Genomic DNA, 56,004 nt, shown 5'->3' with positions numbered 1-56,004 from the left:
TGCCGCTGGATCACGGTGATGGCGTCGGGCCGCGAGGTGCATGTCGACGACCTGCCGCCGGAGCTGCTGACCCAACCGCAGGATGCCGCGCCCGTCACCAACTGGGAGCAGGCGCTGCGCCTGTGGGCCGACCAGGCCCTGGCCCGTGGCCAGTCCAACCTGCTCGACAGCGCGGTACCGGCCTTCGAGCGCATCATGATCGAGACAGCCCTCAAGCACACCGCCGGCCGCCGTCGGGATGCCGCACTGCTGCTGGGCTGGGGTCGCAACACCCTGACCCGCAAGATCAAGGAGCTGGGCATGAAGGTCGACGGCGGGGACGACGACGACAGCGACGACTGATCCCGCCGCGTCACGAAAAAAGGGCATCCCACAGGATGCCCTTTTCATTTCCCCGGATTGCATCCGGGCTACGGAACCGTCTCCCCTCTGACGTTTGCTTGAGAAGGAGCAGACCGTGCATAGCGCCGGCCTCTGCCGCTCAAGCGCGCTGCGCGTTCTTCAGCGAGACCTGCGTGTTCAGCGTCCAGAAATCGTAGAGCACGCCGATCAGGAACAGACCGCCGGTGAACAGGTAGATGATCCCGGTGATCCACTTGCCCTGGTACATGCGATGCACGCCGAACACACCAAGGAAGGTCAGCAGGATCCAGGCCACGTTGTAGTCGGTGTCGCCGGCGGTGAAGCGCAGGTCGGCCTCGCGGTCCATCGAGGGGATCAGGAACAGGTCGATGATCCAGCCGATGAAGAACAGGCCGAGGGTGAAGAACCAGATGGTGCCGGTGACCGGCTTGCCGTAGTAGAAACGGTGCGAACCGAGGAAACCGAAGATCCACAGCAGGTAGCCGATCAGCTTGCTGTGCGTGTCCTGTCGTTGCATGAGGAACTCCTTGTGCGAGATACGATTCAGACGCTGCGCGCCAGGCGAAGGTTGCATGCCTGCCACGACAAGGCAACAGGACGAACTGCTTGATAGCTGTACGGCGCCCATATACTGTATAAAAAAACAGTATCGATATCGCCCGCCATGCAACTGATCGAAAAACTCACCATCCTCGCCGACGCCGCCAAGTACGACGCCTCCTGCGCCAGCAGCGGCGCACCCAAGCGCAGTTCCAGGGGCAAGGACGGCATCGGCTCGACCAACGGCATGGGCATCTGCCACAGCTACACGCCGGATGGCCGCTGCGTGGCGCTGCTCAAGGTCCTGCTGACCAATTTCTGCCTGTACGACTGCCAGTACTGCATCAATCGCCGCTCCAGCGACGTGCCACGTGCGCGCTTCACCCCCGAGGAAGTGGTCACCCTGACCCTCGACTTCTACAAGCGCAACTGCATCAGCGGCCTGTTCCTCAGCTCCGGCATCATCCGCTCGGCCGACTACACCATGGAGCAGCTGATCCGCGTCGCCAGGCTGCTGCGCGAACAGCACCAGTTCCGTGGCTACATCCACCTCAAGACCATTCCCGACGCTGCGCCGGAGCTGATCGCCGAGGCCGGCCTGTATGCCGACCGCCTCAGCGTCAACATCGAGCTGCCCACCGAAACCAGCCTGGTCCGCCTGGCCCCGGAGAAGAACGTCGGCAGCATTCACCAGGCCATGCACAACATCCACCAGGGCGAACGCGAAGCACGGGAAGAACGGCGGGCACCGCGCTTCGCCCCGGCCGGGCAGAGCACGCAGATGATCGTCGGCGCCGACGCCACCGATGACAGCACCATCCTGCACAACGCCCAGAGCCTGTACCAGGACTACCGCCTGCGCCGCGTCTACTACTCGGCCTTCAGCCCGATTCCGCAGAGCCCCGGGAGCGTGCCGTTCGAAGCCCCGCCACTGCTGCGCGAACACCGCCTGTACCAGGCCGACTTCCTCATGCGCGGCTATGGCTTCAGCGCCACCGAGCTGCTCGACGGCCCCGGCAACCTGGCGCTGGACATCGACCCCAAGCTGGCCTGGGCACTGGCCAACCGCGAGCAGTTTCCCGTCGACCTCAACCGCGCCGACGAAACCCTGATCGCCCGCGTCCCGGGCATCGGCGTGCTGAGTGCACGCCGCCTGGGGGCGCTGAGGCGGGAACGACGCATCCGCTTCGAAGACCTGACCCGCCTGCGCTGCGTGCTGGAGAAGGCCAAGCCGTTCATCGTCACCCAGGATTACCGGCCACCGCGTGGCGAACACGAGTCCGTGGTGCTGCGCCAGCAACTGCGCGATACCCCGGCGCAGATGGCGCTGTGGTGATGCACTGCCTGCGCTTCGACGGCACCTTCGCCACCTGGCGCCAGGTGGCGCGCCGTGCCCTGCTGCAAGGCCTGGCGCCGCATCAGCTGCAATGGCAGGACGACGAGGCGGCCCCCGGTCTGTTCGACCAGCCTGCCGAGCGGACGCAGGAACCCAGCGGACGCCTGCGCGTATCGCCCGAGCTGCTGGAACTGCTGGAGAGCGCCGCGCAGTATCGCGGCGATGAGCGCTGGAGCCTGCTCTACCTCGTGCTCTGGCGCTTCGTCCAGGGTGAGCGCAGCGCCGTGCTGGCCGGCGACCCCGACGGCAGCGAGCTGCACCGTCGCCTCAAGGCCGTGCGCCGCGAAGCCCATCACCTGCATGCCTTCGTGCGCTTCCAGCCATGCGTGGCCCCCGCTGCGCCGGACTTCGTCGCCTGGTTCGAGCCCGCTCACGACATCCTCGCCGCGGCCAGCGGCCATTTCGCCGAACGCCTGGGCAAGCACAGCTGGCTGATCGCGACGCCACGTGACGGCGTGTACTGGGATGGCCAGCGCCTGCAGCACGAGCGGCACTGTCCGGCCCAATGGCAGGATTGGGCGCAGCAACCCGATGACAGTGGTCAGGCGCTGTGGCGCGCCTATTACGGCAGCACCTTCAACCCGGCGCGGCTCAATCGCACGGCCATGCAGCAGCACTTGCCGCTGAGGTTCTGGAAGAACCTGCCGGAAGGCCCGCTGATCCCGCAGTTGATGAGCGAGGCGCGCGCCGGTGCCCAGCGCGATGGCCAGGCACGGGTGCTGGCCGGCAGGAAGGGCAAACGCATTGCCCGGATGAACGAAGGGGACGCCTTGCGTCCCCTCTCAGGCATCAGCGGAAGCGACGCCCCGGATCTTCCTCGCTGACCTCCAGCTCCAGGCCCTTGGCCATGCTGGTGAGGTGGTCGCCATCGGTCTCCGAACCGAGCTTGATCATCAGACGCAGGTCGTTCGCCGAGTCGGCGTAGAGCAAGGCATCTTCGTAGGTGATCTCGCCCTGGGTGTAGAGGTTGTACAGCGCCTGGTCGAAGGTCTGCATGCCCTGCTCGGTGGAGCGCTTCATCAGGCCCTTGAGCTCGTGCACCTCACCCTTGCGGATCAGGTCGGCAGCCAGCGGGGTGTTGATCAGCACCTCGATCACCGCACGGCGGCCCTTGCCATCCGGCGTCGGCACCAGCTGCTGGGCGACGATGGCCTTGAGGTTGAGCGACAGGTCCATCCACACCTGGTTCTGCCGGTCCGCCGGGAAGAAGTTGATGATGCGGTCCAGCGCCTGGTTGGCGTTGTTGGCGTGCAGGGTCGCCAGGCACAGGTGGCCGGTCTCGGCGAAGGCCACCGCGTGGTCCATGGTCTCGCGGGTACGCACCTCACCGATGAGGATCACGTCCGGCGCCTGACGCAGGGTGTTCTTCAGCGCCACCTCGAAGGACTCGGTGTCGATGCCGACCTCGCGCTGGGTGACGATGCAGTTCTGGTGCTGGTGGATGTACTCGATCGGGTCTTCGATGGAGATGATGTGGCCGCTGCTGTTCTTGTTGCGGTAGCCGATCATCGCCGCCAGCGAGGTGGACTTACCGGTACCGGTCGCACCGACGAACAGCACCAGGCCGCGCTTGGTCAGCGCCAGCTTCTTGAGGATTTCCGGCAGCTTGAGGTCATCGATGGTGGGGATGTTGGTCTCGATGCGACGCAGCACCATGCCCACCAGGTTGCGCTGGTAGAAGGCACTGACGCGGAAACGACCGATGCCGCGCGCGCTGATGGCGAAGTTGCACTCGTGGTTTTCGGCGAAATCGCGGCGCTGCGCCTCGTTCATCACGCCGAGCACGGTTTCGCGAGTCTGCTCCGGCGACATGGGGTTCTTGGTCACGGGCATGATCTTGCCGTTGACCTTCATCGACGGCGGCACACCGGCAGTGATGAACAGGTCGGAACCACCTTTTTCGACCATCAGGCGCAGCAGTTTTTCGAATTCCATCGTCGCTCTCGCAAATCCACACGCACTGTTCGGCACTCAGCGGCGCATGCGGGCGTGCTCCACACGCGCCGGCCGAACGGTTTAGAAGTTTTCCGGGGTCTTGGCCTTTTCCCGCGCACTGTCGCGGCTGACCAACCCCTTGCTGACCAGGGTCTTGAGGCAGGCATCGAGGGTCTGCATGCCCAGCGCACCACCGGTCTGGATCGCCGAGTACATCTGCGCGACCTTGTCCTCACGGATCAGGTTACGGATGGCCGGCGTACCGATCATGATTTCGTGAGCGGCCACACGACCACCGCCGATCTTCTTCAGCAGGGTCTGCGAGATCACCGCCTGCAGCGATTCGGAGAGCATCGAGCGAACCATCGACTTCTCCTCGGCCGGGAACACGTCGACCACCCGGTCGATGGTCTTGGCGGCGGAGGTGGTGTGCAGGGTGCCGAAGACCAGGTGACCGGTTTCCGCGGCGGTCAGCGCCAGGCGGATGGTCTCCAGGTCACGCATCTCACCGACCAGGATGATGTCCGGGTCTTCCCGCAGTGCCGAGCGCAGGGCTTCGGAGAAGCCGTGGGTGTCGCGGTGCACCTCGCGCTGGTTGACCAGGCACTTCTTCGACTCGTGAACGAATTCGATCGGGTCTTCGATGGTGAGGATGTGGTGATACTTGTTGCTGTTGAGGTAGTCGAGCATCGCCGCCAGGGTGGTCGACTTGCCCGAACCGGTCGGGCCGGTGACCAGCACCAGGCCGCGCGGCACGTCGGTGATCTTGCGGAACACGTCGCCCATGCCGAGGTCTTCCATGGTCAGGACCTTGGACGGAATGGTACGGAACACCGCACCGGCGCCACGGTTCTGGTTGAAGGCGTTGACCCGGAAACGCGCGACGCCAGGCACTTCGAAGGAGAAGTCGGTCTCGAGGAACTCTTCGAAATCCTTGCGCTGCTTGTCATTCATGATGTCGTAGATCAGCGCATGCACCTGCTTGTGATCCAGCGGCGGCAGGTTGATGCGGCGAACATCGCCGTCTACGCGGATCATCGGCGGCAGACCGGCCGAGAGGTGCAAATCCGACGCGCCTTGCTTGGCGCTGAAGGCAAGCAGCTCAGTGATATCCATGGGACTCCCCAATTACAAGCAAGCAGGTAGAATGCCGCGACCCATTGGACGGTGTTCACACGGCAGCGCGCAGCGGTCAGGCGGGGTGCAATCAGGCGAAAAGTGGCACGTACGAGCCGTACATGAGCATTTTTCGGCTGATTCCAGCGCGGCATGGCCGGACACAGCGACGTGTAGACACCCTCTCGAACGGCAGGGCTGATAGAGCGCAAGTAATGTCCACGATAGCAGAGAATATTGCAAAGGTCGGTGCGCGCATCCGTGAGGCGGCGCAAGCCTCGCAGCGCAATTTGCAGGATATCGGCCTGCTGGCGGTGAGCAAGACCAAGCCCGCGGACGCCGTTCGCGAGGCCCATGCCGCCGGCCTGCGCGATTTTGGCGAGAACTACCTGCAGGAAGCCCTGGAAAAACAGGCCGCTTTGAACGACCTGCCCTTGATCTGGCACTTCATCGGCCCCATTCAGTCGAACAAGACCCGGCCCATCGCCGAGCATTTCGACTGGGTACATTCGGTGGATCGCCTGAAAATCGCCCAACGCCTGTCCGACCAGCGCCCGGCGCACCTGCCCGCGCTGAACATCTGCCTGCAGGTCAACGTCAGCCTCGAGGCCAGCAAATCCGGCTGCAGCCCCGAGGAACTGCCGGAGCTGGCCAGGGCCATCAGCGCCCTGCCCAACCTCAGGTTGCGCGGGCTGATGGCGATTCCCGAAGCCACCGACGATGTCGCCGCGCAACACGCCGCCTTCGCTCGCCTGCGCCAGTTGCGCGACGACCTGGCGCTGAACCTCGACACCCTGTCCATGGGCATGAGCCATGACCTGGAGGCCGCCATCGCCGAAGGCGCCACCTGGGTACGCATCGGCACCGCCCTGTTCGGCGCCCGCGACTACGGCCAGCCCACTCACTGAATGAAGGAATTTCTGCAATGAGCAACCCGATCATCACCTTCGTCGGCGCCGGCAACATGGCCGCCAGCCTGATTGGCGGCCTGCGCGCCCAGGGAGTGGAGGCCAGCGCCATCCGTGCCAGCGAACCGGGCACCGAGCAGCGTGAGCGCCTGCAACAGGCACACGGCATCGCCACCTTCGGCAACAACGCCGAGGCCATCGCCGGCGCCGACCTGATCGTGCTGGCGGTCAAGCCGCAGGTCATGAAAGCGGTCTGCCTGGACCTGGCGCCACACCTCGCGCCCAACCAGGTGATCATCTCCATCGCCGCCGGCATCAGCTGCGCCAGCCTGGAAGGCTGGCTGGGCGAACGCCCGCTGGTGCGCTGCATGCCCAATACGCCGGCCCTGCTGCGCCAGGGCGTTTCCGGCCTGTTCGCCAACCCCCGAGTCAGCAGCGCGCAGAAGGCGCAGGCGGAGCAGGTCCTGAGCGCCGTGGGCCTGGCCCTGTGGCTGGACGAGGAAAGCCAGCTCGACGCCGTGACCGCCGTCTCCGGCAGCGGCCCGGCCTATTTCTTCCTGCTGATCGAGGCGATGACCGCTGCCGGCGAGCAGCTCGGCCTGCCGCGCGAGACCGCCGCGCAGCTGAGCATCCAGACCGCACTGGGCGCCGCGCGCATGGCCAGCGAGAGCGATGTCGACGCAGCCGAGCTGCGCCGCCGCGTCACCTCGCCGAACGGCACCACCGAAGCGGCGATCAAAACCTTCCAGGCCGGCGGCTTCGAAGCGCTGGTGCAACAGGCACTCAATGCCGCCGCCAACCGTTCCGCCGAACTGGCCGAACAGCTCGGTCAATAAGGAGACAGCATGTCCGGACTCATCGAAGCGCTGATCTACATCATCCAGACCCTCGGCAGCCTGTACCTGCTGATCGTGCTGCTGCGTTTCATCCTGCAGCTGGTCAGGGCCGACTTCTACAACCCGCTGAGCCAGTTCGTGGTCAAGGCCACCCAGCCGCTGCTGACGCCGCTGCGCCGGATCATCCCCGGCTTCTCCGGGCTGGACCTGGCCTCGCTGGTCCTGGCCATCCTGGTCCAGCTGGTCCTGATGGTGGTCACCCTGACCCTGATGGGCTACAACGTCGGCGGCTTCATCCTGCAGCTGCTGGTGTGGTCGGTGATCGGCGTGACCTCGCTGTTCCTCAAGGTGTTCTTCTTCGCCCTGATCGTCAGCGTGATCCTCTCCTGGGTCGCACCGGGCAGCTACAACCCCGGCGCCCAGCTGGTGAACCAGATCTGCGAGCCGCTGCTGGCGCCCTTCCGCCGCCTGCTGCCGAACCTCGGCGGCCTGGACATCTCGCCGATCTTCGCGTTCATCGCGATCAACCTCGCGGACCGCTTCATCATCGGCAGCCTGGCGGCCTACACCGGCCTGCCGCCCATGCTCAGCCCGTTCCTCTGAGGCGGTGAGCTACTTCCGCTGGGACGGCGAGGACCTGATCCTCGACTGTCACCTGCAGCCCAAGGCGAGCAAGGACGAGTTCGCCGGGCTGCATGGTGAGCGGCTGAAGATCCGCCTGACCGCGCCGCCGGTGGAGGGCAAGGCCAACGCGCAGCTGCAGGCGTTCCTGGCCAAGGCCTTCGGCGTTGCCAAGAGCCAGGTGAGCCTGGAAAGCGGCGAGCTCAACCGTCAGAAGCGCCTGCGTATCCACGCCCCGAAAAGCCTGCCGCCCCTGCCGGGGCTGCAGCGCGCCTGAACATGACCGCTCAGCCCCCATACCCGACCATAAGGCGGGACTGACAGGCAGGCAATTGACGCCAGCTTCGCGTCTCGCATAATGCAGAATATTCTTGCGAATGCCGTGCGTCCTGGCGGCCAACCCGTGCCCCGTCACGACGACGGTGAGCGCGTAGCCACTCCACCCCTTAACCGGCAAGCCGCTGCCCTTGCGACAGGAGAGCCAGGATGAGCATGGAACGTCTCAGCCAACAGGTCGACGCCTACGTTGCCTGGAAGCGCGAGCTGATGCGCGAGATCACGCGTTATCGCAGCTGGCTGGAACAGAACCGCCTCAACTCCGACGCCGTTCAGGCCAAGCTCGAACGCGCGCTGAAGATCCTGCGCACCGATCACATCACCCTGGCCTTCGTCGGTGAGTTCTCCCGCGGCAAGACCGAGCTGATCAACAGCCTGTTCTTCTCCGAGTACGGCCAGCGCATGCTGCCCTCGCACGCCGGGCGCACCACCATGTGCCCCACCGAGCTGTTCTTCGACCCCCGCTCGGAACGCCCCTACATCCGCCTGCTGCCGATCGAAACGCGCACGGCCTCCGCCAGCGTCGCGCAGTTCAAGCGCATTCCCCGGCACTGGGTGAACATCCCGCTGGATACCAGCGACCCGGCCAACATGGCCCTGGCCTTCAGCCAGGTGGCCAAGACCAAGCCCATGCCGGTGGAACAGGCGATCCAGCTCGGCTTCCACCCGGACATGCTCGAGGGCACCGGCAAGCGCGGCCAGGTGCTGGTGCCGGCCTGGCGTCACGCCATGGTCAACTTCGACCACCCGCTGCTGCGCCAGGGCCTGCGCATTCTCGACACCCCCGGCCTGAACGCCCTGGGCAGCGAGCCGGAACTGACCCTGTCGATGCTGCCCAACGCCCAGGCGATCATCTTCCTGCTGGCCGCCGACAGTGGCGTCACGGCCAGCGACATGAGCATCTGGCAGCAGCATATCCGCCAGCTCGACGAAGACACCCAGACCTGCCTGTTCGCCGTCCTGAACAAGATCGACGTGCTGTGGGACGACCTGGCCGGCGAGGCCTTCGTGCAGAACGCCATCAGCCAGATCCAGAGCGCAACCGCCAAGCAACTGGGCATCGCCCAGCAGGACGTGCTGCCGCTCTCGGCCAAGCAGGCGCTGCTGGCCAAGGTGCGCAAGGACGAGGAGCTGCTGGCCCGCAGCCAGATGACGCAGCTGGAGACCCTGCTCTGCGAGCGCATCGTGGCGCAGAAGGAGCGCCTGATCGAGGACCATGTGGTACGCCAGGTCCTGGCCCTGCTGAACAACAGCCAGCACGTGCTCAACCTGCGCCTGGAGAAGGTCAGCGAACAGCTCGCCCTGCTCGGCAACCATCAGCAGGACAATGGCCAGCTGCTGTTCGAGCTGACCGCCAAGACCAAGGAAGACCACACCCTGCATCACAAGCGCCTGCTTGGCCTGAAGACCAACCAGCGCCTGCTCAACCGCCAGGGCCAGCTGCTGCGCCACGCCGCGCGCAGCGAACGCCTGGACGAGCACCTCGGCGCAGTGCGCCGCAACCTCACCGGCAGCTGGACCACTCTGGGCATCAACCAGGCCATCCTGCACTTCTTCCGCAGCGTGGAGCACGACCTGCACAACCTGCAGCACGAGGCCGAGATGGCCAACAAGATGGTCGCTGCCATCTACCGCCGGCACAACGAAGACAACCCGCTGAACGGTGTCGATGCGCCGCAGTTCAAGATCCAGCGCTACCTGCGCGAGCTGAACAAGCTGCAGGCCAAGGGCGACCAGTTCCGCCTGCACGTCAAGACGCTGCTGACCGAGCAGCGCAGCCTCACCCGCCGCTTCTTCGCCACCCTGGCGCAGGAAGTGATCGGCCTGCACCAGCGCCTGCGCCGGGATGCCGAACATTGGGCGGCCGACGCCCTGATGCCGCTGATGCAGCACACGCTGGAACACAAGCAGATGCTGGAAAGCCACATGCTGCGGCTCAAGGCACTGGCCCAGGAAACCCAGCAGACGCGCAAGCGCAGCCAGCAACTGGCGCGCTACAAGGAGGAGCTGGAGCAGCAACTGGCCCAGGCTGCCGACATGCTGCGCATTCTGCGGCGGCCGGCGCCCGTGCAGCGCCAGGGCAAGGTGGTGAACCTGCCAACCGCGGTACGCCGCTGACCCGGCAAGCCACGACGACACGCGCTGGCCGTTCACCCCACGCCGCGCACCTGGGGCGCGGCGTGGCGCGCAGAGGGAGCGCCCGCTCGCTTGCCGCTGCCAGCCTCGCTCTTTAGACTGGCGCCCTCCTCCGACTCCTTAGCAGCGACTCCATGCCCACTGCCTTTCCCGAAGATTCCGTCGGCCTGGTCAGTCCCCAGGTGTTCAAGTTCAGCGAACCATTGGCCCTGGCCTGCGGCCGCAGCCTGACCGAGTACGAACTGGTCGTCGAAACCTATGGCGAACTCAACGCCGCACGCAGCAATGCCGTGCTGATCTGCCATGCCCTGTCCGGTCACCACCACGCCGCCGGCTACCACAGCCCGGACGACCGCAAACCCGGCTGGTGGGACAGCTGCATCGGCCCCGGCAAGCCCATCGACACCCGCAAGTTCTTCGTCGTCAGCCTCAACAACCTCGGCGGCTGCAACGGTTCCACCGGCCCCGGCAGCGCCAACCCGGCCACCGGCAAGCCCTACGGCGCCGACTTCCCGGTGATGACCGTGGAAGACTGGGTGCACAGCCAGGCACGTCTGGCCGACCAGCTCGGCATCGAGCGCTGGGCCGCCGTGATCGGTGGCAGCCTCGGTGGCATGCAGGCCATGCAGTGGACCATCAGCTACCCGGAGCGCGTGCGTCACTGCCTGGCCATCGCCTCGGCACCCAAGCTGTCGGCGCAGAACATCGCCTTCAACGAAGTGGCGCGCCAGGCCATCCTCACCGACCCGGAGTTCCATGGCGGCCATTTCCAGGAGCAGGGCGTGATTCCCAAGCGCGGCCTGATGCTGGCGCGCATGGTCGGCCACATCACCTACCTGTCCGATGACGCCATGGGCGAGAAATTCGGCCGTGGCCTGAAGAGCGAGAAGCTCAACTACGACTTCCACAGCGTCGAGTTCCAGGTCGAGAGCTACCTGCGCTACCAAGGCGAGGAGTTCTCCGGCCGCTTCGACGCCAACACCTACCTGCTGATGACCAAGGCGCTGGACTACTTCGACCCGGCCGCCGCACAGGATGGCGACCTGGCGCAGACCCTGGCCGTGGCCAAGGCGGATTTCTGCCTGATGTCCTTCACCACCGACTGGCGCTTCTCCCCCGCCCGCTCGCGGGAAATCGTCGACGCCCTGACGGCGGCGAAGAAGAACGTCTGCTACCTGGAGATCGACGCCCCGCAAGGCCATGACGCCTTCCTCATGCCGATCCCGCGCTACCTGCAGGCGTTCGGCAGTTACATGAAGCGAATCGAGGTATGAGCATGCGAGCGGATCTGGACATCATCCAGGAGTGGATCGCCCCGGGCAGTCGCGTGCTCGACCTGGGCTGCGGCGACGGCGAGCTGCTCGCCTGGCTGCGCGACAACAAGCAGGTTTCCGGCTATGGCCTGGAGATCGACCCGGACAAGATCGCCCTGTGCATCGAGCGCGGCGTCAACGTCATCGAGCAGAACCTCGACCTGGGGCTCGGCAACTTCGCCAGCAACAGCTTCGACGTGGTGGTGATGACCCAGTCGCTGCAGGCGCTGCACTACCCGGACAAGGTGCTGGCCGAGATGCTGCGTGTCGGCAAGACCTGCATCATCACCTTCCCCAACTTCGGCCACTGGCGCTGCCGCTGGTACCTGACGACAAAAGGTCGCATGCCCGTTTCGGACTTCCTGCCCTACACCTGGTACAACACACCGAACATTCACTTCTGCACCTTCGAAGACTTCGAGCGCCTGTGCCATGCTCAAGGAGCACGTGTGGAAGAACGCCTGGCAGTGGACCGCGAACACCGCCATGGCCTTGCAAGCCGCGCCTGGCCCAACCTGCTGGGCGAGATCGGCATCTATCGCATCAGCGGTGCGGAGCCTGCCGCCCGCCGCGTCGCGGTCTGAACGAGGAGAACACCATGCGCCGCATCATCCCCTTCCTGATCGCCCTGTGCCTGGCCTTGCCGGCTGCCGCAGAACGCAAGCAGAGCTTCGGCGATCTCGACGTCCACTACAGCGTCTTCAACTCCAGCTTCATCCAACCGGACATCGCCGCAGCCGCCGGCCTGACCCGCAGCAAGACCCAGGGCGTGATCAACGTCGCCGTGCTCAAGGCCGGCAAGGCCAGCACCGCCGTGGTCGCCGGCGAGGTGAAGGACCTGCTGGGCAAGAGCACCGCGCTGAGCTTCCGTCAGGTCAGCGAGGGCGACGCCATCTACTACCTGGCGCAGTTCCCGTTCAAGACGCGCGAAGTGCTGAGCTTCACCCTGAACGTGCGTCAGGGCGACGACGCACACCGCATCACCTTCAACCAGGAAATGTTCCCGGATGACTGACCCCGTGAATGGCTTCAAGGAACTGGTACTGGCCAGCCACAACGCCGGCAAGCTCAAGGAGCTGCAGGCCATGCTCGGCGACGCTGTGCGCGTGCGCTCGATCGGCGAATTCAGCCAGGTCGAGCCGGAGGAGACCGGCCTGTCGTTCGTCGAGAACGCCATCCTCAAGGCGCGCAACGCCGCACGCATCTCCGGCCTGCCGGCGCTGGCCGACGACTCCGGCCTGGCGGTGGATTACCTGGGGGGCGCGCCCGGCATCTACTCCGCGCGCTACGCCGATGGCAAGGGCGATGCGGCGAACAACGCCAAGCTGCTCGACGCCCTGAAAGACGTGCCGGATGCCCAGCGCGGCGCGCAGTTCGTCTGCGCCCTGGCCCTGGTGCGCCATGCCGACGACCCGCTGCCGATCCTCTGCGAAGGCCTGTGGCACGGCAGCATCCTGCACGAGGCGCGCGGCGAACACGGCTTCGGCTACGACCCGCTGTTCTGGGTGCCGGAAAGCGGCTGCTCCAGCGCCGAACTGCCAGCCGAACAGAAGAACCGCCTGAGCCACCGCGCCCGCGCCATGGCACTGTTCAAGCAGCGCCTGGGGCTGTAATCGCCTTGGTCAGACGCCTGATTCTCAGCAAGAAACCACGCGGTGTTGCTCGTCGGCTGAAGGCGCTAGATCATTGGGCAGCATGCTTTGAGGACAACTTTCCGCAGAGCATTCCTGCCGGCGAGCGCTACTGGAACTGGAAAATTCCCGTGCTATTCAGCCTCGTCGAGGGACGGCACACCAATCCCCAGATTCAAGCTCGCTGCGCTCAGGCATTGATCAATGCCTGCCAGCATCTGATGCGTTCCAAACCACCAGAGGCAGAGAACTGGCGGGTGACGGCCGTAATCTGCCTACCTGATTTTTTCACCAGCGAAGTGTGCTTGTATCTGGATGAGGATTACTTCCAGGCTCACACCCGCGCCTCGGTGAGCGAGTATGGCAATAGCCGCCATCTGGCACCACTGAGCCTATCCAAAGCCTGGTCACTGCAACTGGCAGATGGCTGTGGCGAGCTGGGCACCGAAATCGACTACCTCGACGAAGACCAACCTAATGGGCGCTTCATCGCCCAGCGTTGGTACTTCGGTGAAGTCATGCCACGATAGCCGCCCGTTACTGCATCCCGTTGCCCTACTGTGCCCAACGTCTCTCACTTCCTGCTGCCTCCCCTCGCGCTCTACATCCACATCCCGTGGTGCGTGCGCAAATGCCCCTATTGCGACTTCAACTCCCACGCGGCCGGGCCGACCCTGCCGGAAGAGGAGTATGTCGACGCGCTGCTCGCCGATCTCGACAGCGATCTGCAGCATGCCCATGGCCGACCGCTGACCTCGATCTTCTTCGGCGGTGGCACGCCCAGCCTGTTCTCCGACCGGGCGCTGGGGCGCTTGCTGGAGGGCGTCGAGCGACGCATCGCCTTCGCCGAAGACATCGAGATCACCCTGGAAGCCAATCCGGGCACCTTCGAGCAGGCCAAGTTCAAGGGCTACCGCAGCCTCGGCATCAATCGCCTGTCGATCGGCGTGCAGAGTTTCCAGGAGGCCAAGCTCAAGGCACTGGGCCGTATCCACAATGGCGACGAGGCGATTCGTGCCGCCGACATGGCGCGCGCCGCCGGCTTCGACAACTTCAACCTCGACCTGATGCACGGTCTGCCCGAGCAGAGCATCGAGGACGCCCTGTTCGACCTGCGCACGGCCATCGCCCAGGCCCCGACGCACCTGTCCTGGTACCAGCTGACCATGGAACCGAACACGGTGTTCTGGAGCCAGCCGCCGCAGCTGCCCGAGGACGACCTGCTGTGGGACATCCAGGAAGCCGGCCAGGCCCTGCTGGCCGCCGAGGGCTACGCCCAGTACGAGGTCTCCGCCTATGCCCGTCCCGGGCGGCAGGCACGGCACAACCTCAACTACTGGACCTTCGGTGACTTTCTCGGCATCGGCGCCGGCGCCCACGCCAAGCGGAGCACACCGGACGGGCGCATCCTGCGAACCTGGAAGACGCGCCTGCCCAAGGACTACCTCGACCCGAGCAAGGCCTACCAGGCCGGCGAACGCGTGCTGGATGCCGAGGAGCTGCCGTTCGAATTCCTGATGAACGTGCTGCGCCTGACCGAGGGCGCGCCTGTCGAGCTGTTCAGCCAGCGCACCGGCCTGCCACTCGCACAGCTCGACGGCGCACGGCGCGAGGGCGAACGCCTGGGGCTGCTGCAGGCCGACGACAGGCGCCTGGTCGCCACGGCCAGGGGCCAGCTGTTTCTCAACGACCTGCTGCAGCTGTTCCTGGCCTAGATCACCCACTGCAGGGCCGCAATCCGGTAGGCTTGTGCGCTTCGCTCGTGCAGCCACCGGCAGTGCTGCACCGACCGTTACCAAGGAGCCTGCATGGATCTGCTACTGGACCTGATCGTCACCCTGTCACGCTGGAGTCGCAGCCACCTCAGCGACATCTCCCTGGCCATCATGGCCACCCTGCTGGTGCTGTTCGGCCCGCTGATCAATGCCTGGGTCCAGCGCACCATCGGCAATCTCAATTTCGTCCTGCGTACCCTGCTGTTCGTGATCTTCTGCGCGGTCGGCTACGGCCTGGCGATCATCTTCCTCACGCCCTGGCTGACCAAGGGCCTGACGTACTTCAACAACTTCACCCTGGCACCGGTGCTGATTCTGATCTTCGTGGTCATCGGCATCCTCGCCGATCGCAACTAGCCCGGCTCACGCCAGTGCCGGTGAGCGACCACCGGCAGCGGCGCCATACACGGCATTCGACCCGACAAGGACGTCAGCATGATCCGCCCCTACCTGAACACTGACTGCGACGCGCTGCTCGACATCTGGCTGAGCGCCTCGCTACAGGCCCACGACTTCGTGCCCGAGGCATTCTGGCGCGATCAGCTCGGCGCGATGCGCGAGCACTATCTGCCGCAGGCCGAAACACTGGTGCTGGAACAGGGCGGCACGCCCCTGGCCTTTGCATCCGTGCATGAGGGGCGCCTCGCGGCGCTGTTCGTCAGCCCGGAGCAGCAGGGCTGCGGTCTGGGCCTGCAGTTGCTGGAGGCCGTCATGGCCGAACGCACGCGGCTCGAACTGGATGTCTACCAGGCCAACGGGCGGGCAACCGCCTTCTACCGTCGCGCCGGTTTCGAGGTGATCGCTCAGGGGCACGACCCGCACACCGGCCAGGCGCAGCTGACGATGGCCTGGTCGCGCCCCTGAGGCGGCTTCAGTTGCCTTCGCGGCGCAGGGCCTGCGGGGTGAAGTCGCGCGGGCTCAACTTGGCATTGAAGTCGTACATCGGCTCGTTGTTGTCGAGGCCGTCGGCGAAGTAGCGCCCACCCTTGAGGTCGTAGATGGTTTCCAGGGTCGAGCCGAACATCGGCACGTCGTAGTAGCTGATCGGGTGCGCCTCCTGCAGGCCGATCAACGCGCCGCTGCGGTCATACAGGTCGACGGCGAGAATCTGCCAGCTGTCCTCGTCCAAGTAGAAACGACGCTTGCCGTAGGGATGGCTGAAGCCCTTGCGCAGCTCGGCTTCCACCACCCAGACGCGGTGCAGCTCATAGCGCAGCAGCTCCGGGTTGACGTGCTTGGACTGCAGGATGTCGGCGTAGGGAATACCGCGCTGGTGCACGGCATAGCTGTTGTAGGGCATCAGCATCTCGCGCTTGCCCAGCAGCTGCCATTCGTAGCGATCCGGCGCACCGTTGTAGGAGTCCACCTGGTCGGCGGTGGCCATGCCGTTGGTGTCCGGCTGCAGGGTGTCGTAGGCGAGCATCGGCAGGCGCCGTACGCGGCGTTCGCCACGGTTGAAACGCCAGGCCTTGCGAATGGCCAGGACCTGGTCGAGGGTCTCCTGCACCACCAGGGCCGAGCCGGCCAGCTTGGCCGGCGCCACCACCTTGTACTTGTAGTAGAACAGGGTGTTGTCCAGGTCCTGCGGGGCAACGCCATCGCGCCCGTAGAGGAAGTAGATGTCACGCTCGAGCTTGAGCAGGTTGTAGCTGCCATTGGCGAGCACGGCGGCCTGGTTGGTGGCCATGCTGATCTGGTCGCCACGGTAGCGCATGATGTGGTTCCAGATGGCTTCCTGGCCGTTCTGCGGCAACGGGAAGGGCACGCCGGCCGCAGCGCCCTGCACACCGTTGCCACCGGAGATCAGTTCGGCGTTGAGCGCATTGAAACGCGTCGCGTCGTAGATCCGCTGGGGCGCCGCCGCGCTGCGACGGGTCGGGAACACCCGCAGGTAGAAGCTGGGGTTCTGCTGCAGCAGCGTCTTCAGGCCAACCGGCAGCAGTTGCTCGTACTGCGCCAGGTTCTGGCTGTCGACGCGGTACAGCAGTTTGTCGTCGGCATAGGGATCAGGGTGATGCATGCCCGGCCGGTAGCCCGCAGGCGGCGTGGCCAGGCCACCGGTCCAGGCGGGGATGGTGCCGCTGGCATTGCCTGCGCGCTCGCCACCCAGCGGGGTCAGGTCCTGCCCCAGGCGGGCTGCCTGGCTGGCATCGATCTTGGCCTGCGCCTGAAATGCCAGGGCAGTCAGCAGAAGAAGGGAAACCGATCTCAACACAATGCTCTCCTCGCGACACCATGACAGCGGCGTCGCCAATACCTGCACGCCCTCTGTGAGCGTGCTTATCGTTGTTGTGTTCTGAGGTGAGGCGCCATCCTGGCCGTCGGGTTGTCCCGATCTAATCGTGCATCCTGCCGGTCAATCGCAAGCAGCGTGGTCTTACTCCTGACGCTGGAACTTGAGGTCCCACACGCCATGCCCGAGACGCTCGCCGCGGCGCTCGAACTTGGTCACCGGGCGCTCCTCGGGGCGTGGCACATAGGTGCCATCGGCGGCCAGGTTGCGATAACCAGGCGCAGCGTTCATCACCTCGAGCATGTGCTCAGCATAGTTCTCCCAGTCCGTGGCCATGTGCAGCACCCCGCCGACCTTCAACTTGCTGCGGACCAGTTCGGCGAAGGCCGGCTGGACGATGCGGCGCTTGTGGTGACGGGCCTTGTGCCACGGGTCGGGGAAGAACAGCAGCACGCGATCCAGGCTGGCATCGGCCACGCAGTCGCGCAGCACTTCCAGGGCATCGCAGCTGTAGACGCGCAGGTTGCTCAGGTTCTGCGTCATCACCCCGTTGAGCAGTGCGCCCACGCCCGGCTTGTGCACTTCGACGCCGATGAAGTCATGCTCCGGCGCAGCCGCAGCCATTTCCAGGGTGGAGTGGCCCATGCCGAAACCGATCTCGAAGGTGCGCGGCGCGCTGCGGCCGAAGACCTGGTCGAAATCACGCAGGCCGTCTTCCAGCTCCAGGCCGAACAGCGGCCAGCCCTTGTCCAGGCCGCGCTGCTGGCCTTCGGTCATGCGCCCGGCACGCATCACGAAACTCTTGATGGTACGGCGCTGGCGACCGTCTTCGGTCAGTTCGGGCTGTTGGGTGTCAGTCATGCTGTGCTCTTCTAGAATGCTTTACGATTTCGCGGGCCGGAGCCATGCAAGGCCTGCACTGCCTTCGACGGAACAGGCAAGGAACGCTCGGCGTCGCGGACGACGGTGCCGAAGCACATGAGCGTTACTCGCTTCACGGCCGCACTGGAAAGTGCGTCAGCCGCAAGCGGCGTTCCGAGCCTGTTTTGACGCGGCGGGGCCGACGCGCAGTCAATCGTCCTTACTTGATCAGGCCATCCAGCGGGGATGAGGCGCTGGCATAGAGTTTCTTCGGCATGCGCCCGGCCAGGTAGGCCAGACGACCGGCTTCGACCGCATGCTGCATGGCGCGCGCCATGAGGATCGGGTCCTGCGCGTGAGCGATGGCGCTGTTGAGCAGCACGCCCTCGCAGCCCAGCTCCATGGCAATGGCGGCATCGGAGGCCGTGCCCACACCGGCATCGACCAGCACCGGCACCTTGGCCTCCTCGAGGATGATGCGCAGGTTGTACGGGTTGCAGATGCCCAGGCCAGAGCCGATCAGGCCGGCCAGCGGCATCACCGCGATGCAGCCGATCTCGGCCAGCTGGCGGGCGATGATCGGGTCGTCGCTGGTGTACACCATCACGTCGAAGCCGTCCTTGACCAGCACTTCGGCGGCCTTGATGGTTTCGATGACATTGGGGAACAGGGTCTTCTGGTCAGCCAGGACTTCCAGCTTCACCAGGTTGTGACCATCGAGCAGCTCGCGCGCCAGGCGGCAGGTGCGCACGGCCTCGACCGCATCAAAGCAGCCGGCAGTATTGGGCAGGATGGTGTACTTGTCGGGGCTGATCACGTCGAGCAGGTTCGGCTCACCCGGATTCTGGCCGATGTTGGTACGGCGCACCGCCACGGTGACGATCTCGGCGCCGGAAGCGGCGATGGCATCACGGGTTTCGTCCATATCCTTGTACTTGCCGGTGCCGACCAGCAGACGCGACTGGAAGGTACGACCGGCCAGTACGAAGGGCTTGTCGCTGCGAACTTGGCTCATGGGAAACTCCTCAGAGGGATCAACCGCCGCCGATGGCGTGCACCACTTCCACCTGGTCGCCTTCGGCGAGCGGCGTGCTGTCGTGCTGGCTGCGTGGAACGATGTCCAGGTTGAGCTCGACCGCCACGCGACGGCCGGTCAGATCGAGGCGAACCAACAGGTCGGCGACGCTCTGGTTTTCCGGCAGTTCGAAGGGTTCACCATTCAATTGAATGCGCATGACGGCTCGGTCATAACTAGAAAGAGGGCCGGCATTCTAGCCCGATAGCCAGCCGCTACCAAGGCTAAAAGGCGCCATTCGTCCTCGTATCTGACGCCAGGGTCAGGTCATTTTCCAGGCGCTCAGCCCCAGACACAGCCAGCCGACGAGGAAGGCCACACCACCGAACGGGGTGATCATGCCCAGCTTGCCGATGCCACTGAGGGTGAGCCCGTAGAGGCTGCCCGAGAACAGCACGATGCCCACGGCGAACGCCGTGCCGGCCAGATTGACCAGGCGTCCCGGCACATGCAGGGCCAGCAGGCCGACACCGAACAGCGCCAGCGCATGCACCAGCTGGTAATGCGTCCCCGTCTGGAACACCGCCAGGTAGTCGGGCGTCAGCTTGTGTTTCAGGCCATGAGCCGCGAAGGCGCCCAGGGCGACACCGGTAAAGCCGGCGAAAGCGGATAACAGCAACCAGAGGCGGGCCATGGAAACTCCTGATGAGGTCGACGTGGACGCAGTTTAACCACTGCGCCGGCGGGCGCAGTGGTTGTTATTGTCACACCCGCGGCTGATCCTGTGCGCGTTGGGGTTCCTCCAGCGTTTTTTGGTGCCTGCCATCCCTGGCGGCAACCCTTCGGGCCGTCGCGGAGCGACGTCAAAAATCGCTCCAGGCGATTTTTTGTTTTAATAGCGGCTGATTTCATAACTGCGAAGCCTCATGCTCCGAGCACTGACCCGCCGCCTGCTGAAACTCCTGCTCTGGATGATCCTGGCCAGCGTGCTGCTGGTGCTCGCCCTGCGCTGGGTGCCGCCACCCGGCACGGCCCTGATGATCGAACGCAAGATCGAGTCCTGGGGCAGCGAGCAGCCCCTCGAACTCAAGCGCCAGTGGCGCCCATGGAACGAGCTGCCGGACAGTCTGAAGATGGCGGTGATCGCCGCGGAAGACCAGAAGTTCGCCAACCACTGGGGCTTCGATCTAGGCGCCATCCAGGCCGCCCTGCAGCACAACCAGAATGGCGGCTCGTTGCGCGGCGCCAGCACGCTGAGTCAGCAAGTGGCGAAGAATCTGTTCCTCTGGTCCGGCCGCAGCTGGCTGCGCAAGGGCCTGGAAGCCTGGTTCACCGCGCTGATCGAGCTGCTCTGGTCGAAAGAGCGCATTCTCGAGGTGTACCTCAACAGCGTGGAATGGGGTGACGGGGTCTTCGGCGCCGAGGCCGCCGCGCAGCAGCACTTCGGCGTCGGCGCGCCCTACCTGAATCGCCAGCAGGCCAGCCAGCTGGCCGCCGTGCTGCCCAACCCGCTGCGCTGGAGCGCGGGCCGCCCGGATGGCTACATCCTGCGTCGCTCCGCCTGGATCCGCCAGCAGATGAACCAGCTGGGGGGCGGCCACTACCTCAACCAGCTCAAGCCCAGGTATCCGCACTGGTGGCCAGGCTGGCTGTAAGGCGCCCTAGCGGCTGCGAAAGGCCTTGCGCGGCAGCGCATGCAGCAGCGCGATGTCGTCACCACGCAGGTGCACCGTCAGCCCCCACTGCGGGTAGATCCAGGCTTGTCCCTCTGCCAGCTCCAGGCTGAGACGCGGCTGCCCCAGGCTGGCAGCCAGGCGTTCGCTGGCCAGTGACGACGGGGCGCCAAGGTTCAGACTGGCGATGGAGAAACGCGCCATCTGCTCGACGAGCACAGCGGGCAATACCTGCTCGGCGTCGCCCGGGCGCAACCCTTGCGCCGCCATCAGGCTGTCACGCTGGCTGTCGCTCAACGCCAGCACGGCCTGCAGCGACCATTCACCCTCCTCTCCCTGAAGCCGGGCACGGTAGCTCAGACGCGCACCATCCAGGCGCGGTTCCAGCCACAGCTCGCCGGGGGCCAGACGCTGCAGGTCCGCCAGTTGCAGATGATCGTCCGCCAGAGGCTGCAGGAACGCGTCGCGCCAGGTCTGCAGGTTGGCAACCGGCTGGACCTCGGTGCTGCGCATCAGCCAGGCGCCCCAGGCGAAGAACAGCACGGCCACGACGATGAACAGGAGCCCGTGCTGTGCTCTCAGGGGTGGCTTGTTCACACGATGGCTCCAGGCAGAAAAAAGCCGCACCCAGGTGCGGCTTCTCGTTGGCTCGACAGGCTCAGGCGGCGATACAGCCCTTGAGCTTGTTCATGGCGTTCTTCTCCAGCTGGCGAATACGCTCGGCCGACACATTGTACTTGGCGGCCAGGTCATGCAGCGTCGCCTTCTCCTCGGCCAGCCAGCGCTGGTAGAGAATGTCGCGGCTGCGCTCGTCCAGGCTTTCCAGCGCTTCGTGCAGGTTGCTGCTGGAGCTGTCGCTCCAGTCGGCGTCCTCGAGCTGGCGGGCCGGGTCGTAGCGATGGTCTTCCAGATAGTGCGCGGGCGACTGGTAGGCGCTGTCGTCGTCGGCATCGGCGGCCGGATCGAAGGCCATGTCCTGACCGGTCAGGCGGCTTTCCATCTCGCGCACTTCGTGCGGCTCGACGCCCAGGCTCTCGGCCACGGCCGTCACTTCATCATTGTTCAGCCAGGCCAGACGCTTCTTCTGGCTGCGCAGGTTGAAGAACAGCTTGCGCTGGGCCTTGGTGGTGGCCACTTTGACGATGCGCCAGTTCTTCAGGATGAACTCGTGGATTTCCGCGCGGATCCAGTGCACGGCGAAGGACACCAGGCGCACGCCCATTTCCGGGTTGAAGCGCTTGACCGCCTTCATCAGGCCGACGTTGCCCTCCTGGATCAGGTCGGCCTGGGCCAGACCGTAGCCGGAGTAGCTGCGCGCGATGTGCACCACGAAACGCAGGTGGGCCAGCACCATCTGGCGGGCGGCCTCGAGATCCTGCTGGTAGTAGAGATTTTCGGCCAGTTCACGCTCCTGCTCGGGCGTCAGCAGCGGAATGCTGTTGACCGCATGCACGTATGCTTCCAGGTTGGCGCCTGGAACCAGAGCATGAACAGGTTGCAAGGAAGTGGACATTCGAATCCTCCGATTCACGAAACTCGTGCAGTGTAGCACTGCGCTATCTGATGCAGGGCCTGTGGATAAGTTCCCTGACAGATAGTCAATATCAACCAAAACAATGACTTGTCAGCTGGCGTTCAGCTTGCCGGGCAAGCCCATCAACGCGGTGCCAGCTCGTTCAGATGCCGCGCTACCGCCAGCCAGGCGCCAATATAGCCCAACAGCACGGCGCCCAGCAGCAGCGAAAAGCCGTCGCCCGAAGGTACGCCACCCAGCGCGAAATCGCTACCGTAAAGGCCGGCCAAACGTACTACAGCATCGTTCAGCCAATCCAGCCCGAAGGCCAGCAGCAGCCAGGCGAAGACACCGGCACCGAAACCGTACAGCGCGCCCATGTAGAGGAAGGGGCGACGCACGTAACCGTCGGTGCCGCCGACCAGCTTGATCACTTCGATCTCGGCGCGGCGGTTCTCGATGTGCAGGCGGATGGTGTTGCCGATCACCAGCAGCAGCGCCAGGATCAGCAGCACGCTGAGGCCGAAGACGAAGCGGTCGCCCAGCTTGAGAATCGCGGTCAGGCGTTCGACCCAGACCAGGTCCAGCTGCGCCTGTTCCACCTTGGGCAGTTCGGCCAGGCGCTGGCGCAGGGCTTCCAGCTTGGCCTTGTCGACCTCCTTGGGCGTGACCAGCACCACACCCGGCAACGGGTTCTCCGGCAGCTCCTTGAGCGCCTGACCGAGGCCGGAAAGCTGCTGGAACTCTTCCAGCGCCTGCTCACGACTGATCCACTCGACGTCGGCGACATCGTCCATCGCCGTGATCTGCTCGCGCAGCGCCTCGCCTTCACGCTCACTGGCGGACAGCTCGAGGAACAGGGAAATCTGCGCCGCACGCTGCCAGGAGCCGCCGAGTTTCTCGACGTTGTCCAGCAGCAGCGACAGGCCCATGGGCATGCTCAGCGCCACGGCCATCACCAGGCAGGTGAAGAAACTGCCGATGGGCTGGCGCGCCAGGCGGCGCAGGCTGTCGACGATGCTGGCGCGGTGGCTTTCCAGCCAGGCGTGGAACAGGGTACGGAAATCCGGCTCGTCCGCCGGACGGGCCGCCACCTTGTTGCGCGGCGCCGCGCCGACGCGTTCGGCCGGTTGCGGCGTGGGCATCTTCGACGCGCTCATCAGGCTGCCTCCCCATCGCCGATCAGGCGGCCACGTTGCAGGGTGAGCATGCGCTGGCGCATGCGTGCGATCAGCGCCAGGTCGTGGCTGGCGATCAGCACCGTGGTGCCCAGCTGATTGATGTCTTCGAACACGCCCATGATCTCGGCGGCCAGGCGCGGGTCGAGGTTGCCGGTGGGTTCGTCCGCCAGCAGCAGTGCCGGGCGATGGACGATGGCGCGGGCAATGCCGACGCGCTGCTGCTGACCGGTGGACAGGTCCCCCGGCGCCTGGGCGGCCTTGTCGCTGAGGCTGACCCGCTCCAGCGCCGAACCGACGCGCCTGGCGATGTCGGGCGTGGACAGGCCGAGAATCTGCAGCGGCAGGGCGACGTTGTCGTACACCGTGCGGTCGAACAGCAGCTGGTGGTTCTGGAACACCACACCGATCTGTCGGCGCAGGAAGGGAATCTGCGCGTTGGTGATGGTCGACAGGTCCTGCCCGGCCAGCAGCAGCTTGCCGCTGGTGGGCCGTTCCATCGCCAGCAGCAGGCGCAGCAGCGTGCTCTTGCCGGCGCCGGAGTGGCCGGTGACGAAGAGAAACTCGCCGGGGCGAACGCGGAAGGTCAGTTCGTGCAGCCCGACATGGCCATTGGGATAACGCTTGGCGACCTGCTCGAATCGGATCATCCGCGTTCACGCTCCTCGAAGAGTGCCTGGACGAAGTCCTGGGCCTGGAACGGGCGCAGGTCGTCGATGCCTTCACCCACGCCGATGTAGCGGATCGGCAGGCCGAACTGCTTGGCCAGGGCGAAGATGACCCCGCCCTTGGCAGTGCCGTCGAGCTTGGTCAACGCCAGACCGGTGAGGTTCACAGTCTGATTGAACTGCTTGGCCTGGCTGATGGCGTTCTGTCCGGTGCCGGCGTCGAGCACCAGCAGCACTTCGTGCGGCGCCGTGTCGTCCAGCTTACCGATCACCCGACGGACCTTCTTCAGCTCTTCCATCAGGTTGTCCTTGGTGTGCAGGCGCCCGGCGGTGTCGGCGATCAGCACGTCGACGCCACGCGACTTGGCCGCCTGGACCGCGTCGAAGATCACCGAAGCCGAGTCGGCACCGGTGTGCTGGGCGATCACCGCGATGTTGTTGCGCTCACCCCAGACCTGCAGCTGCTCCACGGCAGCGGCGCGGAAGGTATCGCCAGCGGCGAGCATGACCTTCTTGCCGTCGAGCTGCAGCTTCTTGGCCAGCTTGCCGATGGTGGTGGTCTTGCCGACGCCGTTCACGCCGACCACGAGGATCACGTAGGGCTGCTTGGCACTGTCGATCTGTAGCGGTTGTTCGACCGGCTTGAGCAGGGTCACCAGCTCTTCCTGCAGCGCCTTGTACAGCGCGCCGCTGTCGGCCAGCTCCTTGCGCGCCACGCGCTTGGTCAGGTTGCCGATGATCGCGGTGGTCGCCTCGACGCCGACGTCGGCGGTGAGCAGGCGGGTTTCCAGGTCGTCGAGCAGGTCGTCGTCGATGGCCTTCTTGCCAAGGAACAGGCTGGCCATGCCCTCGCCCAGGCTGGCGCTGGTCTTGGACAGGCCCTGTTTGAGGCGAGCGAAGAAGCCCGGCTTGTCCTGGGTGGCAGCAACCGGCGCGGCGGGCGCCTGCACTTCCGCTGCAGCCGGTTCGGCGACTGCGACCGGCTCGGGCACTGCAGCGATGGCCGGGCTCGGCGTGGGCTCGGCGACCGGGACAGCAGCCGGGCTCGGCGCCGCCTCGACAACCGGGGCAGGTGCCGGAGCAGGACTCGGCACCACCGGCGCGGCTCCGACGACAGGCGCCGGGGCCTCGGGCTGCGGCTCGGGGAGTGTGTCGAGGCGCGGCGCAGGCGTCTCCTGCACCTCGGCGGCAGGCGCATTCGCGGCCTCGTCAGCCACGCCCGGCACAGGCTCGGGCGCCGCCTCAGGCGTCGACGCGGCGGGTTTCTTGCGCCACCAGCTGAACAGGGATTTCTTTTCTTCGGTCACAGGCGGGTTCTGCGCGCCGGCATCGGCCGGCGACTTCTTGTCGTCATTGGAACCAAACATGGGTCGCTTGCATCTCAAGGGAGCGTTCGCTCACAGGCTGCAAAGCCTTGCTGCGCCGCCCCGGAAAAGGATGGGGTATCCTAGCACCTCTTCGCCCGCTGGCGGTACGACCGCCCAGGCTATCCGACAGGTCAGACTCTCGATGAATGCCATTGCCCGCCGTTCCCTCGGCCTGCTGTTCGGCGCCCTTTGCGCGCCAATGGTGGCCTTCGCCTCACCCGCTCAACCCACCCACGAATTCAGTCTCGACAATGGCCTCAAGGTCATCGTGCGCGAAGACCACCGCGCCCCCGTGGTGGTCTCCCAGCTCTGGTACAAGGTCGGCTCCAGCTACGAGACACCCGGCTCCACCGGCCTGTCCCATGCCCTGGAGCACATGATGTTCAAGGGCAGCGCCAAGCTCGGCCCGGGCGAGGCCTCGCAGGTGCTGCGCGACCTGGGGGCGGAAGAGAACGCCTTCACCAGCGACGACTACACCGCCTACTACCAGGTCCTGGCCAGCGACCGTCTGGGCGTGGCACTGGAGCTGGAGGCCGACCGCCTGGCCAGCCTGCAGCTGCCGGCCAACGAGTTCGACAAGGAAATCGAGGTGATCAAGGAGGAACGCCGCCTGCGCACCGACGACCGTCCCTCGTCCAAGGCCTTCGAGCTGTTCAAGGCCATGGCCTACCCGGCCAGCGGCTACGGCATCCCCACCATCGGCTGGATGGCCGACCTGGAGCGCATGCACATCGACGAACTGCGCGCCTGGTATCGCCAGTGGTACGCGCCGAACAACGCCACCCTGGTGGTGGTCGGCGACGTCAGCGTCGATCAGGTGAAGAGCCTGGCCCAGCGCTACTTCGCCGCCATCCCGCGCCGCGAGGTGCCCAAGGCCAAGCTGCCGCTGGAGCTGCAGGCCGCCGGTGAACGACGCACCACGCTCTACCTCAAGACCCAACTGCCGAACCTGATGATGGGCTTCAACGTGCCCAGCCTGGCCACCACCGCGACGCCGCGCCAGGTCTACGCCCTGCGCCTGGCGGCGGCCCTGCTCGACGGCGGCTACAGCGCACGCCTGTCCACACGCCTGGAACGTGGCGAGGAACTCGTCTCCGGCGCCAGCGCCTGGTACAACGCCTTCACCCGTGGCGACAGCCTGTTCGTCCTCACGGCCACGCCCAACGTGCAGAAAGGCAAGACCCTGGAGCAGGCCGAAGCCGGCCTGTGGCGCGAACTGGAAGCCCTGAAGAAGACGCCGCCATCCGCCGCCGAGCTGGCGCGGGTGCGCGCCCAGGTCATTGCCGGCCTGGTCTATGAGCGCGATTCGATCACCAGCCAGGCCACCAGCATCGGCCAGCTGGAGACCGTCGGCCTGTCCTGGAAGCTGATCGACCAGGAACTGGCCGAGCTGGAAGCCGTGACCCCGGCCGACATCCAGCAGGCTGCTCGCACCTTCTTCGTCCGCGACCGCCTGAGCGTCGCCCACGTCCTGCCCGAAGCGTCCCGTAACCAGGAGTCCCGTCATGAAGACTGAGCACCGCCGTCTGGGCCTGCTCGGCCTGGCCCTGTCCACCGCCCTGGCACTGGGCGCCTGCAGCGTCGTCGGCACGCCGGCGGCCACCGGCGAAGGCGCCAAGTTGCAATCACTGGCAGCCCTCGACAACCAGGCACCGACCCGGCGCACGCTGGACATCCAGACCTGGAACACCGCGCAAGGCGCCAAGGTGCTGTTCGTCGAAGCCCATGAGCTACCGATGTTCGACCTGCGCCTGACCTTCGCCGCTGGCAGCAGCCAGGATGGCGACGTGCCAGGCCTGGCGGCCCTGACCAATGCCATGCTCAACGAGGGCGTGCCAGGCAAGGATGTCGGCGCCATCGCTGCCGGCTTCGAGGGCCTCGGTGCCGACTTCGGCAACGGCTCCTACCGCGACATGGCCGTGGCCAGCCTGCGCAGCCTCAGCGCCCGCGAGCAGCGCGAGCCGGCCCTGGCGCTGTTCAGCCAGGTGCTGGGCAAGCCGACCTTCCCGGCCGACTCGCTGGCGCGCATCAAGAACCAGCTGCTCGCCGGCTTCGAGTACCAGAAGCAGAACCCCGGCAAGCTGGCCAGCCTGGAACTGTTCGAGCACCTGTACGGCAAGCATCCCTATGCACACCCGAGCGATGGCACGCCGCAGTCGATCCCGGCGATCACCCGCCAGCAGCTGCAGGCCTTCCACGCCCGCGCATACACCCCTGGCAACGCGGTGATCGCCCTGGTCGGCGACCTGTCGCGCAGCGAGGCCGAAGCCATCGCCAGCCAGGTCTCCGCCGCCCTGCCGCAGGGTCCGGCGCTGGCCGCGATCGCCCAGCCGCAAACGCCCAAGCCCGGCAGCAGCCACATCGAGTACCCGTCCAACCAGACGCACCTGATGCTGGCCCAGCTCGGCATCGACCGCCGCGATCCGGACTACGCCGCCCTGTACCTGGGCAACCAGATCTTCGGCGGCGGTGGCTTCGGCACCCGCCTGATGAGCGAAGTGCGCGAAAAACGCGGCCTGACCTACGGTGTCTATTCCGGCTTCAGCGCCATGCAGGCGCGCGGGCCGTTCATGATCAACCTGCAGACCCGCGCCGAACTCAGCGAAGGCACCCTGGCGCTGGTCAAACAGCTGCTCGCCGACTACCTGCGCGACGGCCCGACCCAGCAGGAACTGGACAACGCCAAGCGCGAGCTGGCCGGCAGCTTCCCGCTGTCCACCGCGAGCAACGCCGACATCGTCGGGCAACTGGCCTCGATGGGCTTCTATGACCTGCCGCTGAGCTACCTGGACGACTTCATGCGCGACGTGCAGGGCCTGACCGCCGAGCAGGTGAAGGCCGCGATGGCCAGGCACCTCGACCCCGCCGCGCTGGTGGTGGTCACTGCCGGCCCGAGCGTGCCGCAGAAGGAACTGCCGCCGCCCACCGAGCGCCCCAGCGAGCTGCCCAGCACGGTGCCGCACTGATGCGCGGCCGTACCCCGCAGAAGGCGCCCGGCAAGGCCCATGGCGGCCAGGGCCAGTTGCGCATCATCGGCGGCGAGTGGCGCTCGCGGCGCTTCGCCTTTCCCGACGGTCCGGGCCTGCGCCCGACCCCGGACCGGGTGCGCGAGACCCTGTTCAACTGGCTGGCACCCTATGTCGAGGGCGCCCACGTGCTCGACCCCTTCGCCGGCAGCGGCGCCCTGCTGCTCGAAGCGCTGTCGCGTGGCGCCGCCAGCGGCCTGGCCTGCGATCTCAACCCGGCGTCGGTGAACGCCCTGCGCGGACACCTGGCGACCCTGCAGTGCAGCGCCGGCGAGATCCAGCTGGGCGATGCCCTGCAGCTGCTGGCGCGCCCGGCCCCGCGATGCTTCGACATCGTCCTGCTCGACCCGCCGTTCCACAAGGACCTGCTGCAAGCTGCCTGCACGCTGCTGGAAACGCAGGGCTGGCTGGCCGCTGACGCCTGGATCTATACCGAAAGCGAGACGGCGCCCTCGACCCTGGGCCTGCCCGGCAATTGGCGCCTGCACCGCGAGAAACACACCGGCCAGGTGCACTATGCGCTGTGGCAACGCAGCGCACAGTGACCTGCCTGGTGTGAGTGCTGGCGAGGCAAGCGCCATCCACCCGACCAGGCCACGCTGAACGCCATGCAGGGTGGATGTTGCCTTTTACATCCACCAACACGGCGGTATATGGGTAAAAACACCATCCCCCGACAGGACAGTTCCATGACGCCCTTCCAGCCCGCCTGGTGGCTCCCCGGCCCGCACCTGCAGACGCTGTGGAACCCCTTCTGCCGCAAGCCGCCGCAATTGCAGCGCCGGCGTGAGCGTCTGTGGCTGGACGACGGCGACTTCCTCGACCTCGACTGGCATGGCCCGCACGACGCCCACGCGCCGCTGGTACTGGTGCTGCACGGCCTGACCGGCAGCTCCGACTCACTGTACGTGCTGGGCCTGCAGCAGACCCTGGCTGCACGCGGCTGGGCCAGCGTGGCGCTGAACTGGCGCGGCTGCTCAGGCGAACCCAACCTGCTGCCACGCGGCTACCACTCCGGGGCCAGCGAGGACCTGGCCGCGACAGTGGCCCATCTGCGTGCGCAACGGCCGATGGCAGCGCTGTATGCGGTCGGCTACTCGCTGGGTGGCAACGTGCTGCTCAAGTACCTGGGGGAAAGCGGCGCGCAGAGCCTGTTGCGCGGCGCCGTGGCGGTGTCCGTGCCGTTTCGCCTGGACCAGTGCGCGGACCGCATCGGCCTGGGCTTCTCGCGGGTATACCAGGCGCACTTCATGCGCGAGATGGTCGCCTACGTGAACAACAAGCAGCGCCTGTTCGCCGAGCAGGGCCAGGGCGAGCGCCTGTCGGTACTGGAACGGCTGGGACCGCTGGACGGCATGCGCACCTTCTGGGACTTCGACGGCCGTATCACCGCGCCGCTGCATGGCTTCGCCGACGCCCACGACTACTACCGCCGCGCGTCGAGCCGTTTCTACCTCGGCGCGATCCGCACCCCTGCCCTGCTGATCCAGGCCGCGGACGACCCTTTCATCTTCCGCCACAGCCTGCCCGAAGCCAGCGAGCTGGCGCCCGGCACCGAGTTCGAACTGCACGCCAGGGGCGGCCATGTCGGCTTCGTCGAAGGCAGCCCGCGCAAGCCGGTGTATTACCTGGAGCGGCGTATCCCACAGTGGCTGGCGAGCCTCGAATGATCGCGACCGGCGCCGCCCCTGCGCGGCATGCGCAGACGTAGCCCCTCCTGCCGAGACCGGAGACGAGTGGCAATCAGCCCAGCACCTGCTCCAGCGGCACATGCAGACGACCGTACAGCGCCTCGACCGCCTCGCGTGCCGAGGGCGCTATGTAGCCGCCTTCCAGCGCCAGCACCTGATAGATGCCACGGCGCAGCATGTCCTGACTGAGGTTGTCCGGGTTGGCGCCGGCGGTGCAGAGAAAGCGTACCCAGGAGGTCATGATGATCCAGCTGTTGAGCGTCAGCGCCTCGATCTGCGCCGGGGTCATCAGCAGGATGCCGGCGTCGACGAACCCCTGGTAGATGGACTGCGCGCCAACCAGGCAACGCCGGGCGAAGGCGCGGTAACGCTCGGCCAGCTCGGCGTCGGACTCCAGCAGGTGCTCCAGGTCGCGATGCAGGAAGCGGTAGTGCCACATCGCCGCCAGCAGCGCCTCCAGATAGAAGGTCTTGTCGTCCACCGTCAGCGCGCGCTGCTCGGGCAGGCGCAGAAAGCTGTCGACCTGGGCTTCGTACTGGGCGAACAGCTCGGCGATGATCACCTGCTTGTTGCGGAAGTGGTAATACAGATTGCCCGGCGAAATCCCCAGGTGCGCGGCGATGTGGTTGGTGGTGACATTGCGCTCGCCCTGGCTGTTGAACAGGGCCAGGCTCTCGGCAACGATGCGATCGCGGGTCTTGGGTGGCGCCATCTCGCAGCTCGGTCTCGACGTCGAAAAGAGGCAAAGGTACAGGCAGAAACCGGCGAAGTGTTACCCCCGGTGCAACCGGCAGGCTTTCGCTGACCTTTGGTTAGGGTGCAGCGGACAGCGTCACGCGGCATCCTATTTGACACATTAGAGTAATTGCTCTAAAAATCCAGTTCAGTCGAATCGGAGCGTGCAACCACGCCCAGCTGGAACGTCGAGGAGAATCCCCATGGTCGCCGACATCGCCTACCTGCAGCACAGCCAACAGCAGATCAACCAGCTGGAAAACACCTTTGCCCTGCAACGCTCTGCCTTCGGCGCCAACCCCATGCCGTCAGCCGAGCAGCGCATCCAGTGGCTCAAGACCCTGCGCGAGCTGCTGGTCCAGCAGCAGGACGCCCTGGTCGCGGCGATCTCCGAAGACTTCAGCAACCGTTCCGCTGACGAGACCTTGCTCGCCGAGCTGATGCCGAGCCTGCATGGCATCGACTACGCGACCCGGCGCATCCGCAAGTGGATGAAGCCGTCGCGCCGCAGCGTCGGCATGCAGTTCTTGCCGGCCTCGGCCAAGGTCATCTACCAGCCACTGGGCGTGGCCGGCATCATCGTGCCGTGGAACTACCCGCTGTTCCTGGCCATCGGCCCGTTGACCGCCGCCCTGGCCGCCGGCAACCGGGTGATGATCAAGATGAGCGAGTCCACCCCGGCCACCTCGCAACTGATCAAGGACCTGCTGGCGCGCATCTTCCCCGAGGACCTGGTCAGCGTCGCCCTGGGCGAGGCCGAGGTGGGCGTGGCCTTCTCCAGGTTGCCGTTCGACCACCTGCTGTTCACCGGCGCCACCAGCATCGGCAAGCACGTGATGCGTGCTGCCGCGGAAAACCTCACCCCGGTGACCCTGGAGCTGGGCGGCAAGTCGCCGGCCATCGTATCGGCCGAGGTGCCGCTGGCAGACGCCGCCGAGCGCATTGCCTTCGGCAAGACCCTCAACGCCGGACAGACCTGCGTGGCCCCGGACTACGTGCTGGTACCGCGTGACCGCATCGAAGGCTTCGTCAGCGCCTACCGCGAGGTGGTGCAGCGCTTCTACCCGCAACTGCAGGACAACCCGGACTACACGGCGATCATCAACGAGCGCCAGCTGGCACGCCTCAACGGCTACCTGCAGGACGCCGAGGCCAAGGGCGCACGCATCGTCCCGCTCTACCCCGAAGCCCAGGGCCGGCGCCTGCCGCAGAGCCTGGTACTGGACGTCAACGACGAGATGAAGCTGATGCAGGACGAGATCTTCGGCCCGCTGCTGCCGGTGGTGCCATACGACCGCCTGGAAGATGCCTTCGCCTACGTCAACGCGCGGCCCCGTCCGCTGGCGCTGTACTACTTCGGCTACGACAAGCACGAGCAGCAGCGCGTGCTGCACGAAACCCATTCCGGTGGCGTGTGCCTGAACGACACCCTGCTGCACGTGGCCCAGGACGACATGCCGTTCGGCGGCATCGGCCCGTCGGGCATGGGCCACTACCACGGCCACGAAGGGTTCCTGACGTTCAGCAAGGCCAAGGGGGTGTTCATCAAGCAACGCTTCAACGCGGCGCGCCTGATCTACCCGCCCTATGGCAAGTCGATCCAGAAGCTGGTCTACAAACTGTTCGTGCGCTGATCAACGCGGGCCCGGCCCGCTCTACGCCTGGTGATAACAACAATGAACGACACCACTCCAGATGCGCCGCAGCTGTCGCGGCGCAGCCTGCTCAAGGTCGGCCTGATGGGCACGGCGCTGCTCGGCACGGCCGGACTCACCGCCACGCTCAGCGGTTGCTCGGCCGGCACGCCGGCCAGCGGCTACCTGATCCTGCGCAGCAGCGACCTGCCGTTTCTCAAGGCACTGATCCCAGTCATGCTCGACGGCGCCGTCGCCAGCGAACGCATGCCGCAGGCCGTCGAGGGCACCTTGCGCAGCATCGACAACGGCCTGGCGCACTTCTCCCCAGAGATGCAGAAGCTCACCGTGCAGCTGTTCGACGTGCTGGCACTGACCATCACCCGCGGCCCGCTGACCGGGATCTGGGGCAGCTGGGAGAACGCCAGTGCCGACGATGTGCGGCACTTCCTCGAACGCTGGCAGAACAGCAGCCTGAGCCTGTTGCGCATGGGCCATGCCTCGCTGCTGCAACTGGTGATGATGGCCTGGTATGGCCGGCCGGAGTCCTGGGCACACTGCGGCTATCCCGGCCCGCCCACCGTCTGAATTCAGCCAACCGCCATTATCAGAATGATGCCTCTGAAACCGCAGCGAGCGATTCGAGTGCAAGGAAGGCTCGCAGCACGTGGCGAGGCCGTACTGAAGTACGCCGAATCACGGGCGAGGAGCTGACGCCGCACGCGGATCGCACAGCAGGTTTCGGTGACCCGAGGAAAAACGATGCCCGTACCCGATTTGTTCAAGCAAGGCCTGGCCAAAGGCTGGAAAACCCATGACGGTTCACGTCTGGAAAACGACCTGACGCTGGAGGCGGATGTCGCCATCGTCGGCAGCGGTGCCGGCGGCGGGACCACGGCGGAGATCCTCAGCGCCGCCGGCTACAAGGTGCTGCTGATCGAAGAAGGCCCGCTGAAGACCAGCGATGACTTCAAGATGCAGGAAGCCGAGGCCTACCCGACGCTCTATCAGGAGGGCATCGGTCGCATGAGCAAGGATGGCGCCGTCACCATCCTGCAAGGCCGCGCCGTCGGGGGCACCACGCTGATCAACTGGACCAGCAGTTTCCGCACGCCCGCGCAGACCCTGGCGCACTGGGCCGAAGCCCATGGCGTGCAAGGCCATGACGTCGAGTCGATGGCGCCCTGGTTCGAGAAGATGGAGCAGCGTCTGGGGGTCGCGCCCTGGGTGGTACCGCCGAATGCCAACAACGAGGTGATCCGCACCGGTTGCGACAAGCTCGGCTATCACTGGGCGGTGATCCCGCGCAACGTGCGCGGCTGCTGGAACCTCGGCTACTGCGGCATGGGCTGCCCGACCAATGCCAAGCAGTCGATGCTGGTCACCACCATCCCCGCCACCCTCGAGGCGGGCGGCGAGCTGCTCTACCTGGCCCGCGCCGACAAGCTGGTGATCGAAGGCGATCAGGTGGTCGGCCTCGACTGCCTGGGCATGGATGCGCGCTGCGTGGCGCCCAACGGCAAGCGCATCCGCGTCAAGGCGCGGCACTACGTGCTGGCCGGCGGCGGCATCAACACCCCAGGCATCCTGCTGCGTTCCGCAGCGCCGGACCCGCACCAGCGCATCGGCCGCCGGACCTACCTGCACCTGGTGAACTTCTCCGCCGCGCAGTTCGAGCAGGTGATCAACCCCTTCTACGGCGCGCCCCAGTCGCTCTATTCCGATCATTTCCAGTGGGACGACGGCACCACCGGGCGCCTGTCCTACAAACTGGAAGTGCCGCCGCTGCAACCGGCGCTGACCAGCACCCTGCTCGGCGAATTCGGCCGCGAGAATGCCCTGCGCATGGAGCAGTTGCCCTACACCAACGTGATGCTCGCCCTGCTGCGTGACGGCTTCCACCCGGACAGCGCCGAAGGGCGCGTGGAACTGCGCGGCGACGGCAGCCCGGTGCTCGACTACCAGATGACCGACTACACCTGGGACGGTGTGCGCCGGGCCTTCCTGACCATGGCCGAGATCCAGTTCGCCGCCGGCGCCAAGGCGGTGATGCCGACCCATGCCGATGCGCGCTTCGTCAGCACCTGGCGCGAGGCCCGGGAGATGATCGAAAACCTCGACCTGGCGCTGTACCGCACGCGCCTGGGCAGCGCCCACGTGATGGGCGGCTGCGCCATGGGTGAAGACCCGCAGACGGCGGTGGTGGACAGCCTCGGCCGGCACCACCAGTTGGCCAACCTGTCGGTCCATGACGGCTCGCTGTTCCCCACCAGCATCGGTGCCAACCCGCAGCTGTCGATCTACGGGCTCACGGCGAAACTGGCGACGCTCCTGGCCGAGCGCCTGAAAAGCCCGAGCTAGACGCACCGCCCCTGAGTCAGGAACAGACGGCGCATCCCTGCGGCTTGGCCGCCGGGATGCGCTGCGCTACCATCCGACTCCTTTTCGACCCGCCAGGACGTCCCGATGAATCGAGTGTTATACCCCGGCACCTTCGACCCCATCACCAAGGGCCACGGTGATCTGGTCGAACGCGCTGCGCGCCTGTTCGATCACGTCATCATCGCCGTCGCCGCCAGCCCCAAGAAGAACCCGCTGTTCCCGCTGGAACAACGCGTGGAACTGGCCCGCGAGGTCACCAGGCACCTGCCCAACGTGGAAGTCGTGGGCTTCTCCAGCCTGCTTGCACACTTCGTCAAGGAACAGGGTGCCAACGTGTTCCTGCGCGGCCTGCGCGCCGTGTCGGACTTCGAGTATGAGTTCCAGCTGGCCAACATGAACCGGCAACTGGCGCCGGATGTCGAGAGCCTGTTCCTGACCCCGTCGGAAAAGTACTCCTTCATCTCCTCGACCCTGGTCCGCGAGATCGCCGCGCTCGGTGGCGACATCAGCAAGTTCGTCCATCCGGCCGTCGCCGACGCCCTGAACGAGCGCTTCCGCAAGCAATAAGCGCCGGCCGTTCACGCCTGTCGGATGCCCCTCTCCCATTCATGAGAGAGGGGCAAAGCGGCGCCACGTTCCCTACCCTCTCCCCGCCCCCTCTCCTGTATTCGGGAGAGGGGCGCAAAGCGCCCAACCGGCCGGGCCAATGGCACAAGACGCAGCGATCCGGCACAATTCGCCTCATCGTTGTCTGCCAGTGTCGCGGCGTCGCCTCGACAGGAGTTGTTTTCATGTCCCTGATCATCACCGACGACTGCATCAACTGCGACGTCTGCGAACCCGAGTGCCCCAACGGCGCCATTTCCCAGGGTGAGGAGATCTACGTGATCGACCCCAACCTGTGCACCGAGTGCGTCGGTCACTACGACGAGCCCCAGTGCCAGCAGGTGTGCCCGGTCGACTGCATCCCGCTCGACGAGAACAACGTCGAGAGCAAGGATGAGCTGATGCAGAAGTACCGCATCATCACCGGCAAAGCCTGATCCCTCCTCCCCGCCCGGGGGGCGAAGGGCCTTCCGTGGCGGCTGCGCATCGCCCATCCCCAGGCCAGGGCTGCTAAGCTTGCAGCCTCCTTCAGCCGCCCCGGTAGATCGCATGTTGCGCAACCTCCTGCTATCGACCCTGCTGCTCGGCGCCAGCCTGCTGGCCCAGGCAGCACCGCACCAGCCCGCCATTGCCACCGCTCACCCGGCCGCCACTGCGGCCGCCAAGCAGATACTCGACGCCGGCGGCAACGCCTTCGATGCCGCCGTCGCCGCCAGCGCTGCGCTGGCCGTGGTCGAACCCTACGGCTCCGGCCTGGGCGGCGGTGGTTTCTTCCTCCTGCGCAGCGCAGGCGACACGCCCCGCTACGACTTCATCGATGCACGCGAACGGGCGCCGCTGGAGGCCAAGGCGGACCTCTACGTGCGTGACGGCAAGGTGCAGCGCGAGCTGTCGCTCAATGGCGCACTGGCCGCCGCCATTCCCGGCTTGCCGGCCGCCCTGGTGGAGCTGGCCGAGCATCACGGGCGCCTGCCGCTGAAAACCAGCCTGGCACCGGCCATTCGCCTGGCCAGGGAAGGCTTTGCCGTGGACCGTGTCTACCGCGAACGGGCCACCTGGCGCCTGGCCGCGCTGCGTGACGATGCGGAAAGCGCGAAGCTGTTCCTCGACCAGGGCGACGTGCCCGCCGAAGGCCAGTTGCTGCGCCAGGCGGACCTGGCCGTCACCCTGCAGGCCCTGGCCGATCACGGCCGCGCCGGCTTCTACCAGGGCCCGATTGCCGAGCGCCTCGCCGCGGGCGTACGCCAGGCCGGCGGTATCTGGACGCTCGACGACCTGCGCGAGTACCGCGTGGCGCGTCGCGAGCCGCTGCGCTTTCGCCTCGAGGACGGCCACGAGCTGATCAGCGCGCCGCCCCCCTCTGCAGGCGGCGTGGCGCTGGCCCAGAGCCTGGCGATACTCCAGCAACTGCCCTGGCAGGAAGCCGAACCGGTGCAGCGCGTGCACTACGTGGTCGAGGCCCTGCGCCGGGCGTACCGTGATCGCGCCCTGCTGGGCGACCCGGATTTCGTCAAGAACCCGCTGCAGGAGATGCTCTCGCCCGGCCACCTCGCCGTGCTGGCCGGCAGCATCGACCCTGAGCAGGCCACGCCGAGTTCCGCCCTGCCACCGGCCGGCACCTGGCATGAAGGCGACCACACCACGCACTTCGCCGTACTCGACGCCCAGGGCAACTCGGTTGCCGCCACCCTGTCGGTCAACCTGCCGTTCGGCGCCGCCTTCACCGTGCCCGGCACGGGTGTGTTGCTCAACGATGAAATGGACGATTTCGCCGCCGACGTGCAGGGCTCGAATGCCTATGGCCTGGCCGGCAGCGAGGTCAACGCGATCGCCGGCGGCAAGCGCCCGCTGTCCTCGATGAGCCCGAGCTTCCTCGAAAGCAACGACGAATTCACCGCCTTCGGCACCCCCGGCGGCAGCCGCATCCCCAGCATGGTGCTGCTGTCGATGCTGGAGTACCTGGACGATCAGCCCATCGAGCGCTGGCCGGTCGTGGCCCGCTACCACCATCAGTTCCTACCCGACGTGATCGAGCACGAGCCGGACACCTTCAGCGCCGAGCAGATCGCCGAGCTGCAGAAGCGCGGCTACCAGCTCAAGCGCCTGGACCGGCAGTACGGCAACCAGCAGGTGCTGTTCTGGAACAAGGTGAGTGGCGCCGTCCAGGCGGCCAGCGACCCGCGCGGGATCGGTGAGGCGCTGGTGCCGGCGGGCGAGTAAGCACAGGCGCCAGCGCGACTGAAGCCCCTCCCACGGAGCCCGTGCGCTGTGCGAGGGGCGGGCCGCTACGAGAGCTTGATCAGGCTTTCCTGCTCGTCGCCGAACTGGCGCAGCTCGCGGAACAGCGCCTGCTCGCTGCCAAGCATGAGCACGTTGCGCAGGCTCTGGAAGATGCGGCTGGCATAGCCCAGGTCGTTCATCAGCGAGCTGGTCTGCAGGCCATCCAGGCGTCCGCTGCGCACATCGGCGAACAGCCGCTGGCGGAAGCCCGCATCGAAACCCGCCGCCTGCTCGTCGAGCCAGCGCAGGCGTGACTGCCAGACATCCTCGGGCAGATCGCTGCGCGCCAGTTCGCGCACCTCATGCAGGGTCGTCAGCAGGTGGCGCCGCAGTTCCACGTAGGCATCGCGCACCGCCGATGGCGGCGCATCGAGGTAGTGCCCCAGGTTCTTCTGCAGGTGCTTGGCATCCTTGACCGCATCCACCAGTTGCAACGCGGCCAGCTGACAGCTCACCCAGAACTGCTGGTGCGCCTCGTCCATCGGCAGTTCCATGCGCCCCATGAAGCTCAGCAGGTCGCCGTAAACGCCCTTGATATGAAACTGGTAGAGGTGTTCGGCATCGAAGCCGGCGTGCGAGGGCTTGGCCTGCAGCAGCTGCTCGTCGGCCCGCGAGCGCGCCAGCTGGTCCACGGGCAGGTAGAGGGCGTGGCAGATCACCTCCAGGCTCAGGCGCCCGAGGTGCCCCAGCTCCTGCACCACGGCCCCGGAAGCGGCCTCGACCGAGTCCAGTGCGCGCTCGCTGAGATAGCGGGCCTGGGTGCGCTGGGGCTCGACGACCTGCTCGGGCAGCAGCTCGGTGATCAGTACCTGAGGCTCGGCGCGCTCCGGCAACCAGCGAATCAGGACGCGCGCCAGGCGCTCCTGCAATGGCCAGAACAGGGCGACGCCCATGGCGTTGAAGAGGGTGTGGAACATCGCCAGCTGGATCAGGCTGTTGTCACCCAGCCCCAGCGGTTCGGCCAGGGCGTGCACCAGCCAGGTCAACGGCCCGAGCAGGCAGAAGGCCAGTGTCCCGGTGGTGATGTTGAACAGCACATGGGCCAGGGCAAGGCGCTGGCCGCTGCGGTTGCCACCCAGGGAGCCGACGAACGCCGTGGTCACGCTGCTGCCGACATTCGAACCGATGGCGATGGCCAGGCTCTGCCCCAGCTCCAGCTGACCACTGGCCAGGGCCGCCAGCGTCAGCATCAGGGTCGCATGGCTGGACTGCAGCACCACGGTGATGGCCATACCGATGGCCGTGAACAGCAGTGCGCCTGCCAGCCCGCCCGCCTGCATGCCGGTCATGTCCAGGTCACCGAAACTGGCGAAGCCGTCCTTGATCTGGTCGATACCGAGGAAGATGAAGGCAATGCCCAGCACGATGCGCCCTGCCGCCTTGCTCCGGGTGCCGAAGAAACCGGCCAGCACGCCGAAGACCAGCAGCGGCAGCGCCAGGGGACTGAGGCTGAGGTTCTGCCCGGCCAGCGCCAGCAGCCAGATGCCGCTGGTGGCGCCCAGGTTGGCGCCGAACAGGATGGCGATGCCACCGGCCAGCTGGATCAGCCCGGTGCTGATGAAGGCGATGGTGAGCAGCGACACCAGGGTGCTGGACTGCAGCAGCAGCGTGCCACCGATGCCGAACAGCAGGCTCTTGAAGGACGTCGAGGTACTGCGCGCGAGGATCTGCTCCAGCTTGCTGCCGGCCAGTTGACGCAGGCCCTCCTCCAGGCACTGCATGCCGAACAGGAACACCGCCAGGCCGGCGCACAACTGCAACCAACCCTGGCTGAACCAGAACGAGGCGATCAACCCCACGACCAGCAGACACAGCATCACCCAGCGCAGGTACTTCATCGGCACCGTTCCATCCTTTTAGCGGTGTACAAACGCAAACGGCCCCTCGCCTCGAAACCGAGGCGAGGGGCCGTGTACAGAAGCCTACAGCGGATCAGTCCTGCTTGTAGCCACTGCTGGTGCAGCCGAGGCAGCGTACGAACGCCTCTTTGCCCGGCTCGACCACCAGGGACTGTGCGGCTTCACCGACGTTGCCGCCCAGTGCGGTGAACGGCAGGCTGACGATGAAGGCCGCGGCGCCGATGGCGGTGGCGCCGATCAGCAGCGGGCGGGCGATGACCAGGTCACCGACCATGGCGTAGCCCTTCGGGGCTTCGACGGAGTAGATCGGGTCGCCGCTGGCGTTCTGCTGAACCACTTCCGCCTGTGCCGGCAGCGCCAGCAGGCCAGAGGTCAGCGCCAGGACAGCAGCGGTTGTGCGGAACGCTTTCATGGATCGATCCTTCAGGTTTTTCGGGAAAGTGCCAGTAACTATAACAGCGCATTGGCAATTGTCAGCGTGACGGACGTCAATCGCCATGAAACGCGTACTCCGGCTTTTTCGGTACATAAGGCCGGAAGAACGCCAGCATGGCTGCCAGATCGGCCTTTTCGTCGCCGCTGGGCTGAAAGGTCGGGCCGATCACCACGCGGCGATGCTGGTAATCCAGCGCCGCCAGGACGATGGGTACGCCAGCCCCCTGGGCGATGTGGTAGAAGCCCATCTTCCAGCGCTCGACCTTCTTGCGCGTGCCCTCGGGCGAGAGCACCAGGATGAACTCATCATGCTCGCGAAAGGCCTGTACGGCCTGCTCGACGGTGTTCAGCTGACGCTCGCGGCGGATGGCGATACCGCCCCAGGCGCGCATCAGGCCGCCGAACGGCCAGCGAAAGATGCTGTGCTTGCCGAACCAGCGGGCGTTGAGGCGCAGCACGAATTTCAGTGCGATGAAGATCACGAAGTCCCAGTTGGACGTGTGGTGGGCACCGATGGCGACGAACTTGTCGAGTTTCGGCAGCGCCCCCTCGATACGCCAGCCCAGGAGTTTCAGCACGCTGCGTCCCAGCCATTCGGCAGCCGGGTTGGGCGGCAGGTAGTTAGCGGACATCGATCGACCTCTTGTTCTTATTCTGGGTATCAGGCTACCCGCCGCAGGCTATCCGGCGGGCCGCCGTCAGCGTCTCAGCGCTGACACTTGGGGCAGTACACGCTGGCGCGCTGGCCCAGTTTCACCTCGCGCAGGGTGCTGCCACAGACCTTGCAGAACTCGCTAGCGCGCCCGTAGGCGAACAGTTCCTGCTGGAAGTAGCCAGGCTGGCCGTCGCCGCCGACGAAGTCACGCAGGGTGGTGCCGCCACGCTCGATGGCGTGGGCGAGAATGCGCTTGATCTCCTCGGCCAGGCGCAGGTAGCGTGCCCGCGAGATCGCCCCGGCCTCGCGCCGTGGGTCGATACCGGCGGCGAACAGGGCCTCGGTGGCGTAGATGTTGCCCACCCCGACCACCACGGCGTTGTCCATGATGAAGGGCTTGACCGCCATGCTGCGCCCGCGTGACAGCTGGAACAGGCGCTCACCGTCGAACAGACCGCCCAGCGGTTCGGGGCCGAGCTTGCTGAGCAGCTCGTGGCGCAACGGGTCGTCGCTCCACAGCAGCGCGCCGAAACGACGCGGGTCGGTGTAACGCAGGGCCAGGCCCGACTCCAGCTCGATATCCACGTGCTCGTGCTTGGCCGCGGCCAGGCCGCACTCGACCAGGCGCAAGCTGCCGGACATGCCCAGGTGGCTGATCAGGCTGCCGACTTCGGCCTTGATCAGCAGGTACTTGGCGCGCCGCTCGACGCACTCGATGCGCTGGCCGGACAGGCGCACGTCCAGGTCTTCGGGGATGGGCCAGCGCAGACGGCGCTCGCGCACGATGACGCGCGTGACGCGCTGGCCTTCGAGGTACGGCGCAATGCCGCGACGGGTGGTTTCGACTTCTGGCAATTCGGGCATGGCAGCAGGACAGGACAACGGCGGTGCGCCACCTTAGCAGGAGCGACAGGCAGAACGGTAGCGCGCCACGGCGAGCGGCGCTGCCCGCCCGCCATGGCGCGCCTGGCTACATCACCGCCAGGTCGCGAATGCTCTCGCGCAGGTTCTCGAAGTCGTACTCGGACAGGCCCACGTATTCCAGGATTGGCTGCGAGATGTACTGCCACTCCAGGTCGACGGCCTGCCCGCCGAGCACACGGTGCGACTCGCAGATGTGTTCGGCCATCTTGAGGATGCCCAGCAGCGTCTTGAGCTGCGCATCGCGCGAGGATTCGTCGCTGAAGATCGACAGCGCGTTGTGGTGGTTGGCGATGACTTCGCAGAGATGCTCCGGCAAGCGCCAGGAGCGTGCGGTGAAGTAACCCACCACGGCATGGTTGGTGGTGAGCATGCGGTTCTCGGTATCCACCACCCGGCGTTCGTCGCTGGCACTGGCGTAGGCCTCCTCCAGCACTTCCATGTAGTTGGGGAAGCGCTTGAGCATCAACGGGATGCCGCAATCGTGGAACAGACCCAGGCTGTAGGCCTCGTCGGGCGACTGGTAGCCGAGGCGCTTGGCCAGCGTCAGGCAGGTCATGGCCACGTCCTGGGCGCTGTCCCAGAAGCGGTTGAGCACCAGAATCGCCTCATCGGTCAGCTCGCCCTTGATCGATTGCGCGTTGATCAGATTGATCACCGTGTTGCAACCGAGCAGGTTGACCGCCTGCTGGATCGAGGCGATGCGGTTGGACAGGCCGAAATGCGCCGAGTTGACGATCTTCAGCAGCGCACCGGACAGCCCCGGGTCCTGACTGATCAGCTTGGCGATGGTGCGCAGATCGGGGTTGGGCATGATCTGCTCCATCTGCAGATCCACCATGATCTGCGGCTGCGGCGGCACACTGATGCCCTGCAGGGCTTGCTGGATCTGTTCGGCGGAGAGTTCGAAGGCCATGGCACGCACGTACGAAGTGAGAAGTACGCCACAGTTTAGCCAAAGCCCGACCCGGCCAGCAGCAGACTTTTGTAAACAGCGGGCGCAGGCGCAACCCGCTATAATTCCGCTCTTTTATCTGCGGAGCCCGAACTCATGCCCTCCCTGCCCAGCCTGCGCCTGAAAGCCAACGCCGACCGACGCCTGCGCGCCGGCCACCTGTGGGTCTACAGCAACGAGATCGACGTCGCCGCCACCCCGCTGCACGGGTTCGCCGCCGGCGACCAGGCCATCCTCGAAGCGGCCGGCGGCAAGCCGCTGGGCATCGTCGCGATGAGCCCGAACAACCTGATCTGCGCCCGCCTGCTGTCGCGCGACGTCAAGCACGTGCTGGACAAGTCGCTGCTGGTGCATCGCCTCAACGTCGCCCTGAGCCTGCGCGAGCGCCTGTTCGACAAACCCTGCTACCGCCTGGTCTACGGCGACTCCGACCTGCTGCCGGGCCTGGTGGTCGACCGTTTCTTCGACATCCTCGTGGTGCAACTGGCCTCGGCGACCATGGAGGCGCACAAGGACGACGTCGTCGCCGCGCTGATCCAGGTGCTCAAGCCCAGCGGCATCCTGTTCAAGAACGACTCCAGCGCGCGTGACGCCGAAGGCCTGCAGCGCTACGTCGAGACCGTCTACGGCGAGGTGCCGGAGTGGGTCGCGCTGGAAGAGAACGGGGTGAAGTTCGAAGCCCCGGTGATCGACGGGCAGAAAACCGGCTGGTTCTACGACCACCGCATGAACCGCGCGCGCCTGGCGCCCTACGTGAAGGGCAAGCGCGTGCTCGACCTGTTCAGCTACATCGGCGGCTGGGGCGTGCAGGCCGCCGCCTTCGGCGCCAGCGAAGTGTTCTGCGTCGACGCCTCGGGGTTCGCCCTCGACGGTGTCGAGCGCAACGCCGCACTCAACGGCGTGGGCGAGAACGTCACCTGCGTCGAGGGCGATGCCTTCGCCGCCCTGCGTGAACTGAAGGCCGCCGAAGAACGCTTCGACGTGGTGATCGCCGACCCGCCCGCCTTCATCAAGCGCAAGAAGGACATCAAGAACGGCGAGGCCGCCTATCGCCGCCTCAACGAAACGGCCATGCGCATGCTCAACAAGGACGGCATCCTGGTCAGCGCCAGTTGCTCGATGCACCTCGACGAAGACCACCTGCAGAACATCCTGCTGACCAGCGCACGCCACCTGGATCGCAATATCCAGCTGCTCGAGCGCGGCGCCCAGGGGCCCGACCACCCGGTGCACCTGGCCATCGCCGAGACCCGCTACATCAAGAGCCTGACCGTTCGCCTGCTGCCCAACAGTTGAGCAACCTGCACCTGCCGAGTGCGTTTCGGCAGGTGCCCCCTCCTCGCCACGCTGTTACCTCTCCCCACACCTTCCTCGCGTGTTGCGCTGCCTGAGCTAGTCTTCAACCTGCATGGCAGAGCGCTAGCAGATGACCGTTCATCGGCTGGCTTGCTTATTGCTTTTGGTTATCGACATAACGATCGCCCCACACGACAGGGACGAATCGACTCAGGTGTTGGAGCCTCGGTCACGAGCTGGCTCCATATTGCGGGCAATGGGGAGGACTATGACTGCGCAAGCTGGGAACGAAGCGTTCCTGCGATTCACCAACGTCAAGAAGACCTACGATCACAAGACCCTGGTGGTCAAGGACTTCAACCTCAACGTGGCCAAGGGCGAGTTCATCACCCTGCTCGGCCCTTCCGGATCGGGCAAGACCACCTGCCTGATGATGCTCGCCGGTTTCGAAGACGTGACCAGCGGCGAGATCCTGATCAACGGCCGCAACGTCACCAGCATCGCGCCCTACGACCGCAACATCGGCATGGTCTTCCAGCAGTACGCGCTGTTCCCGCACATGACCATCCGCGAGAACCTCGCCTACCCGCTGAAGATCCGCAAGCTGCCCAAGGACGAGATTCGCGCCAAGGTCGAGCAGTACTTGGCCCTGGTCGAGCTGCAGGCCTTCGGCGGCCGCTATCCCGGCCAGCTCTCCGGCGGCCAGCGCCAGCGCGTGGCACTGGCCCGCGCGCTGATCTTCGCGCCGGACATCGTGCTGATGGACGAGCCGCTCGGCGCGCTGGACAAGAAGCTGCGCGAGCAGATGCAGTACGAGATCAAGCGCCTGCATGAGCAGCTCGGTTTCACCGTGATCTACGTGACCCACGACCAGACCGAAGCACTGACCATGAGCGACCGCATCGCCGTGTTCAACAACGGCGTGGTGCAGCAGTGCGCAGCCCCCCACGTGCTGTACGAGCGCCCGGCCAACCTGTTCGTCGCCGACTTCATCGGCGAGAGCAACAAACTGTCCGGGGTGATCGAGGCGGTCGCTGACGATCGCGTGCAGGTGCGCCTCGACGACGGCGGCCTGGTCAGCACGCTCAAGGCCAACTGCAGCGAGGTCGGCCAGGCCACCACGGTGTCCGTGCGCCCGGAGAAGCTCAGCTTCATCGACCGCCTCGGCGGCGGTGGCAACCAGGTCAAGGCGCGCTTCATCACCCGCCACTACGTCGGCGAATACATTCGCTATCACTTCGAGACCGCCAGCGGCAGCGAGCTGGTGGTGAAGAACCTGAACGACAGTTCAGCCCCGCAACTGAGCACTCAGGAAGAGGTCGCCCTGACCTGGCTGCCGGAAGACAGCCAGGCGCTGGATCGATCTGCAGTCCCCACCCACAACTAGTAGAAGCAAATGGAGCACAGCAATGGCTAGATCACTGACTACCAGCGTTTCCACCTTCGCCCTGGTGGCGGCACTGGGGCTCACCGCCGGCAACGCCACCGCCCAGGACAGCCTCACCGTGGTGTCCTGGGGCGGTGCCTACGGGGCGGCGCAGAAGAAGCACGTCATCGATCCCTACCAGGCCGAGTCCGGGGTCAAGGTACTGTTCGAGGACTACTCCGGCGGTGTCGCCGAGATCAAGGCTCAGGTCGAGTCCGGCAACATCCAGTGGGATGTGGTCGACTTCGAGGTGATCGACCTCGAGCGCGCCTGCTCCGAAGGCCTGCTGGAGACCGTCGACCACAGCGTGCTGCCGGCCGGCATCGACGGCACCCCGGCCGACCAGGACTTCATCCCGGAAGCCCTCGCCAGCGAGTGCGCGGTGGGCAACATCGTCTGGTCGGTGGTGTTCGCCTACAACGACAACACCATCGGTGGCACCAAGGCCGCGAGCATCGGCGACTTCTTCGACACCGGCAAGATTCCCGGCAAGCGCGCCATGCGCAAACGCCCGCAGGTGAACATGGAGTGGGCGCTGATGGCGGATGGCGTGGCCCCGAAGGACGTCTACGAAGTGCTGGCGACGCCGGAAGGCCAGCAACGCGCCTTCGCCAAGCTGGACAGCATCAAGAAGGACATCGTCTGGTTCGACTCCTGGTCGCAGGCGCCGCAACTGCTCAACGACGGCGGCGCGGTGCTGGTGCAGTCGGCCAACGGCCGCTTCTACGACGCCATCGTGCAGGAGAAGAAACCCTTCGAGATCGTCTGGGACGGCCACGTCTACGACCTCGACGCCTGGGCCATCGTCAAGGGTTCGAAGAAGAAGGACCTGGCCATGGAGTTCATCAAGTTCGCCACCGGTTCCAAGCCGCTGGCCGGCATGCCGGACGTGGCCTATGGCCCGACCCGCAAGTCGTCCATGCCGCTGGCTGACCAGAGCGCCGCGCCGCACCTGCCGACCGCGCACCTGGATCAGGGCATCCAGGCCGGCTCCGAGTTCTGGGCCGACTACGGCGAGTCGCTGGGCGAGAAGTTCAACGAGTGGCTGCTGAAGTAAGCGCCAGACCCTGCTCTCCCCAGGCCTGCCGTGGGAGGGTTCCAGCCGCGTCGCTCGCGGCCGGGGCCCTCGCCACGGCGCCTCACCGCAACGGGAAAGATGCTGAAATCGGAGTAATGCCTTGTCATCCCTGACCACCAGCGAAGCCGGCCAAGCCGCCAGCGCCCGTCGCCGGAAACGCCTCACCGCGTTCCTCTTCGTGGCGCCGCTGCTGCTGTTCATCATCGTCACCTTCGTCGCCCCGATCGGCACCATGCTGTGGCGCAGCGTGTACCACCCGACCGTGGCCGAACTGATTCCACAGACCCTGACCGAACTGCAGCGCTGGGACGATCACCAGCAGCTGCCGGACGAGCAGACCCTGCAGGTCTTCGTCGGCGAACTGCATGCGCTCAACCAGCAGCGCCTGTCGGGCAAGCTCGCCGAAGAGTTCAACCGCGCCTACGCCGGCATGTCCAGCGTGGTCAAATCCAGTGCCCGCCGGGTCGGGCGCCTCGACGCCGACGCGCTGCCGAGCCAGGGCGTGAAGACCCTGATGCAGGCCCATCGCAACTGGGCCAAACCCGAGCTGTGGTACGCCATCGCACGCGCCGGCAAGGTCTACACCTACGACTACTACCTGACGGCCCTCGACCTGGAGCTGGACCCGGAGACGGGCATCCAGGTGCGTCAGGACACGCAGATCTACCTGCAGCTGTACTCCAAGACCCTGAACATGGCGCTGGTGATCACCCTGCTCTGCGCCCTGCTCGGCTACCCGCTGGCCTACTACCTGGCGGGGCTGCCGTCGAACCGCGCCAACCTGCTGCTGGTGCTGGTGCTGCTGCCGTTCTGGACCTCGCTGCTGGTACGCACCACCTCGTGGATAGCCCTGCTGCAGACCAACGGCGTGATCAACTCCTTCCTCGTGGGGCTCGGTCTGGTCGACCAGCCCATCGAGATGCTCTACACCTCATTCGCCACGGTGGTGGCGATGACCCATATCCTGCTGCCGTTCATGATCCTGCCGCTGTACAGCGTCATGCGCGGCATCGACCCCAGCTACCTGCGCGCGGCCCTGAGCCTCGGCGACAAGCCGATCCCCGCGTTCCTGCGCATCTACTTCCCGATGACCCTGCCCGGCCTCAGCGCAGGCGCGTTGCTGGTGTTCATCATCTCGGTGGGCTACTACATCACCCCGGCCCTGGTCGGCGGCACCGACGGGCAGATGATCAGCAACATCATCGCCTTCCACATGCAGCGCTCGAACAACTGGGAGCTGGCGGCCGCGCTCGGCTCGCTGCTGCTCGGGCTGATCCTGCTGCTGTACTGGGTGTACGACCGTTTCGTCGGCGCCAGCAATATCAAGTTGGGATGAGGACGCGATGAAGACCCCCGCCTACTACGGCTTCTGGCACCACCTCGGCACCTGGCTGCTCAAGGCCGGCTCCTGGCTGGTGCTGCTGTTCCTGATCCTGCCGATCCTGGTGATCGTGCCGCTGTCGTTCAACGCCGAGCCGTTCTTCAGCTTCACCGAAGGCATGCTCACCCTCGACCCGGAGGCCTATTCGCTGCGCTGGTACCGGGAGATATTCAGCGACCCGAAATGGCTGCTGGCGATCAAGAACAGCTTCATCATCGGCATCTTCTCGACCCTCCTCGCCACGGTGTTGGGCACCTGTGCGGCGGTGGGCCTGGCGCGTGACGAGATGCCCTTCAGGCGCTTCGTCACTGCCCTGCTGCTGTCGCCGATGATCGTGCCGCTGATCATCACCGCGGCCGGCATGTTCTTCTTCTATTCCGACCTGGGGCTGGCAGGCGGCTACCTGGGCGTGATCCTGGCGCACGCGGCGTTGGGCACGCCCTTCGTCATCATCACCGTGACGGCCACGCTCACCGGCTTCGACTACAGCCTGGCGCGGGCGGCGCTGAACCTGGGCGCCCGGCCCGTGCGCGTGTTCTTCGACGTGATCATGCCGCTGATCCGCCCCGGCGTGATCAGTGGCGCGCTGTTCGCCTTCATCACCTCCTTCGACGAAGTGGTGGTGATCCTGTTCATGGCCGGCCCGCAGCAGCGCACCATCCCCCGGCAGATGTTCTCCGGCCTGCGCGAGCAGATCAACCCGAGCATCCTGGCCATCGCCACCCTGCTGATCCTGGTCTCCATCGCTCTGCTGGTCACCATCGAACTGCTGCGCCGGCGTGCGGAGCGCATGCGCGGCATCGAGATACCGCATTGAGCCCCGGCGAGCCACGCCAGGCTGCGTACATCCCGGGCTGAATGCCCCGGCCGCGCAGCCTGGCCCTGCCTGGCACACCTTCATCGAGAAACTGACCCATACTGGACAGGTCGCTCATTGGAGGAACGCCTTGAAGGACAAGCACTCGGAAGAGTCCCTGCTCAGCGCGGCCTGGCAGTCCGCCCCTCTCGGCCTGGGTCTGCTCGATGTCCGTGGCTGCCTGCAGTACAGCAACCCGGCGTTGCAGGCACTGATCGGCGAGCACGGCAACAAGCCGCTGACGCAGTGGCTGCATCCACAGGACCGCGACACCTTCGACTACGCACTGGAGCGTGCCCGTCGCCAGCAGCTCGACATCCCCTGCGGCGAGCTGCGCCTGCACAGCCAGGAGGGCGCCTACAAGTGGCTGCACACCAGCGTCTGCTGGGTGTCGCAGGCGGACAGCGGCATCGATCACTTCCTGGTCCGCTTTACCCCGACGCGCTCCACGCAGGAGCGCGCCGAGCAGGCCTACCTGCTCAGCTTCGCCCTCGACTACACCACCGACGGTGCGCTGCTGCTCGATGACGGCCTGAACATCTGCTACCTCAACGACGCCGCCACTCGCCTGCTCGGCCAACGCCGCGAGTACCTGATGGGACAGAGCATCGGCCAGGCGCTGGTGCCCCTGGCCCTGCACTCGGATGACGAGCTGCGCGAGCTGATGCAGGGCCAGGGCCCGGTGCAGCTGGAGCTGAGCCACCCCGTGGATGGCACGCGCTACCACGTCTCGGTGAGGTTCAACCGTTTCTACTACGATCGCCGGGGCTACTGCCTGGCACTCCTGCATGACCTCACCGAACAGCAGCGCCTGGCGGACAGCCTGCTGCACAACGAACGCCAGTTCCGCGCGCTGATCGAGAACACCCACGACGCCGTCGGCCGCCTGACCCCGGACTTCCGCCTGATCTACGCCAACCCGGCCCTCGAAGCCCTGTGCCGGCTGCCGCTGGTGGAGGCACGCGGGCGTCCCGCGCGCGATGCCTTCGGTGACAATTCCCAGGTCGACATCATGGCCGACCTGGTGCGCGAGGTCGCCCTCAGCGGCGACTCGCTCGAGGAGGAGCTGATTCACGGCATCGACGGCCCCGCCGACCTGCAACACCACTACCTGGTGCAACTGGTGCCCGAGCGCAACGCCTCAGGCGCCATCACCAGCGTGCTCTCGCTGGCCAGGGACATCACCAACATCCGCAAGGCCGAACGGCGCCTGGCGCAGAGCAACCAGCAGCTTCGGGACCTGACCACCCGCCGGGAGTCGGCCCGGGAGGAAGAACGCAAGCTGATCGCCCAGGAAATCCATGACGAACTCGGCCAGCACCTGACGGCCTTGCGCATGGGCATTTCCATGCTGCACCTGCAGTTCGGCGCCAAGGCGCCCGGTCTCGACAATGCCGTCGACGGGCTGATGCAACTCTGTGACCGAACCATTCAGGTAGTGCGCTCCATCGCCACCAGCCTGCGCCCGGCGGTGCTCAACATGGGCCTGTACCCGGCCCTGGAGTGGTTGACCAGCGAATTCCGCCAGCACACCCGGATCGAGTGCGAGCTGACCACGCACAGCGACGAACCGGCCCTCAGCGATGACCAGGCGACCACCGCCTTCCGCATCGTGCAGGAAGCGCTGAACAACGTCGCCCGCCATTCCGGCGCGAGCCGGGCGGTGGTGAGCCTGGAACGGCTCGACGACGTCTACCAGCTGGATATCACCGACAACGGGCGCGGCTTCGACCCGTCGGCCGTCAACACGCGCTCCCTGGGCCTCGCCGGCATGCGCGAACGCGGCACCAGCCTCGGCGGCGAAGTGGTGATCTTCAGCCATCCCGGACAAGGCACCACGGTACAGGCCAGCCTGCCCATCACGCCGGCCAAGGAGGACTCATGACCCGCATCATGATCGCGGACGACCACACCATCATGCGCAACGGGCTCAAGCAGCTGATCGAGTTCGACAGCCGCCTGCAGGTGGTCGCGGAAGCGGAGAACGGAGGCCAGGTACTCGAGCGCCTGCGCAGCACCGAGGTCGACCTGGTCCTGCTGGACATGAGCATGCCCGGCATCAGCGGCGAAGACCTCATCGCGCGGATCCACGGGCACTACACCAGGCTGCCGATCCTGGTGCTGAGCATGCACAACGAAGCGCAGATCGCCCAGCGCGCCCTGCGTGCGGGCGCCAGCGGCTACCTGACCAAGGACCACGACGCCGAAACCCTGCTCGCGGCCATCAACAAGGTGGCCAACGGCGGGCGCTATCTCGACCCGCGCATCGCCGAACAGCTGGCCTTCGCCAACGCCGAGGAGCGCAACAGTGGCCTGCACAGCCTGTCGGACCGGGAATTCCAGATCCTGCGCCTGCTCGCCGATGGCCTGGGCGTCAACCAGATCGCCGAACACCTGTCGATCAGCAACAAGACCGTCAGCACCCACAAGACCCGCCTGATGGAGAAGATGGGCTTCAGCTGCAATGCCGACATCATCCGCTTCGCCCTGACGGAGCAGCTGTCGAGGTAGGAAAATTCCTACAAGAAACCGGAATAGCCTTATGCCATCACCGGAATCAGACGATGCCCGGATAGCCCTTCACAGACCATCCTGACAGCCATGAACGGGTAGCCAATACCCGCTCCCGTTGCTCGATGGAGTGTGAACGTGAACGCTCAGACCACCACCCAAGCCAGCTGGATTACCACCGTCCTCGTCAGCCTTTGCAGCCTGTCGCTGGTCTGGCTGGCGACGCAAGTACCCAGCCACTACTGGCTGGTCGCCGCCCTGCTGCCGGGTGTCGTGGTGCATGTCAGCCTGCGCCGCCAGGCCAGCGCGCAGGCGCGGACCCTCTCTGAGGTCCAGGAGAGCGCCATCGCCGTCGGCCAGGCCCGGGAAGCCGAACGCCACGTGCATGGCCTGGCGGAGCTGTGCCGCAACATCGCGCCCATCTGGTCGCAGCAGATCGAAGCCGCCCGCCTCCACACCCAGACCGCCATCGAAGCCCTGAGCGAACGCTTCACCCACCTGGCGCAGCGCATCAGCGCCGTGGTCGGCGTAGATGCGCCGAGCGACGACGAAGCGCTGCTGAAGCTGCTGGCCGGTAGCGAACACGAACTGGAAGACATCGTCAGCCAGTTGCGCCAGGCCCTGGACAGCAAGGAAACCCTGCTCGCCGAAGTGGTCCGCCTCAGCGGCTACACCACCCAGCTGCGCACCATGGCCCAGGAAGTCGGCGACGTCGCCAAGCAGACCAACCTGCTGGCCCTCAACGCCGCCATCGAGGCCGCCCGCGCCGGCGAGGCCGGACGTGGCTTCGCCGTGGTCGCCGACGAGGTGCGCAAGCTCTCGACCCTCTCGGAGGAAACCGGCAAGCGCATCGGCGAGACCATCGAGAACGTCAGCACCGCCATCGAACACACCCTGCACGTCTCCAACGAACACGCCAGCCGCGACGCCAGCACCCTGGAAAGCGCCAGCCAGCTGATCCGCCAGGTCATCGAGGATTTCCGCCACGGCGCCACGCGCCTGGTCGAGCACGGCAATACCCTGCACAGCCAGAACCAGGCGGTCGGCGAGGAAATCTCCGAGGTGCTGGTCGCGCTGCAGTTCCAGGACCGCGTCAGCCAGATGCTCGGCCACATGCGCGACGACATCGAGAAGCTCGGCCTGCGCCTGGTCGATGCAAGCGGCCAGGTCGACGCCAGCGACTGGCTGGACGACCTCTCGCACACCTACACCACGCCCGAACAGCACGCCATCCACAGCGGCCGTCACGGCACGTCCGCCGCCAGCGCTTCCGACATCACCTTCTTCTGAGGACTTCCCCATGGCCAAGACCATTCTCATCGTCGACGACTCCGCCTCGATCCGCCAGGTGGTCGGCATGACCCTGAAGAACGCCGGCTACGACATCATCGAAGGGGTCGATGGCAAGGATGCGCTGACCAAGCTCGACGGGCGCAAGGTGCACCTGATCATCAGCGACGTGAACATGCCGAACATGGACGGCATCACCTTCCTGAAGAACGTCAAGACGCTGGCCAGTTACAAGTTCACCCCGGTGATCATGCTCACCACCGAAGCCGGCGACGCCAAGAAGAGCGAAGGCCAGGCGGCCGGCGCCAAGGCCTGGGTGGTCAAGCCCTTCCAGCCGGCGCAGATGCTGACCGCCGTTTCCAAACTGATCCTGCCCTGAGTCAGGAGGTGCGCCATGCACGCCACGTCCCCAGCCACTGACACCCGCCAACTGGTACTCGACGGCGCCCTGAGCATCTACACCGCCGCCGACACCAAGCCCCGTCTCAGCTCGGCCCTGCAGGGCGCCATCGCCCTGGAGATCGACCTCAGCGGCGTCGAGGAATTCGACTGCGCCGGCCTGCAGCTGCTGCTGGCCACCCGCGAGCAGGCACGGCGCATGGACATCGACCTGCACTTCCGTGGCGTCAGCCCGGCCATCTCGGAACTGCTCCGGCTCAGCGGCCTGGGCACGACGCTGCTCGCAGAGGAGAACCACTGATGAACCTCGACAGCGTGATCGGCACCTTCATCGCCGAGAGCCAGGAGCTGCTGCAGCAGATGGAAGATGCCCTGCTGCAGATCGAGCAGACGCCGGACGACGCCGAACTGATCAATGCCATCTTCCGCGCCGCGCATACCATCAAGGGGTCCTCGGGGCTGTTCGGCTTCGACTCCATCGTCGCCTTCACCCACGTCGCCGAGAGCGTCCTCGACCGCGTCCGCGCCGGCGAGGTGCGCTTCGACGGCGAACTCATCGCCCTCATGCTGCAGGTCGGCGACCACCTGGCCGGGCTGATCGGTCACCTCGCCGAGGGCCGCGACCTGGCCGAGCTGGCGGCGGCACACCACGCTCGCGAGGCCGAACTGGTCCAGGCCCTGCGCCGCTACCTCGACAACCAGGCCGAGACGACCCCCGCCGCCGCCGCGCAGTCCCAGGAGACCGTGGAGGCCAGCGGCAACGGCCACTGGCACCTGTCGCTGCGCTTCGGCCAGGACACCCTGCGCAACGGCATGGATCCGCTGGCCTTCGTTCGCTACCTGGAGACCCTGGGCAGCATCGTGCATGTCGAGCCGGTGCTCGAGCATCTGCCGGTGCTGGACGAGATGGACCCGGAAAGCTGCTACCTGGGCCTGGAACTGGCCTTCTCCAGCGCCGCCGAGGCGCAAGCCATCGAGGGTGCCTTCGACTTCGTCCGCGAAGACGGCAGCATCCGTATCCTGCCGCCCGGCGCGCCGCTGACGGCGCTGCAAGAGCTGCTGGAACTACGCGCCGCCGAAGGCGCCCTGCAAGTTGAACGCCTGGTGCGTTGCACAAGCTTTGACGCTGCACTGCTGGAGCAGGCCAATGGCTCCAGCGCCGTGGCGCCGGCAACGCACCAAGCGGCCATTCCCGCGTCCGGCGCCGGCGAAAGCCGCGCCGTGGCCAGCAAGGAAGCCCCACGCGCAAACGGTGACACCAACCTGATCCGGGTCGACGCTGCCAAGCTGGACCAACTGATCAACCTGGTCGGCGAGCTGATCATCGCCGGCGCCAACACCCGCATGCTGGCCCAGCGCAGCGGCCTGGCCGGCATGTGCGAATCCGCCGAAACGCTGTCGCGGCTGGTCGAGGAAGTGCGCGACAGCGCGCTGACCCTGCGCATGGTGCAGATCGGCGCCACCTTCAATCGCTTCCAGCGCGTGGTCCGCGACGTTTCCAGGGAACTGGGCAAGGACATCGTCCTGCAGGTCAGCGGCGGCGACACCGAGCTGGACAAGACCGTGGTCGAGAAGATCGGCGACCCACTCACCCACCTGGTGCGCAACGCCATGGACCACGGTATCGAACCGGCCGAGGTGCGCCAGGCCGCCGGCAAGCCGCTGCAGGGCGTGGTGCGCCTGAATGCCTACCACGAGGCCGGTGGCATCGTCATCGAGGTGTCCGACGACGGCGGCGGTCTCGACCCGCAGAAGATTCTCGCCAAGGCCAGCCAACGCGGCCTGATCGGCGAAGGCCAGCAGCTCAGCGACAAGGAGATCTTCAACCTGATCTTCGAGCCGGGCTTCTCCACCGCCGAGCAGATCAGCAACCTCTCCGGGCGCGGCGTCGGCATGGACGTGGTCAAGCGCAACATCACCGCCCTGCGTGGCAGCGTCGAGCTCGACAGCGCCCTGGGCCAGGGCACCTGCGTGCGCATCCGCCTGCCGCTGACCCTGGCGATCATCGACGGCTTCCTCATCGGTGTCGGCCAGGCCAGCTACGTCATCCCGCTGGACATGGTCGAAGAATGCATCGAACTGCCCAGCGAACAGCTCGCCGGCCAGGAGCACCTCGACCTGCGTGGCGACGTCCTGCCCTTCATCCGCCTGCGCCAGCTGTTCGAGGACCAGAGCCAGCCGCCCCGGCGCGAGAACGTGGTGGTGATCAGCTACGCCGGGATTCGCGCCGGCCTGGTGGTGGACCAGTTGCTGGGCGAGTTCCAGACCGTGATCAAGCCACTGGGCAAGGTGTTCTGCCAGGTCCCGGCGCTGAGCGGTTTCACCATCCTCGGCAGCGGCGCCGTGGCGCTGATCCTCGATATCCCCGGCCTGCTCTCGCAAGTCAGCCAAGGCGGCAGCAGCCGCACCCTTTCCCCCTCCGGCAACCTCAGGAGTACTGTGCTATGAACCTGGCAACCCGTATCGCGGCGCTGGTCGCAACAGCGCTGATCGCACTGACCCTGCTGGCCCTGCCAGCGCTGAACACCTACCTGGCCCTGGGCATTGCCCTGCTCGCAGGCGCCGCCCTGGCGTTCCAGGGCTGGCAGCTCAACCGTGCGCTGCAGCTGCAGCTCGGCGGCGAACCGCGTGCACTGCATGACCTCGCCGAACAGCTGGCGCAGGGGGAACTGCCCCGCACGAACCAGCCCCAGGCAGCGCGTGGCTCGCTCCTGCACAGCCAGCAGCAGACTGGCGAACAGCTCGCCGCGCTGCTCGCGGAGCTGAACCGTGTGACCGACGAGCATGCCCGCGGCGACATCGACGCCGTCCTCGACAGCCAGCAACCGGGGGTGTACCGCGAGATCGCCGTGGCGATCAACGCGCTGGTAGCCAGCCATATCGACGTGAAGAAGAAGGCCATGACCTGCGTCCGTGCCATCGCCGAGGGCGACCTGCGCGCACCGCTGGAGCAGTTCCCCGGCAAGAAAGCCTTCATCAACGACACCATCGAGACCCTGCGGCGCAACCTCACCGGCCTGATGAGCGAAATGCGGCACATGTCCGACGAGCACGACAAGGGCGACATCGACGTGGTCATCGATGTGTCGCGCTTCGCCGGCAGCTACGCCGAGATCGCCCAGGGCATCAACGCCATGGTCGCCGGCCACATCAGCGTGAAGAAGAAGGCCATGG

The 56,004-nt window shown here is 66.1% G+C and carries 57 protein-coding genes and 1 pseudogene (1 of these 58 only partly in view); 39 read left to right on the top strand and 19 right to left on the bottom strand.

The window, feature by feature from the left end:
• Positions 1–342, top strand: the final stretch of a protein-coding gene (gene ntrC / locus E4487_RS03260; protein WP_047585820.1) for a nitrogen regulation protein NR(I). Its footprint begins 1,092 nt before the window's first position; only the last 342 of its 1,434 coding nucleotides appear in the window; the start codon falls outside the window, past its left edge; its stop codon occupies positions 340–342.
• A gap of 139 nt (positions 343–481) precedes the next feature.
• Here ntrC and E4487_RS03255 read toward each other — a convergent pair whose 3' ends face one another.
• Complete coding sequence (locus tag E4487_RS03255) at positions 482–880, bottom strand: TM2 domain-containing protein (RefSeq protein ID WP_037056528.1); 399 nt, start codon at positions 878–880, stop codon at positions 482–484.
• Between the two features lie 147 nt (positions 881–1,027).
• On the opposite strand from E4487_RS03255, the gene E4487_RS03250 reads away from it, so the two are divergent.
• A complete protein-coding gene (locus E4487_RS03250) occupies positions 1,028–2,239 on the top strand; it encodes a putative DNA modification/repair radical SAM protein (RefSeq protein ID WP_175252703.1) in 1,212 nt (403 codons plus the stop codon).
• A complete protein-coding gene (locus E4487_RS03245; RefSeq protein ID WP_175252702.1) occupies positions 2,239–3,123 on the top strand; it encodes a TIGR03915 family putative DNA repair protein in 885 nt (294 codons plus the stop codon). Before E4487_RS03250 ends, E4487_RS03245 begins: the two co-directional genes overlap by 1 nt.
• Here E4487_RS03245 and E4487_RS03240 read toward each other — a convergent pair.
• Both E4487_RS03240 and E4487_RS03235 read right to left on the bottom strand, forming a co-directional pair.
• On the bottom strand, positions 3,089–4,234 hold the full coding sequence (locus tag E4487_RS03240; protein WP_037056536.1) for a PilT/PilU family type 4a pilus ATPase: 1,146 nt from the start codon (positions 4,232–4,234) through the stop codon (positions 3,089–3,091). The genes E4487_RS03245 and E4487_RS03240 overlap by 35 nt on opposite strands.
• A gap of 81 nt (positions 4,235–4,315) precedes the next feature.
• A complete protein-coding gene (locus E4487_RS03235) occupies positions 4,316–5,350 on the bottom strand; it encodes a type IV pilus twitching motility protein PilT (protein WP_037056538.1) in 1,035 nt (344 codons plus the stop codon).
• 215 nt (positions 5,351–5,565) lie between these two features.
• Between E4487_RS03235 and E4487_RS03230 the strand changes: the two genes are divergently transcribed.
• From E4487_RS03230 to E4487_RS03170, 13 genes are all read left to right on the top strand, one after another.
• Complete coding sequence (locus E4487_RS03230; protein ID WP_175252701.1) at positions 5,566–6,258, top strand: YggS family pyridoxal phosphate-dependent enzyme; 693 nt, start codon at positions 5,566–5,568, stop codon at positions 6,256–6,258.
• Positions 6,259–6,275: 17 nt separating this feature from the next.
• The gene (proC, locus tag E4487_RS03225; RefSeq protein ID WP_037056542.1) at positions 6,276–7,094 is read left to right on the top strand and encodes a pyrroline-5-carboxylate reductase; all 819 of its coding nucleotides are present in this window, start codon (positions 6,276–6,278) and stop codon (positions 7,092–7,094) included.
• Between the two features lie 9 nt (positions 7,095–7,103).
• Positions 7,104–7,697: a YggT family protein gene (locus E4487_RS03220; protein WP_037056544.1), complete on the top strand. Its 594-nt coding sequence runs from the start codon at positions 7,104–7,106 to the stop codon at positions 7,695–7,697.
• Between the two features lie 4 nt (positions 7,698–7,701).
• A complete protein-coding gene (locus E4487_RS03215; protein WP_037056545.1) occupies positions 7,702–7,992 on the top strand; it encodes a DUF167 domain-containing protein in 291 nt (96 codons plus the stop codon).
• A 209-nt stretch (positions 7,993–8,201) separates the two neighbouring features.
• A complete protein-coding gene (locus E4487_RS03210) occupies positions 8,202–10,169 on the top strand; it encodes a dynamin-like GTPase family protein (protein WP_134676425.1) in 1,968 nt (655 codons plus the stop codon).
• A gap of 152 nt (positions 10,170–10,321) precedes the next feature.
• Positions 10,322–11,461, top strand: coding sequence for a homoserine O-acetyltransferase (locus E4487_RS03205; protein WP_037056551.1), 1,140 nt, complete (start codon positions 10,322–10,324; stop codon positions 11,459–11,461).
• A 2-nt stretch (positions 11,462–11,463) separates the two neighbouring features.
• Complete coding sequence (gene metW / locus E4487_RS03200; RefSeq protein ID WP_037056553.1) at positions 11,464–12,084, top strand: methionine biosynthesis protein MetW; 621 nt, start codon at positions 11,464–11,466, stop codon at positions 12,082–12,084.
• Between the two features lie 14 nt (positions 12,085–12,098).
• Complete coding sequence (locus tag E4487_RS03195) at positions 12,099–12,515, top strand: DUF4426 domain-containing protein (RefSeq protein ID WP_037056556.1); 417 nt, start codon at positions 12,099–12,101, stop codon at positions 12,513–12,515.
• The gene (gene rdgB / locus E4487_RS03190) at positions 12,508–13,113 is read left to right on the top strand and encodes an RdgB/HAM1 family non-canonical purine NTP pyrophosphatase (RefSeq protein WP_047585834.1); all 606 of its coding nucleotides are present in this window, start codon (positions 12,508–12,510) and stop codon (positions 13,111–13,113) included. Before E4487_RS03195 ends, rdgB begins: the two co-directional genes overlap by 8 nt.
• A gap of 5 nt (positions 13,114–13,118) precedes the next feature.
• Positions 13,119–13,661: a DUF3916 domain-containing protein gene (locus E4487_RS03185; RefSeq protein WP_231499351.1), complete on the top strand. Its 543-nt coding sequence runs from the start codon at positions 13,119–13,121 to the stop codon at positions 13,659–13,661.
• Positions 13,662–13,691: 30 nt separating this feature from the next.
• A complete protein-coding gene (hemW, locus tag E4487_RS03180; RefSeq protein WP_175252700.1) occupies positions 13,692–14,846 on the top strand; it encodes a radical SAM family heme chaperone HemW in 1,155 nt (384 codons plus the stop codon).
• A 93-nt stretch (positions 14,847–14,939) separates the two neighbouring features.
• Positions 14,940–15,263 carry a DUF3392 domain-containing protein gene (locus tag E4487_RS03175; RefSeq protein ID WP_037056572.1) on the top strand — a complete coding sequence of 108 codons (324 nt, stop codon included), beginning with the start codon at positions 14,940–14,942 and terminating at the stop codon, positions 15,261–15,263.
• A 78-nt stretch (positions 15,264–15,341) separates the two neighbouring features.
• The gene (locus E4487_RS03170; RefSeq protein WP_037056575.1) at positions 15,342–15,770 is read left to right on the top strand and encodes a GNAT family N-acetyltransferase; all 429 of its coding nucleotides are present in this window, start codon (positions 15,342–15,344) and stop codon (positions 15,768–15,770) included.
• Between the two features lie 7 nt (positions 15,771–15,777).
• Here the strand turns inward: E4487_RS03170 and E4487_RS03165 are convergent, their stop codons facing one another.
• The 5 genes from E4487_RS03165 to E4487_RS03145 form a co-directional block, all read right to left on the bottom strand.
• Positions 15,778–17,121 carry a DUF1329 domain-containing protein gene (locus tag E4487_RS03165; RefSeq protein ID WP_175252699.1) on the bottom strand — a complete coding sequence of 448 codons (1,344 nt, stop codon included), beginning with the start codon at positions 17,119–17,121 and terminating at the stop codon, positions 15,778–15,780.
• Positions 17,122–17,283: 162 nt separating this feature from the next.
• Entirely contained in the window at positions 17,284–18,000 is a 717-nt protein-coding gene (gene trmB, locus E4487_RS03160; RefSeq protein ID WP_047585838.1) for a tRNA (guanosine(46)-N7)-methyltransferase TrmB, read from the bottom strand.
• 220 nt (positions 18,001–18,220) lie between these two features.
• Positions 18,221–19,015 carry a thiazole synthase gene (locus E4487_RS03155; protein WP_037056582.1) on the bottom strand — a complete coding sequence of 265 codons (795 nt, stop codon included), beginning with the start codon at positions 19,013–19,015 and terminating at the stop codon, positions 18,221–18,223.
• A 19-nt stretch (positions 19,016–19,034) separates the two neighbouring features.
• Entirely contained in the window at positions 19,035–19,235 is a 201-nt protein-coding gene (gene thiS, locus E4487_RS03150; protein WP_037056584.1) for a sulfur carrier protein ThiS, read from the bottom strand.
• Positions 19,236–19,337: 102 nt separating this feature from the next.
• Positions 19,338–19,709 (bottom strand): DUF423 domain-containing protein, encoded by a 372-nt coding sequence (locus E4487_RS03145; RefSeq protein ID WP_037056587.1) that lies wholly within the window; start codon positions 19,707–19,709, stop codon positions 19,338–19,340.
• A 232-nt stretch (positions 19,710–19,941) separates the two neighbouring features.
• Here E4487_RS03145 and mtgA point away from each other — a divergent pair, with 232 nt between their 5' ends.
• The gene (gene mtgA / locus E4487_RS03140; RefSeq protein ID WP_175252698.1) at positions 19,942–20,670 is read left to right on the top strand and encodes a monofunctional biosynthetic peptidoglycan transglycosylase; all 729 of its coding nucleotides are present in this window, start codon (positions 19,942–19,944) and stop codon (positions 20,668–20,670) included.
• Positions 20,671–20,676: 6 nt separating this feature from the next.
• Here the strand turns inward: mtgA and E4487_RS03135 are convergent, their stop codons facing one another.
• From E4487_RS03135 to ftsY, 5 genes are all read right to left on the bottom strand, one after another.
• Positions 20,677–21,285: a hypothetical protein gene (locus E4487_RS03135; protein ID WP_037056443.1), complete on the bottom strand. Its 609-nt coding sequence runs from the start codon at positions 21,283–21,285 to the stop codon at positions 20,677–20,679.
• 61 nt (positions 21,286–21,346) lie between these two features.
• Positions 21,347–22,201, bottom strand: coding sequence for an RNA polymerase sigma factor RpoH (gene rpoH / locus E4487_RS03130; RefSeq protein ID WP_037056445.1), 855 nt, complete (start codon positions 22,199–22,201; stop codon positions 21,347–21,349).
• Between the two features lie 143 nt (positions 22,202–22,344).
• Positions 22,345–23,361, bottom strand: coding sequence for a permease-like cell division protein FtsX (gene ftsX / locus E4487_RS03125; protein WP_037056447.1), 1,017 nt, complete (start codon positions 23,359–23,361; stop codon positions 22,345–22,347).
• A complete protein-coding gene (gene ftsE / locus E4487_RS03120; RefSeq protein WP_175252697.1) occupies positions 23,361–24,029 on the bottom strand; it encodes a cell division ATP-binding protein FtsE in 669 nt (222 codons plus the stop codon). Before ftsE ends, ftsX begins: the two co-directional genes overlap by 1 nt.
• Positions 24,026–25,414 carry a signal recognition particle-docking protein FtsY gene (gene ftsY / locus E4487_RS03115; protein ID WP_175252696.1) on the bottom strand — a complete coding sequence of 463 codons (1,389 nt, stop codon included), beginning with the start codon at positions 25,412–25,414 and terminating at the stop codon, positions 24,026–24,028. Before ftsY ends, ftsE begins: the two co-directional genes overlap by 4 nt.
• Positions 25,415–25,556: 142 nt before the next feature.
• Here ftsY and E4487_RS03110 point away from each other — a divergent pair, with 142 nt between their 5' ends.
• The 4 genes from E4487_RS03110 to E4487_RS03095 all read left to right on the top strand — a co-directional run bounded on the left by E4487_RS03110 (position 25,557) and on the right by E4487_RS03095 (position 30,110).
• Positions 25,557–26,930: a pitrilysin family protein gene (locus E4487_RS03110; RefSeq protein ID WP_175252695.1), complete on the top strand. Its 1,374-nt coding sequence runs from the start codon at positions 25,557–25,559 to the stop codon at positions 26,928–26,930.
• Positions 26,920–28,380 carry a pitrilysin family protein gene (locus E4487_RS03105; RefSeq protein WP_175252694.1) on the top strand — a complete coding sequence of 487 codons (1,461 nt, stop codon included), beginning with the start codon at positions 26,920–26,922 and terminating at the stop codon, positions 28,378–28,380. The genes E4487_RS03110 and E4487_RS03105 overlap by 11 nt, the downstream gene beginning before the upstream one ends.
• Complete coding sequence (gene rsmD, locus E4487_RS03100; protein ID WP_037056461.1) at positions 28,380–28,985, top strand: 16S rRNA (guanine(966)-N(2))-methyltransferase RsmD; 606 nt, start codon at positions 28,380–28,382, stop codon at positions 28,983–28,985. The genes E4487_RS03105 and rsmD overlap by 1 nt, the downstream gene beginning before the upstream one ends.
• Before the next feature lie 144 nt (positions 28,986–29,129).
• Positions 29,130–30,110, top strand: a complete 981-nt coding sequence (locus E4487_RS03095) for a hydrolase (RefSeq protein ID WP_175252693.1) — start codon at positions 29,130–29,132, stop codon at positions 30,108–30,110.
• Between the two features lie 73 nt (positions 30,111–30,183).
• Here E4487_RS03095 and E4487_RS03090 read toward each other — a convergent pair whose 3' ends face one another.
• Entirely contained in the window at positions 30,184–30,843 is a 660-nt protein-coding gene (locus E4487_RS03090) for a TetR/AcrR family transcriptional regulator (RefSeq protein ID WP_037056465.1), read from the bottom strand.
• 226 nt (positions 30,844–31,069) lie between these two features.
• Between E4487_RS03090 and E4487_RS03085 the strand changes: the two genes are divergently transcribed.
• The 6 genes from E4487_RS03085 (at position 31,070) to ggt (ending at position 37,708) form a co-directional block, all read left to right on the top strand.
• The gene (locus E4487_RS03085) at positions 31,070–32,500 is read left to right on the top strand and encodes a coniferyl aldehyde dehydrogenase (RefSeq protein WP_037056468.1); all 1,431 of its coding nucleotides are present in this window, start codon (positions 31,070–31,072) and stop codon (positions 32,498–32,500) included.
• Positions 32,501–32,542: 42 nt separating this feature from the next.
• Complete coding sequence (locus E4487_RS03080) at positions 32,543–33,088, top strand: twin-arginine translocation pathway signal protein (RefSeq protein ID WP_134676411.1); 546 nt, start codon at positions 32,543–32,545, stop codon at positions 33,086–33,088.
• 174 nt (positions 33,089–33,262) lie between these two features.
• Positions 33,263–34,861 (top strand): GMC family oxidoreductase, encoded by a 1,599-nt coding sequence (locus tag E4487_RS03075; RefSeq protein ID WP_175252692.1) that lies wholly within the window; start codon positions 33,263–33,265, stop codon positions 34,859–34,861.
• Positions 34,862–34,966: 105 nt separating this feature from the next.
• Entirely contained in the window at positions 34,967–35,449 is a 483-nt protein-coding gene (coaD, locus tag E4487_RS03070; protein ID WP_037056471.1) for a pantetheine-phosphate adenylyltransferase, read from the top strand.
• 224 nt (positions 35,450–35,673) lie between these two features.
• A complete protein-coding gene (locus tag E4487_RS03065) occupies positions 35,674–35,925 on the top strand; it encodes a YfhL family 4Fe-4S dicluster ferredoxin (RefSeq protein ID WP_004373873.1) in 252 nt (83 codons plus the stop codon).
• A gap of 112 nt (positions 35,926–36,037) precedes the next feature.
• A complete protein-coding gene (ggt, locus tag E4487_RS03060) occupies positions 36,038–37,708 on the top strand; it encodes a gamma-glutamyltransferase (RefSeq protein WP_175252691.1) in 1,671 nt (556 codons plus the stop codon).
• A 65-nt stretch (positions 37,709–37,773) separates the two neighbouring features.
• Here the strand turns inward: ggt and E4487_RS03055 are convergent, their stop codons facing one another.
• The 5 genes from E4487_RS03055 to E4487_RS03035 form a co-directional block, all read right to left on the bottom strand.
• Complete coding sequence (locus E4487_RS03055; RefSeq protein ID WP_152489821.1) at positions 37,774–39,606, bottom strand: Na/Pi cotransporter family protein; 1,833 nt, start codon at positions 39,604–39,606, stop codon at positions 37,774–37,776.
• Positions 39,607–39,700: 94 nt separating this feature from the next.
• Positions 39,701–40,039: a hypothetical protein gene (locus E4487_RS03050; protein WP_037056474.1), complete on the bottom strand. Its 339-nt coding sequence runs from the start codon at positions 40,037–40,039 to the stop codon at positions 39,701–39,703.
• A gap of 76 nt (positions 40,040–40,115) precedes the next feature.
• Positions 40,116–40,694, bottom strand: a complete 579-nt coding sequence (locus tag E4487_RS03045; protein ID WP_037056475.1) for a lysophospholipid acyltransferase family protein — start codon at positions 40,692–40,694, stop codon at positions 40,116–40,118.
• Positions 40,695–40,768: 74 nt separating this feature from the next.
• Entirely contained in the window at positions 40,769–41,581 is an 813-nt protein-coding gene (mutM, locus tag E4487_RS03040) for a bifunctional DNA-formamidopyrimidine glycosylase/DNA-(apurinic or apyrimidinic site) lyase (protein WP_150606893.1), read from the bottom strand.
• Positions 41,582–41,687: 106 nt separating this feature from the next.
• Positions 41,688–42,500: an HDOD domain-containing protein gene (locus tag E4487_RS03035; protein WP_167494334.1), complete on the bottom strand. Its 813-nt coding sequence runs from the start codon at positions 42,498–42,500 to the stop codon at positions 41,688–41,690.
• Positions 42,501–42,689: 189 nt separating this feature from the next.
• On the opposite strand from E4487_RS03035, the gene E4487_RS03030 reads away from it, so the two are divergent.
• The 12 genes and pseudogenes from E4487_RS03030 to E4487_RS02975 form a co-directional block, all read left to right on the top strand.
• Positions 42,690–43,889 (top strand): class I SAM-dependent rRNA methyltransferase, encoded by a 1,200-nt coding sequence (locus E4487_RS03030; RefSeq protein ID WP_037056478.1) that lies wholly within the window; start codon positions 42,690–42,692, stop codon positions 43,887–43,889.
• Positions 43,890–44,157: 268 nt separating this feature from the next.
• A complete protein-coding gene (locus E4487_RS03025) occupies positions 44,158–45,276 on the top strand; it encodes an ABC transporter ATP-binding protein (RefSeq protein WP_047591973.1) in 1,119 nt (372 codons plus the stop codon).
• 22 nt (positions 45,277–45,298) lie between these two features.
• Entirely contained in the window at positions 45,299–46,372 is a 1,074-nt protein-coding gene (locus tag E4487_RS03020; protein WP_037056481.1) for an ABC transporter substrate-binding protein, read from the top strand.
• A 121-nt stretch (positions 46,373–46,493) separates the two neighbouring features.
• Positions 46,494–47,729: an ABC transporter permease gene (locus E4487_RS03015; protein ID WP_134676404.1), complete on the top strand. Its 1,236-nt coding sequence runs from the start codon at positions 46,494–46,496 to the stop codon at positions 47,727–47,729.
• A gap of 7 nt (positions 47,730–47,736) precedes the next feature.
• On the top strand, positions 47,737–48,591 hold the full coding sequence (locus tag E4487_RS03010; RefSeq protein WP_037056483.1) for an ABC transporter permease: 855 nt from the start codon (positions 47,737–47,739) through the stop codon (positions 48,589–48,591).
• Between the two features lie 130 nt (positions 48,592–48,721).
• Positions 48,722–50,515 (top strand): PAS domain-containing protein, encoded by a 1,794-nt coding sequence (locus E4487_RS03005; protein ID WP_134676403.1) that lies wholly within the window; start codon positions 48,722–48,724, stop codon positions 50,513–50,515.
• Positions 50,512–51,141 carry a response regulator transcription factor gene (locus tag E4487_RS03000; protein ID WP_047588915.1) on the top strand — a complete coding sequence of 210 codons (630 nt, stop codon included), beginning with the start codon at positions 50,512–50,514 and terminating at the stop codon, positions 51,139–51,141. The genes E4487_RS03005 and E4487_RS03000 overlap by 4 nt, the downstream gene beginning before the upstream one ends.
• A gap of 132 nt (positions 51,142–51,273) precedes the next feature.
• Positions 51,274–52,431 carry a methyl-accepting chemotaxis protein gene (locus tag E4487_RS24665; RefSeq protein WP_373921501.1) on the top strand — a complete coding sequence of 386 codons (1,158 nt, stop codon included), beginning with the start codon at positions 51,274–51,276 and terminating at the stop codon, positions 52,429–52,431.
• A 10-nt stretch (positions 52,432–52,441) separates the two neighbouring features.
• The gene (locus E4487_RS02990) at positions 52,442–52,810 is read left to right on the top strand and encodes a response regulator (RefSeq protein ID WP_037056485.1); all 369 of its coding nucleotides are present in this window, start codon (positions 52,442–52,444) and stop codon (positions 52,808–52,810) included.
• Between the two features lie 15 nt (positions 52,811–52,825).
• Entirely contained in the window at positions 52,826–53,131 is a 306-nt protein-coding gene (locus tag E4487_RS02985; RefSeq protein ID WP_037056486.1) for a lipid asymmetry maintenance protein MlaB, read from the top strand.
• A complete protein-coding gene (locus E4487_RS02980; RefSeq protein ID WP_175252690.1) occupies positions 53,131–55,278 on the top strand; it encodes a chemotaxis protein CheA in 2,148 nt (715 codons plus the stop codon). The genes E4487_RS02985 and E4487_RS02980 overlap by 1 nt, the downstream gene beginning before the upstream one ends.
• Positions 55,275–56,004, top strand: a pseudogene (locus tag E4487_RS02975) (hypothetical protein); the annotation flags it as partial. The gene E4487_RS02980 and the pseudogene E4487_RS02975, both read left to right, overlap by 4 nt.

The sequence above is a fragment of the Pseudomonas sp. BMW13 genome (assembly GCF_013357275.1).
In the GTDB taxonomy this organism is placed as follows: domain Bacteria; phylum Pseudomonadota; class Gammaproteobacteria; order Pseudomonadales; family Pseudomonadaceae; genus Aquipseudomonas; species Aquipseudomonas khazarica.
This window is presented reverse-complemented; position numbering and strand designations above follow the sequence as displayed.

Excerpts from the sequence above, each read along its gene's own strand:
- ftsY (WP_175252696.1), bottom strand. The coding sequence starts at position 25,414 with ATGTTTGGTTCCAATGACGACAAGAAGTCGCCGGCCGATGCCGGCGCG.
- E4487_RS03000 (WP_047588915.1), top strand. The coding sequence starts at position 50,512 with ATGACCCGCATCATGATCGCGGACGACCACACCATCATGCGCAACGGG.
- E4487_RS02985 (WP_037056486.1), top strand. The coding sequence starts at position 52,826 with ATGCACGCCACGTCCCCAGCCACTGACACCCGCCAACTGGTACTCGAC.
- E4487_RS02980 (WP_175252690.1), top strand. The coding sequence starts at position 53,131 with ATGAACCTCGACAGCGTGATCGGCACCTTCATCGCCGAGAGCCAGGAG.
- ftsX (WP_037056447.1), bottom strand. The coding sequence starts at position 23,361 with ATGAGCGCGTCGAAGATGCCCACGCCGCAACCGGCCGAACGCGTCGGC.
- mtgA (WP_175252698.1), top strand. The coding sequence starts at position 19,942 with ATGCTCCGAGCACTGACCCGCCGCCTGCTGAAACTCCTGCTCTGGATG.
- trmB (WP_047585838.1), bottom strand. The coding sequence starts at position 18,000 with ATGACTGACACCCAACAGCCCGAACTGACCGAAGACGGTCGCCAGCGC.
- proC (WP_037056542.1), top strand. The coding sequence starts at position 6,276 with ATGAGCAACCCGATCATCACCTTCGTCGGCGCCGGCAACATGGCCGCC.
- E4487_RS03220 (WP_037056544.1), top strand. The coding sequence starts at position 7,104 with ATGTCCGGACTCATCGAAGCGCTGATCTACATCATCCAGACCCTCGGC.
- thiS (WP_037056584.1), bottom strand. The coding sequence starts at position 19,235 with ATGCGCATTCAATTGAATGGTGAACCCTTCGAACTGCCGGAAAACCAG.
- E4487_RS03250 (WP_175252703.1), top strand. The coding sequence starts at position 1,028 with ATGCAACTGATCGAAAAACTCACCATCCTCGCCGACGCCGCCAAGTAC.
- E4487_RS03050 (WP_037056474.1), bottom strand. The coding sequence starts at position 40,039 with ATGAAAGCGTTCCGCACAACCGCTGCTGTCCTGGCGCTGACCTCTGGC.
- E4487_RS03010 (WP_037056483.1), top strand. The coding sequence starts at position 47,737 with ATGAAGACCCCCGCCTACTACGGCTTCTGGCACCACCTCGGCACCTGG.
- E4487_RS03020 (WP_037056481.1), top strand. The coding sequence starts at position 45,299 with ATGGCTAGATCACTGACTACCAGCGTTTCCACCTTCGCCCTGGTGGCG.
- E4487_RS03205 (WP_037056551.1), top strand. The coding sequence starts at position 10,322 with ATGCCCACTGCCTTTCCCGAAGATTCCGTCGGCCTGGTCAGTCCCCAG.
- E4487_RS03155 (WP_037056582.1), bottom strand. The coding sequence starts at position 19,015 with ATGAGCCAAGTTCGCAGCGACAAGCCCTTCGTACTGGCCGGTCGTACC.
- E4487_RS03105 (WP_175252694.1), top strand. The coding sequence starts at position 26,920 with ATGAAGACTGAGCACCGCCGTCTGGGCCTGCTCGGCCTGGCCCTGTCC.
- E4487_RS03095 (WP_175252693.1), top strand. The coding sequence starts at position 29,130 with ATGACGCCCTTCCAGCCCGCCTGGTGGCTCCCCGGCCCGCACCTGCAG.
- rpoH (WP_037056445.1), bottom strand. The coding sequence starts at position 22,201 with ATGTCCACTTCCTTGCAACCTGTTCATGCTCTGGTTCCAGGCGCCAAC.
- E4487_RS03210 (WP_134676425.1), top strand. The coding sequence starts at position 8,202 with ATGAGCATGGAACGTCTCAGCCAACAGGTCGACGCCTACGTTGCCTGG.
- E4487_RS03030 (WP_037056478.1), top strand. The coding sequence starts at position 42,690 with ATGCCCTCCCTGCCCAGCCTGCGCCTGAAAGCCAACGCCGACCGACGC.
- E4487_RS03090 (WP_037056465.1), bottom strand. The coding sequence starts at position 30,843 with ATGGCGCCACCCAAGACCCGCGATCGCATCGTTGCCGAGAGCCTGGCC.
- E4487_RS03110 (WP_175252695.1), top strand. The coding sequence starts at position 25,557 with ATGAATGCCATTGCCCGCCGTTCCCTCGGCCTGCTGTTCGGCGCCCTT.
- ggt (WP_175252691.1), top strand. The coding sequence starts at position 36,038 with ATGTTGCGCAACCTCCTGCTATCGACCCTGCTGCTCGGCGCCAGCCTG.
- coaD (WP_037056471.1), top strand. The coding sequence starts at position 34,967 with ATGAATCGAGTGTTATACCCCGGCACCTTCGACCCCATCACCAAGGGC.
- E4487_RS03245 (WP_175252702.1), top strand. The coding sequence starts at position 2,239 with ATGCACTGCCTGCGCTTCGACGGCACCTTCGCCACCTGGCGCCAGGTG.
- E4487_RS03075 (WP_175252692.1), top strand. The coding sequence starts at position 33,263 with ATGCCCGTACCCGATTTGTTCAAGCAAGGCCTGGCCAAAGGCTGGAAA.
- E4487_RS03170 (WP_037056575.1), top strand. The coding sequence starts at position 15,342 with ATGATCCGCCCCTACCTGAACACTGACTGCGACGCGCTGCTCGACATC.
- E4487_RS03175 (WP_037056572.1), top strand. The coding sequence starts at position 14,940 with ATGGATCTGCTACTGGACCTGATCGTCACCCTGTCACGCTGGAGTCGC.
- metW (WP_037056553.1), top strand. The coding sequence starts at position 11,464 with ATGCGAGCGGATCTGGACATCATCCAGGAGTGGATCGCCCCGGGCAGT.
- E4487_RS03085 (WP_037056468.1), top strand. The coding sequence starts at position 31,070 with ATGGTCGCCGACATCGCCTACCTGCAGCACAGCCAACAGCAGATCAAC.
- rsmD (WP_037056461.1), top strand. The coding sequence starts at position 28,380 with ATGCGCGGCCGTACCCCGCAGAAGGCGCCCGGCAAGGCCCATGGCGGC.
- ftsE (WP_175252697.1), bottom strand. The coding sequence starts at position 24,029 with ATGATCCGATTCGAGCAGGTCGCCAAGCGTTATCCCAATGGCCATGTC.
- E4487_RS03025 (WP_047591973.1), top strand. The coding sequence starts at position 44,158 with ATGACTGCGCAAGCTGGGAACGAAGCGTTCCTGCGATTCACCAACGTC.
- E4487_RS03235 (WP_037056538.1), bottom strand. The coding sequence starts at position 5,350 with ATGGATATCACTGAGCTGCTTGCCTTCAGCGCCAAGCAAGGCGCGTCG.
- E4487_RS03065 (WP_004373873.1), top strand. The coding sequence starts at position 35,674 with ATGTCCCTGATCATCACCGACGACTGCATCAACTGCGACGTCTGCGAA.
- E4487_RS03195 (WP_037056556.1), top strand. The coding sequence starts at position 12,099 with ATGCGCCGCATCATCCCCTTCCTGATCGCCCTGTGCCTGGCCTTGCCG.
- E4487_RS03055 (WP_152489821.1), bottom strand. The coding sequence starts at position 39,606 with ATGAAGTACCTGCGCTGGGTGATGCTGTGTCTGCTGGTCGTGGGGTTG.
- E4487_RS03080 (WP_134676411.1), top strand. The coding sequence starts at position 32,543 with ATGAACGACACCACTCCAGATGCGCCGCAGCTGTCGCGGCGCAGCCTG.
- E4487_RS03240 (WP_037056536.1), bottom strand. The coding sequence starts at position 4,234 with ATGGAATTCGAAAAACTGCTGCGCCTGATGGTCGAAAAAGGTGGTTCC.
- rdgB (WP_047585834.1), top strand. The coding sequence starts at position 12,508 with ATGACTGACCCCGTGAATGGCTTCAAGGAACTGGTACTGGCCAGCCAC.
- E4487_RS03145 (WP_037056587.1), bottom strand. The coding sequence starts at position 19,709 with ATGGCCCGCCTCTGGTTGCTGTTATCCGCTTTCGCCGGCTTTACCGGT.
- mutM (WP_150606893.1), bottom strand. The coding sequence starts at position 41,581 with ATGCCCGAATTGCCAGAAGTCGAAACCACCCGTCGCGGCATTGCGCCG.
- E4487_RS03045 (WP_037056475.1), bottom strand. The coding sequence starts at position 40,694 with ATGTCCGCTAACTACCTGCCGCCCAACCCGGCTGCCGAATGGCTGGGA.
- E4487_RS02990 (WP_037056485.1), top strand. The coding sequence starts at position 52,442 with ATGGCCAAGACCATTCTCATCGTCGACGACTCCGCCTCGATCCGCCAG.
- E4487_RS03230 (WP_175252701.1), top strand. The coding sequence starts at position 5,566 with ATGTCCACGATAGCAGAGAATATTGCAAAGGTCGGTGCGCGCATCCGT.
- E4487_RS03255 (WP_037056528.1), bottom strand. The coding sequence starts at position 880 with ATGCAACGACAGGACACGCACAGCAAGCTGATCGGCTACCTGCTGTGG.